The organism is Luteibacter sp. 22Crub2.1 (genome assembly GCF_900167995.1).
Taxonomy (GTDB): Bacteria; Pseudomonadota; Gammaproteobacteria; order Xanthomonadales; family Rhodanobacteraceae; genus Luteibacter; species Luteibacter mycovicinus.
Map to the genome: position 1 here is coordinate 113806 of NZ_FUYT01000007.1, position 55298 is coordinate 169103.

General features: G+C 65.0%; 56 protein-coding genes and 3 tRNA genes (2 of these 59 only partly in view). 21 read left to right on the forward strand and 38 right to left on the reverse strand.

Annotated features, from left to right (window positions below; all coding sequences use genetic code 11):
* The 3 genes in view from B5X73_RS09010 to B5X73_RS09020 are tightly spaced (at most 40 nt apart) and all read left to right on the forward strand, a layout consistent with a single transcriptional unit that may run on beyond the window.
* Positions 1 to 889, forward strand: partial view of a ligase-associated DNA damage response DEXH box helicase gene (locus B5X73_RS09010; protein ID WP_079521423.1) — the final stretch only. The gene continues 1562 nt to the left of window position 1, outside the view; the window shows 889 of its 2451 coding nt (coding positions 1563-2451); the start codon falls outside the window, past its left edge; it ends in the stop codon at positions 887 to 889.
* Complete coding sequence (gene pdeM, locus B5X73_RS09015) at positions 886 to 1533, forward strand: ligase-associated DNA damage response endonuclease PdeM (protein WP_079521424.1); 648 nt, start codon at positions 886 to 888, stop codon at positions 1531 to 1533. Before B5X73_RS09010 ends, pdeM begins: the two co-directional genes overlap by 4 nt.
* A 40-nt stretch (positions 1534 to 1573) precedes the next feature.
* Positions 1574 to 2431 carry an energy transducer TonB gene (locus B5X73_RS09020; RefSeq protein ID WP_079521425.1) on the forward strand — a complete coding sequence of 286 codons (858 nt, stop codon included), beginning with the start codon at positions 1574 to 1576 and terminating at the stop codon, positions 2429 to 2431.
* Between the two features lie 31 nt (positions 2432 to 2462).
* Here B5X73_RS09020 and B5X73_RS09025 read toward each other — a convergent pair whose 3' ends face one another.
* The 12 genes from B5X73_RS09025 to B5X73_RS09080 all read right to left on the reverse strand — a co-directional run bounded on the left by B5X73_RS09025 (position 2463) and on the right by B5X73_RS09080 (position 12824).
* A complete protein-coding gene (locus B5X73_RS09025) occupies positions 2463 to 3179 on the reverse strand; it encodes a copper homeostasis protein CutC (protein WP_079521426.1) in 717 nt (238 codons plus the stop codon).
* A gap of 2 nt (positions 3180 to 3181) precedes the next feature.
* Positions 3182 to 4207 carry a glycosylasparaginase gene (locus B5X73_RS09030; protein WP_079521427.1) on the reverse strand — a complete coding sequence of 342 codons (1026 nt, stop codon included), beginning with the start codon at positions 4205 to 4207 and terminating at the stop codon, positions 3182 to 3184.
* 229 nt (positions 4208 to 4436) lie between these two features.
* Positions 4437 to 4940: a type II secretion system protein gene (locus tag B5X73_RS09035; protein WP_079521428.1), complete on the reverse strand. Its 504-nt coding sequence runs from the start codon at positions 4938 to 4940 to the stop codon at positions 4437 to 4439.
* Positions 4937 to 5359: a type IV pilus modification PilV family protein gene (locus tag B5X73_RS09040; protein WP_079521429.1), complete on the reverse strand. Its 423-nt coding sequence runs from the start codon at positions 5357 to 5359 to the stop codon at positions 4937 to 4939. The genes B5X73_RS09035 and B5X73_RS09040 overlap by 4 nt, the downstream gene beginning before the upstream one ends.
* Before the next feature lie 243 nt (positions 5360 to 5602).
* Positions 5603 to 5809 carry a cold-shock protein gene (locus tag B5X73_RS09045; protein ID WP_036117760.1) on the reverse strand — a complete coding sequence of 69 codons (207 nt, stop codon included), beginning with the start codon at positions 5807 to 5809 and terminating at the stop codon, positions 5603 to 5605.
* Between the two features lie 138 nt (positions 5810 to 5947).
* Entirely contained in the window at positions 5948 to 6694 is a 747-nt protein-coding gene (locus B5X73_RS09050; RefSeq protein WP_043693563.1) for an S-methyl-5'-thioinosine phosphorylase, read from the reverse strand.
* Between the two features lie 4 nt (positions 6695 to 6698).
* Positions 6699 to 7247 (reverse strand): hypoxanthine-guanine phosphoribosyltransferase, encoded by a 549-nt coding sequence (locus B5X73_RS09055; RefSeq protein WP_036113767.1) that lies wholly within the window; start codon positions 7245 to 7247, stop codon positions 6699 to 6701.
* Positions 7248 to 7254: 7 nt separating this feature from the next.
* The gene (nagZ, locus tag B5X73_RS09060; RefSeq protein ID WP_043693561.1) at positions 7255 to 8256 is read right to left on the reverse strand and encodes a beta-N-acetylhexosaminidase; all 1002 of its coding nucleotides are present in this window, start codon (positions 8254 to 8256) and stop codon (positions 7255 to 7257) included.
* Positions 8250 to 8774 carry a CYTH domain-containing protein gene (locus B5X73_RS09065; RefSeq protein ID WP_043693558.1) on the reverse strand — a complete coding sequence of 175 codons (525 nt, stop codon included), beginning with the start codon at positions 8772 to 8774 and terminating at the stop codon, positions 8250 to 8252. The genes nagZ and B5X73_RS09065 overlap by 7 nt, the downstream gene beginning before the upstream one ends.
* A gap of 13 nt (positions 8775 to 8787) precedes the next feature.
* Positions 8788 to 10086, reverse strand: coding sequence for a 23S rRNA (uracil(1939)-C(5))-methyltransferase RlmD (gene rlmD, locus B5X73_RS09070; RefSeq protein ID WP_079521430.1), 1299 nt, complete (start codon positions 10084 to 10086; stop codon positions 8788 to 8790).
* A gap of 88 nt (positions 10087 to 10174) precedes the next feature.
* Positions 10175 to 10777 carry a YdbL family probable chaperone protein gene (locus B5X73_RS09075; RefSeq protein ID WP_079521431.1) on the reverse strand — a complete coding sequence of 201 codons (603 nt, stop codon included), beginning with the start codon at positions 10775 to 10777 and terminating at the stop codon, positions 10175 to 10177.
* A gap of 19 nt (positions 10778 to 10796) precedes the next feature.
* A complete protein-coding gene (locus B5X73_RS09080) occupies positions 10797 to 12824 on the reverse strand; it encodes a translocation/assembly module TamB domain-containing protein (protein WP_079521432.1) in 2028 nt (675 codons plus the stop codon).
* Positions 12825 to 12869: 45 nt separating this feature from the next.
* On the opposite strand from B5X73_RS09080, the gene B5X73_RS09085 reads away from it, so the two are divergent.
* On the forward strand, positions 12870 to 13610 hold the full coding sequence (locus tag B5X73_RS09085) for a response regulator (protein ID WP_176167795.1): 741 nt from the start codon (positions 12870 to 12872) through the stop codon (positions 13608 to 13610).
* On the opposite strand, the gene recO is transcribed toward B5X73_RS09085, so the two are convergent.
* From recO to B5X73_RS09140, 11 genes are all read right to left on the reverse strand, one after another.
* On the reverse strand, positions 13607 to 14299 hold the full coding sequence (recO, locus tag B5X73_RS09090; protein WP_036113785.1) for a DNA repair protein RecO: 693 nt from the start codon (positions 14297 to 14299) through the stop codon (positions 13607 to 13609). The two genes, B5X73_RS09085 and recO, sit on opposite strands and share 4 nt — an antisense overlap.
* 21 nt (positions 14300 to 14320) lie before the next feature.
* Positions 14321 to 15250: a GTPase Era gene (gene era, locus B5X73_RS09095; RefSeq protein ID WP_036113787.1), complete on the reverse strand. Its 930-nt coding sequence runs from the start codon at positions 15248 to 15250 to the stop codon at positions 14321 to 14323.
* On the reverse strand, positions 15247 to 15900 hold the full coding sequence (gene rnc, locus B5X73_RS09100) for a ribonuclease III (RefSeq protein WP_036113792.1): 654 nt from the start codon (positions 15898 to 15900) through the stop codon (positions 15247 to 15249). Before rnc ends, era begins: the two co-directional genes overlap by 4 nt.
* 9 nt (positions 15901 to 15909) lie before the next feature.
* The gene (locus B5X73_RS09105) at positions 15910 to 16287 is read right to left on the reverse strand and encodes a DUF4845 domain-containing protein (protein WP_036113794.1); all 378 of its coding nucleotides are present in this window, start codon (positions 16285 to 16287) and stop codon (positions 15910 to 15912) included.
* Between the two features lie 89 nt (positions 16288 to 16376).
* Entirely contained in the window at positions 16377 to 17279 is a 903-nt protein-coding gene (gene lepB / locus B5X73_RS09110; RefSeq protein WP_079521434.1) for a signal peptidase I, read from the reverse strand.
* Positions 17280 to 17376: 97 nt separating this feature from the next.
* Positions 17377 to 19170: a translation elongation factor 4 gene (gene lepA / locus B5X73_RS09115; protein WP_079521435.1), complete on the reverse strand. Its 1794-nt coding sequence runs from the start codon at positions 19168 to 19170 to the stop codon at positions 17377 to 17379.
* Between the two features lie 131 nt (positions 19171 to 19301).
* On the reverse strand, positions 19302 to 20729 hold the full coding sequence (locus B5X73_RS09120) for a Do family serine endopeptidase (RefSeq protein ID WP_079521436.1): 1428 nt from the start codon (positions 20727 to 20729) through the stop codon (positions 19302 to 19304).
* A gap of 156 nt (positions 20730 to 20885) precedes the next feature.
* Positions 20886 to 21524 (reverse strand): sigma-E factor negative regulatory protein, encoded by a 639-nt coding sequence (locus B5X73_RS09125; protein ID WP_079521437.1) that lies wholly within the window; start codon positions 21522 to 21524, stop codon positions 20886 to 20888.
* On the reverse strand, positions 21521 to 22117 hold the full coding sequence (rpoE, locus tag B5X73_RS09130) for an RNA polymerase sigma factor RpoE (RefSeq protein ID WP_036113803.1): 597 nt from the start codon (positions 22115 to 22117) through the stop codon (positions 21521 to 21523). Before rpoE ends, B5X73_RS09125 begins: the two co-directional genes overlap by 4 nt.
* A gap of 155 nt (positions 22118 to 22272) precedes the next feature.
* Positions 22273 to 24798, reverse strand: a complete 2526-nt coding sequence (locus B5X73_RS09135; protein ID WP_079521519.1) for a putative bifunctional diguanylate cyclase/phosphodiesterase — start codon at positions 24796 to 24798, stop codon at positions 22273 to 22275.
* Positions 24799 to 24811: 13 nt separating this feature from the next.
* Complete coding sequence (locus tag B5X73_RS09140; protein ID WP_079521438.1) at positions 24812 to 25294, reverse strand: hypothetical protein; 483 nt, start codon at positions 25292 to 25294, stop codon at positions 24812 to 24814.
* 157 nt (positions 25295 to 25451) lie between these two features.
* Between B5X73_RS09140 and B5X73_RS09145 the strand changes: the two genes are divergently transcribed.
* Positions 25452 to 27509: a 3-hydroxyacyl-CoA dehydrogenase NAD-binding domain-containing protein gene (locus B5X73_RS09145; RefSeq protein ID WP_079521439.1), complete on the forward strand. Its 2058-nt coding sequence runs from the start codon at positions 25452 to 25454 to the stop codon at positions 27507 to 27509.
* A gap of 57 nt (positions 27510 to 27566) precedes the next feature.
* On the opposite strand, the gene B5X73_RS09150 is transcribed toward B5X73_RS09145, so the two are convergent.
* From B5X73_RS09150 to B5X73_RS09165, 4 genes are all read right to left on the reverse strand, one after another.
* Entirely contained in the window at positions 27567 to 28259 is a 693-nt protein-coding gene (locus B5X73_RS09150; protein ID WP_079521440.1) for a DUF2058 family protein, read from the reverse strand.
* Positions 28260 to 28281: 22 nt separating this feature from the next.
* Entirely contained in the window at positions 28282 to 28497 is a 216-nt protein-coding gene (locus tag B5X73_RS09155; protein ID WP_036113814.1) for a SlyX family protein, read from the reverse strand.
* Positions 28498 to 28677: 180 nt separating this feature from the next.
* Positions 28678 to 29460 (reverse strand): FKBP-type peptidyl-prolyl cis-trans isomerase, encoded by a 783-nt coding sequence (locus B5X73_RS09160; RefSeq protein WP_079521441.1) that lies wholly within the window; start codon positions 29458 to 29460, stop codon positions 28678 to 28680.
* A 166-nt stretch (positions 29461 to 29626) separates the two neighbouring features.
* Positions 29627 to 31387 (reverse strand): cation:proton antiporter, encoded by a 1761-nt coding sequence (locus B5X73_RS09165; RefSeq protein ID WP_079521442.1) that lies wholly within the window; start codon positions 31385 to 31387, stop codon positions 29627 to 29629.
* Positions 31388 to 31592: 205 nt separating this feature from the next.
* Between B5X73_RS09165 and B5X73_RS09170 the strand changes: the two genes are divergently transcribed.
* The 3 genes from B5X73_RS09170 (at position 31593) to B5X73_RS09180 (ending at position 31901) form a co-directional block, all read left to right on the forward strand.
* A tRNA-Ala gene (locus B5X73_RS09170) sits at positions 31593 to 31668 on the forward strand.
* Positions 31669 to 31679: 11 nt separating this feature from the next.
* Positions 31680 to 31755, forward strand: a tRNA-Glu gene (locus tag B5X73_RS09175).
* A gap of 69 nt (positions 31756 to 31824) precedes the next feature.
* A tRNA-Asp gene (locus tag B5X73_RS09180) sits at positions 31825 to 31901 on the forward strand.
* Positions 31902 to 32054: 153 nt separating this feature from the next.
* Here B5X73_RS09180 and B5X73_RS09185 read toward each other — a convergent pair.
* Both B5X73_RS09185 and B5X73_RS09190 read right to left on the reverse strand, forming a co-directional pair.
* Positions 32055 to 32528, reverse strand: a complete 474-nt coding sequence (locus B5X73_RS09185) for a DUF1249 domain-containing protein (RefSeq protein ID WP_043693527.1) — start codon at positions 32526 to 32528, stop codon at positions 32055 to 32057.
* A gap of 33 nt (positions 32529 to 32561) precedes the next feature.
* On the reverse strand, positions 32562 to 33377 hold the full coding sequence (locus B5X73_RS09190; RefSeq protein WP_036113827.1) for a posphoenolpyruvate synthetase regulatory kinase/phosphorylase PpsR: 816 nt from the start codon (positions 33375 to 33377) through the stop codon (positions 32562 to 32564).
* Between the two features lie 184 nt (positions 33378 to 33561).
* Between B5X73_RS09190 and ppsA the strand changes: the two genes are divergently transcribed.
* Positions 33562 to 35934, forward strand: coding sequence for a phosphoenolpyruvate synthase (gene ppsA / locus B5X73_RS09195; protein WP_079521443.1), 2373 nt, complete (start codon positions 33562 to 33564; stop codon positions 35932 to 35934).
* A gap of 96 nt (positions 35935 to 36030) precedes the next feature.
* Here the strand turns inward: ppsA and B5X73_RS09200 are convergent, their stop codons facing one another.
* The 3 genes from B5X73_RS09200 to B5X73_RS09210 are packed head-to-tail and all read right to left on the reverse strand — an operon-like array spanning position 36031 to position 38552.
* A complete protein-coding gene (locus tag B5X73_RS09200) occupies positions 36031 to 36801 on the reverse strand; it encodes a DeoR/GlpR family DNA-binding transcription regulator (protein WP_036113833.1) in 771 nt (256 codons plus the stop codon).
* Positions 36798 to 37418, reverse strand: coding sequence for an HAD family hydrolase (locus B5X73_RS09205; RefSeq protein WP_079521444.1), 621 nt, complete (start codon positions 37416 to 37418; stop codon positions 36798 to 36800). The genes B5X73_RS09200 and B5X73_RS09205 overlap by 4 nt, the downstream gene beginning before the upstream one ends.
* Before the next feature lie 12 nt (positions 37419 to 37430).
* Positions 37431 to 38552 (reverse strand): MFS transporter, encoded by a 1122-nt coding sequence (locus tag B5X73_RS09210; RefSeq protein WP_036113839.1) that lies wholly within the window; start codon positions 38550 to 38552, stop codon positions 37431 to 37433.
* A gap of 109 nt (positions 38553 to 38661) precedes the next feature.
* Here B5X73_RS09210 and lexA point away from each other — a divergent pair, with 109 nt between their 5' ends.
* The 5 genes from lexA to B5X73_RS09235 all read left to right on the forward strand — a co-directional run bounded on the left by lexA (position 38662) and on the right by B5X73_RS09235 (position 45058).
* Positions 38662 to 39288: a transcriptional repressor LexA gene (gene lexA, locus B5X73_RS09215; protein ID WP_079521445.1), complete on the forward strand. Its 627-nt coding sequence runs from the start codon at positions 38662 to 38664 to the stop codon at positions 39286 to 39288.
* Positions 39289 to 39290: 2 nt separating this feature from the next.
* A complete protein-coding gene (gene imuA / locus B5X73_RS09220) occupies positions 39291 to 39920 on the forward strand; it encodes a translesion DNA synthesis-associated protein ImuA (RefSeq protein ID WP_036113845.1) in 630 nt (209 codons plus the stop codon).
* A 73-nt stretch (positions 39921 to 39993) separates the two neighbouring features.
* Positions 39994 to 41403, forward strand: a complete 1410-nt coding sequence (locus B5X73_RS21320; RefSeq protein ID WP_079521446.1) for a Y-family DNA polymerase — start codon at positions 39994 to 39996, stop codon at positions 41401 to 41403.
* 8 nt (positions 41404 to 41411) lie between these two features.
* Positions 41412 to 44549, forward strand: a complete 3138-nt coding sequence (locus B5X73_RS09230) for an error-prone DNA polymerase (RefSeq protein WP_254857264.1) — start codon at positions 41412 to 41414, stop codon at positions 44547 to 44549.
* 218 nt (positions 44550 to 44767) lie between these two features.
* A complete protein-coding gene (locus tag B5X73_RS09235; protein WP_079521448.1) occupies positions 44768 to 45058 on the forward strand; it encodes a hypothetical protein in 291 nt (96 codons plus the stop codon).
* Positions 45059 to 45127: 69 nt separating this feature from the next.
* On the opposite strand, the gene B5X73_RS09240 is transcribed toward B5X73_RS09235, so the two are convergent.
* Positions 45128 to 45352 carry an RNA-binding S4 domain-containing protein gene (locus B5X73_RS09240; RefSeq protein WP_036113850.1) on the reverse strand — a complete coding sequence of 75 codons (225 nt, stop codon included), beginning with the start codon at positions 45350 to 45352 and terminating at the stop codon, positions 45128 to 45130.
* Positions 45353 to 45431: 79 nt separating this feature from the next.
* The gene (locus B5X73_RS09245; RefSeq protein ID WP_079521449.1) at positions 45432 to 46397 is read right to left on the reverse strand and encodes an alpha/beta fold hydrolase; all 966 of its coding nucleotides are present in this window, start codon (positions 46395 to 46397) and stop codon (positions 45432 to 45434) included.
* 137 nt (positions 46398 to 46534) lie between these two features.
* Here B5X73_RS09245 and B5X73_RS09250 point away from each other — a divergent pair, with 137 nt between their 5' ends.
* Positions 46535 to 47119: a CGNR zinc finger domain-containing protein gene (locus B5X73_RS09250; RefSeq protein WP_079521450.1), complete on the forward strand. Its 585-nt coding sequence runs from the start codon at positions 46535 to 46537 to the stop codon at positions 47117 to 47119.
* A 33-nt stretch (positions 47120 to 47152) separates the two neighbouring features.
* Here B5X73_RS09250 and B5X73_RS09255 read toward each other — a convergent pair whose 3' ends face one another.
* The 3 genes from B5X73_RS09255 to B5X73_RS09265 all read right to left on the reverse strand — a co-directional run bounded on the left by B5X73_RS09255 (position 47153) and on the right by B5X73_RS09265 (position 49740).
* Positions 47153 to 48139, reverse strand: coding sequence for an MBL fold metallo-hydrolase (locus B5X73_RS09255; protein WP_079521451.1), 987 nt, complete (start codon positions 48137 to 48139; stop codon positions 47153 to 47155).
* Positions 48140 to 48201: 62 nt separating this feature from the next.
* Positions 48202 to 48618, reverse strand: coding sequence for a ketosteroid isomerase-related protein (locus B5X73_RS09260; protein ID WP_036113861.1), 417 nt, complete (start codon positions 48616 to 48618; stop codon positions 48202 to 48204).
* Between the two features lie 9 nt (positions 48619 to 48627).
* Entirely contained in the window at positions 48628 to 49740 is a 1113-nt protein-coding gene (locus B5X73_RS09265; protein WP_036113864.1) for an S-(hydroxymethyl)glutathione dehydrogenase/class III alcohol dehydrogenase, read from the reverse strand.
* A 148-nt stretch (positions 49741 to 49888) separates the two neighbouring features.
* Here B5X73_RS09265 and B5X73_RS09270 point away from each other — a divergent pair, with 148 nt between their 5' ends.
* The 4 genes from B5X73_RS09270 to B5X73_RS09280 all read left to right on the forward strand — a co-directional run bounded on the left by B5X73_RS09270 (position 49889) and on the right by B5X73_RS09280 (position 52648).
* On the forward strand, positions 49889 to 50767 hold the full coding sequence (locus tag B5X73_RS09270) for a LysR family transcriptional regulator (RefSeq protein WP_217699757.1): 879 nt from the start codon (positions 49889 to 49891) through the stop codon (positions 50765 to 50767).
* A gap of 360 nt (positions 50768 to 51127) precedes the next feature.
* Positions 51128 to 51289, forward strand: a complete 162-nt coding sequence (locus B5X73_RS21005) for a hypothetical protein (protein ID WP_156108748.1) — start codon at positions 51128 to 51130, stop codon at positions 51287 to 51289.
* A 464-nt stretch (positions 51290 to 51753) separates the two neighbouring features.
* Positions 51754 to 52359 carry a flavodoxin family protein gene (locus tag B5X73_RS09275; RefSeq protein WP_079521453.1) on the forward strand — a complete coding sequence of 202 codons (606 nt, stop codon included), beginning with the start codon at positions 51754 to 51756 and terminating at the stop codon, positions 52357 to 52359.
* A 103-nt stretch (positions 52360 to 52462) separates the two neighbouring features.
* Entirely contained in the window at positions 52463 to 52648 is a 186-nt protein-coding gene (locus tag B5X73_RS09280) for a CsbD family protein (protein ID WP_036113872.1), read from the forward strand.
* Between the two features lie 480 nt (positions 52649 to 53128).
* Here the strand turns inward: B5X73_RS09280 and B5X73_RS21515 are convergent, their stop codons facing one another.
* The gene (locus B5X73_RS21515; protein ID WP_255349736.1) at positions 53129 to 53254 is read right to left on the reverse strand and encodes a hypothetical protein; all 126 of its coding nucleotides are present in this window, start codon (positions 53252 to 53254) and stop codon (positions 53129 to 53131) included.
* A 149-nt stretch (positions 53255 to 53403) separates the two neighbouring features.
* On the opposite strand from B5X73_RS21515, the gene B5X73_RS09285 reads away from it, so the two are divergent.
* On the forward strand, positions 53404 to 54768 hold the full coding sequence (locus B5X73_RS09285) for an amidohydrolase family protein (RefSeq protein WP_079521454.1): 1365 nt from the start codon (positions 53404 to 53406) through the stop codon (positions 54766 to 54768).
* On the forward strand, positions 54768 to 55298 hold the start of the coding sequence (locus B5X73_RS09290) for a hybrid sensor histidine kinase/response regulator (RefSeq protein ID WP_079521455.1). It continues 1491 nt past the right edge of the window; the window shows 531 of its 2022 coding nt (coding positions 1-531); its start codon is at positions 54768 to 54770; its stop codon lies beyond the right edge, outside the window. The genes B5X73_RS09285 and B5X73_RS09290 overlap by 1 nt, the downstream gene beginning before the upstream one ends.

The window sequence follows — 55298 nt, forward strand, 5'->3', positions numbered from 1 at the left end:
GTTTGCCGGACGCCACCTCGAGCTGGTTCGCGTCCGCGACATGACGGCCTACGTACGTGCCGCACCGAACCGTCGCGGCGGCGTTCCCCGCTGGATGGGTGGACGGCTGCCGCTATCGGGCGAGCTTTCGGACGAACTGCGACGCACCCTGGCGGGGCAAGGCCGGGAAGCCGAAATGCGCGCGCTGATTCCCCTGCTCTCCATCCAGCGCCAGCATTCGAGCGTGCCCGACCTCCATGAGACGCTCTGCGAAAGTATGCGTACGCGCGAAGGCGACTATCTGTTCGTGTATCCGTTCGCAGGGCGCCTCGCGCATGAAGGCCTCGCGGCGGTGATCGCACTCAGGCTCGCGCGTATTCAGCCCGGCGATTATGGCTATGCCGTCAATGACTACGGGCTCACGATCACCGCCGCGCGCATGCCCGCCATCGATGCGGAAACAATGCGCATGCTGCTGCATCCTGCGGGACTTCGCGACGACATTCGATCGAGCGTCAATCTTTCCGAGCTGGCGAAACGACAGTTCCGCGAGATCGCACGTGTGGCGGGCCTGGTGTTCAACGGTTATCCGGCGCACAACAAGACGATGCGTCAGCTACAGGCTTCCAGTGGACTGCTTTACGACGTGCTCCGTCGCCACGATCCGGAGCACCCGCTGCTCTGGCAGGCGGAACGCGAGGTGCTGGACCAGCAGCTCGACTACACGCGTCTGCGCCACTGCCTCGTCCGCGTCGCGCGGTCACGCCTGCTGTGGAACGAACCGAAGCGGCTCACGCCGCTGGCCTTCCCGCTGTGGGTCGAGCGGCTTCGTGGAGGCATCGCGGCGGACGACTGGAAAAGCCGGGTCGAACGTATGCTGGCGACGCTCGAAGCGGGAGCCGACCGATGACGACGCACGAGATCGAGGTTGCCGGTGAACGCCTCACCCTGCACAGCGAACGCGCCATCTACTGGCACGCGCAACGCATGCTGCTCGTGTCGGACGTGCATTTCGGTAAGGGCGCCGTGTTCCGTCGCGCCGGCATCGCCGTACCCAGCGGCGACACGGACGACGATCTGGCACGACTCGACGCCCTGATCGCCGCGTTCGCTCCCGCGACCATCGTGGTGCTCGGCGATCTGGTGCATGGCGCGGCCACGGAGCGCAGTGTCTGGGTGGAGCGTGTGCGTCAGTGGCGACAGGCGCATGCGGATATCGCCATCATTCTGGTCGCCGGCAATCACGACCGTCACTTCGACGTGCGCCTGCTCGGTATCGACGTACGACCCGACCGGCTCCTGGTACCACCGTTCGTGCTCGCGCATCATCCGGAGCCACACGGCGATGGCTATACGTTATCGGGACACGTGCACCCGGGCGTCGTCGTCCGCGACGGCTGGCGTAAACACCGCTTGCCCGCCTTCGTCTTCGATCGCGAGGTGGCCATGCTGCCCGCCTTCGGTACGTTGACCGGCCTGCACGAAACGCCGGCAAAACCCGGTCGGCGCATCGTCGCTGTGACCCCTGCCGGATTGTTACCTGTCATGGTTTAGATGGCATACTCCGCCGACATCCCGACACGGAGTGATACGCATGAAGCGTTTTATCGTTGGTGTGACGTCCCTTGCCATCACGGGACTGGCGTTGGCCGCTGGCCCGGGCGCGGTACGCAAACAGGTCGAGGCCAGCATGCTGCTCACCGGCACGATCGTCGTCGCGCCCGATGGAAGCGTGAAATCTTACGAGCTGGATAAGGCGGAAAAAATTCCCGCCAATATCACCGCCCTCGTGAGCAACGCGACGCAGCAATGGCACTTCGATCCGGTCATGCGTGACGGTCAGGCGGTCACGGCGAAAGCCCGCATGTCGCTGCGCGTCGTCGCAAAACATGAAACGCCCGATAGCAGCGATTACACGGCGCGCATCTCGGGCGCCACCTTCGGTGACTACGACGCCGCGTCGACGGACCAGATCACCTATCTCGAACGCAATCCGCCCGCCTATCCCCAGGTCGCAGCGCGCGGTCACGTGGGAGGAACGGTCTACGTCCTGCTGCGCATCGGGCGCGACGGCAAGGTGGTCGATGCCGAGGCGGAACAGGTCAACCTCAATATCGTTTCCAGCGACGCTGACATGAAGGCCTGGCGGAAAGTGCTGGCGAGCCCCTCCGTGACCGCCGCCAGGCACTGGACGTTCCACATTCCGACCACCGGGCTGCATGCCAACGATCCCTATTACGTAACGCGCGTGCCCATCGTGTACCGGACCGAACGGACGAGCCCCGACGCCGAATACGCCACGTGGCAGGCCTATGTACCGGGCCCGAAAGACCGCGTGTCGTGGGCCGATGACGATCGCGCGGCCGGTGGCGGCACCGACGCCCTGCCCGACGGTCAGATCCAGCTCGTCGGTACGGGTCTGAAGCTGACGACGCCCGTGTCGAAGGGCTAGCGCGCGAGCTGGGTCGACGCTTCTCCCGCCATCACGCCAGCGCGGCGACGATCGCGCGCACGGTCTCGACGTCCGTGCGCGTTTCACCCGCGCCCATGCCGAGTGCATCGACTGGCAGCTGCATGCCCGACGGAAGCCGCCGCTTGGCTGAGGCGTGAAACTCCCGCGCACGCGTGGTCGCGCGCAGTGCCGCCGCGTTACCTGGCTCGACACCGGCGCCGGGCATGACGACGATACGCCCGCCTGCCTGGGCGACGAGCCTCGCCAGCGATGCCGCTCCGGCCACGGCACTCGGCATACCTCCCGAGGTCAGCACCCGCTCGAAGCCAAGGTCGATCAGGACTTCCAGGGCCGCGCTGCGGTCGGGCACCAGATCGAACGCACGATGGAAGGTCACACCCATCGTTCCCGCGGCGCGGATGAACATCCCACACGCCTCGGTGTCGATCTCGCCGTCGGCGGTCAGCGCGCCGACGACGACGCCCTCGCAACCCAGATCGCGGCAGTGCTCGATGTCGTCGAGCATCGCTTCGATCTCGACGTTCTCATAAAGAAAGTCGCCCCCGCGAGGACGAATGAGGACATACAGCGGAATCGTCAGGCCTTCGCGAGCGAGGGTGATCGTCCCGTGCGAGGGGGTGACTCCACCCTCGTCGAGGCTGGCGCACAGTTCGACACGACCCGCCCCGCCTTCCTGCGCGGCGAACGCCGAGGCCACGGAGTTGGCCGCGACTTCCAGCAAGGCCATGATCAGTAGGTGCTCTTGCCGGGAATCAGCGCATCCTGCTTTGTCGCATCGCACACGGCGTACGAAAAACCTTTCTGGATCGACCACGCACCGACATTGCCCTTCTTGTCCAGGGCAAGAAAGCCGACCTGGAGATCTTTCGCTTCCGGCTTGCGCCTGAGGATACGTTCGACCGCCTCGCGGCAGGCATCTTCCGGCGAACGTCCCTGCCGCATCAGCTCGACGACGAGGAAGCTGCCGACATTGCGAATCACTTCCTCACCGACGCCGGTCGATGTGGCACCGCCGACCTCGTTGTCGACATAGAGTCCCGCGCCGATGATCGGGCTGTCGCCGACACGACCGTGGAGTTTCCAGGCCATGCCGCTCGTGGTGCACGCACCGGACAGGTTGCCCTTCGCGTCGATGGCGAGCATGCCGATCGTGTCGTGGTTGGTCGCGTCGCCCGGCGTGCCCCCCGGACCGGCGTTGTAGCTCCTGACTTCGCTGTTGGCGACCGGCTTGTATTTCGCGGATTTGAGCCACTCGTGCCAGGCCTTGTCCGATTCCGGGGTCAGCAGCTCCTCGCGCGGAAAACCCTGCTCGAGGGCGAACTGCAACGCGCCGTCGCCGACCAGCAACACGTGGGGCGTCCGCTCCATGACCCGTCGCGCGACCGATATCGGGTGCGCAATGTGCTCGATGGCCGCGACCGCGCCACAGTTACCCTTCTCGTCCATGATGCTGGCATCGAGCGTGACCTTACCATCGCGATCCGGGTAACCGGCACGACCGACGCTGTGGTTGCGCATATCGGCTTCGGGCACGCGTGCCCCCGCCTCCACCGCATCCAGCGCCCGGCCACCACCGGCCAGCACCTTCCACGCCGCCTGATTGGCAGCCACGCCGAAGTCCCAGGTGGAACACACGCGAGGCAGTACGCCACCGCCCGTCACCGATGGCGCTTTGGCGTCCGCCGCCAACCCCCTGGCGGTCAACGCCACACCGGAGGCGACCGTCGCCCCCTGGAGAAATCGCCTGCGATCCATGAATTCCCTCAGTCTTCAGCCGCGCGTTTTTCGCGCCTCGTCCGATGTTCGCATGGGGCGACGCCATCCTGCCAGCCAGCCGGTTGCGGCCGCGGGCCACAGAGACTGTCGTGGTATTCCGCCGTGGCCAACCGCCGCCAGGCGGCGTGCCGCGACAGGGTCGCGCCGAGCACACTCATCGCCGCCAGCATGACAAGGACGAAGACGAGTATCGAACCGCGGCAGGCACTCATCGCTTTGCCACCACGCGAGAGAAGCGCGTGCCATCGGCGAACCGGATCGATACCTCGAGCAGCCGCGCCGCGTTCCCATGCCACTGCAGGAAGCGAACGCGTCGCACCCGACCGCTCTCATCGGGTACGTCCGCGAGCACATCGAGACCGACGATCTCATCGACCAACGCATCGCAGGCTTCGACACACCGTCGCAGGCCTTTGCCGACGAGCCAGTCGGCCGCATCGGTGTGCACGACGTAGGAACGGTAAGGTCTGCCCGCCGGAATGAGGGGGCAATCGCGCGCATCGGTACAGACGCCCCAGGCCTTCGATTCGGCAAGGTCGTCCGTGAGGACGGCCAATGCCTGGCGAGCCGCATCGCTCCGCTCCATCGAGCGAAGATGCCGACGCGACGCCAGACCGGCCGATCCGAGTGAGACCGCCACCACACCCGCGACGATACCGGCGACCGCCAGAGAGCAGAGAAGCTCCACGAGACTGGAACCACGATGCTTCATGGCTTGAACGACATCGCGACGAGAGGGCGGCCGTCCCATGAGATGCGCACGACGCACACCGATCGATCCATGCAATGCAGCATGTGCCGCGCAGGCGGACCCAGTTGCTCGTGCAACGTCCGGTCGAATCGGTCCAGATCGTCCATGGCAAGTTCCGCCGGCGCACAGCCGTTCCCGCAGCCAGGCGAGCGACGAGCCGTTACGCCGTGGTAATGACCTGACGCCACTCCGGCGGGGTTCGCATGCATGCGCTCGCGCAAGTCGGCAATCGCCGACACCGCCGCCATGAGTCGTGATGCCTTCGCGTCAGCTTCGATGGAGGTGCTGAACCACGTGCCTGTCGCCGCGCTGCCGATGGCGAACACGGCCAACGCAACGAGCGATTCGATGAGCGATGCACCACGGCAGGAATCTTTCATGCCGATAGATTGCGACCACTATCGCCGCGTCGATGCGCGCTTCCACAATCCGCGGGAGTCAGTCGTCTCCCATGCGTCGCACGCGATGTGCCCGCGTCGTCGTGCATGCGCGATGCCTTCGCGCGGAAGGTACACGCCGTTTCGGCTTCGGGGAGCGGCTCTTCGGCTCCGTAAAGCCCACCGACCCATCGAAAAAAACCCCGCGCCAGGGCGCGGGGTTTTCAAGACACCAGACCGTGACAATCAAGCCGCGATTTCGACGCCCGAAGCCTGCGCGCCCTTCGGGCCCGTGGTGACTTCGAATTTCACGCGCTGGCCTTCCTGCAGGCTGCGAAAGCCCTTGGAGTTGATAGCGGAGAAGTGGACGAATACGTCCTCCCCACCGTCCTCGGGCGCGATGAAACCGAAACCCTTGGCGTCGTTAAACCACTTGACGGTACCGAAACGCATTGCGGAGACCTCATACATGGAATTGGAAGCGCCCGGATATGGCGAGGCGTTCCCCATGGATCCCCTGATGCCTGCCCCCGCGGCGGTGGCAAGTATCATCAAGTTTCGGCGCAAAGCGCAACTGGGATTTTTTCGGGGTCAGGCCCCCGACAGCAACCGGCCGAGGATCGGCGCCACATTGGCCGTGGCCGCCGCGAGGTGGGCGAAGATCTCCTCGATGCTGATTTCCGCCTCATCACCGGCCCCGGCCGCGAAGTTGGCCACCAGCGCCAGACAGGCGAATTCGAGATCGAGCTCGCGTGCCAGGGCCGCCTCAGGCATACCCGTCATGCCTACCAGATCGCAGCCGTCACGCTTCATACGGGCGATTTCGGCACGCGTTTCCAGACGCGGCCCCTGGGTCACCCCGTGGCAGCCACCGTCGATGATCGCCAGGCCCTCGGCACGCGCCGCCGACAGGATCGCCTGGCGCAGGCTCTCCGTGTAAGGCGCGCTGAAGTCGATATGGCGGACTTCGGCTCCGTCCACATCATTGAAACTGGTGTACCGACCGTGCGTGTAGTCGATGATCTGATCGGGCACGACCAGCGCACGCGGGCCCATGTCGTCGCGGATGCCGCCGACCGCATTCACCGCGACCACCCGGCGAGCGCCCAGCGCATGCAGTGCCCAGAGATTGGCGCGGTAATTCACCCGATGCGGCGGCACCGTGTGGCTTTCGCCATGCCGTGCGAGGAAGGCCAGACGCTTCCCGCGGAAATCGCCGGTGACGACATCGCCGGAGGCGGGCCCGAAGGGCGTCTCCACGCTGTGACGCTGCGTGTTCTCGAGGCCTTCGAACTGGTACAGGCCGCTGCCGCCGATGACGGCGAGATCGATGGTCATCGGGTCAGTCCTTCAACGCGTGGATGGCCGGCAGGTTGCGGGCCTGCTCGTGATAATCCATGCCGTAACCAAAGACGTAACGGTCCGGCAGGTCGACGCCGTTGAAGTCGGCTTCGATCCCGTGCGCGCGACGGTCGTGCTGTTTGGTGCAGAGCACGGCGAGCAGGACCTTCTTCGCGCCCATCGCGAGGCAGGCGTCGCGGACCGCCTTGAGGGTATGGCCTTCGTCGAGGATATCGTCGACGAGGACCACCGTGCGGTCACGCAGCGGGACTTCCGGACGGCGCAGCCAGTGCAGATCGCTGCCGCTGGTCTCGCCGCGATAGCGGGTGGCATGCACGTAGTCGAATTCGAGGTCGGTGCGGATCGCCAGGGCGAGCTGGCCGGCGAACACCAGCGCGCCGTGCATGACGGTGAGGAAGACCGGCACTTCACCGTCGAGAGCGGTATCGATCTCGCGGCCCAGGCGGGCGATTTCAGTGTCGAGCTGTTCGCGGGTGAACAGGATATCGGAGTGCGCGAGCGCGTACTCGAGCGAAGCTTGGGCGGTCATGGTGGAATCAGGGCTCCAGGGCGGTCACGCGCGCGATGAATCGTTCGCGCTGGGGATTGTCGACGAGGCCTTCCCAGGTCGAGCCGATCGCGCCGCGCAGCGGGGCGATACGCTCGACCGGCGACGGACGGCGGCCCTTGACCGCCGCGATCGCCTCGGGAACGACGTCGGGAAAACAGGCGAGCACGAGATCGCAGCCCGCATCGAGGTTGGCGCTGACGCGTGCGGCGACACCGCCGACGCTGCCGGCCGCGGCCATGCTGATGTCGTCGCCGATCACGCAACCGCGGAAGCCGAGCTCGCCGCGCAGGATCTCGTCGATCCACACATGCGAGTAGCCGGCCGGCTGGTCGTCCACGGCCGTATATACGACATGCGCGGCCATGACGGCCTCGGCACGTGCCTCGATGCCCGCGACGAAGGGCAGCAGGTCGGTGCTGAGGATCTCGTGCTTGCTGCGCGGATCGATCGCGGACGACAGGTGCGTGTCTTCCGCGACCGAGCCATGTCCGGGGAAATGCTTGAGTACGGCGGCCATGCCACCAAGATGCATGCCACGCACGTAGGCCTGGACAAGATCGGCCGCAACGACGGGGTCGGCATGCAGCGCGCGATTGCCGATAGCCGCGCTGCCACGATCGAGATCGGCAACCGGTGCGAAGCTGAAATCCACGCCGATGGCGCGCATTTCGCTGGCCATGATCCAGGCGTGTTCTTCCGCACGATCGATCGCCGCACCCGGATCGGTGTCGTACAACCGGCCGATGGCAGCCAGCGGCGGCAGACGTGTGAAGCCCTCACGGAACCGCTGAACGCGGCCGCCCTCCTGATCCACGCAGACCAGGACGTCCTCACCCGCCACATCACGAATGCTCTCGATGAGCGCGCTGACCTGCTCCCGCGATACGAAGTTGCGTGAGAAGAGAATGACCCCGGACACGCCGGGCGCCGTGAGCAAGGCATGCTCGTGCGCCTCGAGCTGCGTGCCGGCCAGGCCGACGATCAACATGCTGCGTCCTCCTTCCCTTCCCGTTCCGCGGCCGACCACGCCTTGAAAGGATGGTCGATCAGGTTGACGTTGTAATAGCGGACCGCGTGGCTGACTTCGGCACCCAGCCAGTCGGGTGTCGGGTAAGCGGCGTCCGCCGATGGCAGTTCCACCTCGGCGACGATCAGCCCGGCGTTATCGCCCAGGAATTCGTCGATCTCGAAGTGTGCGCCGTCGAGCATGACATGGTGACGAATCTTTTCCACCCGCCCGTCGGCAAGGTCGTCCAGCATCTGGCGGGCATCGGCGAGGGGCACGGCGTACTCGTATTCCTGACGCTCGATGCCTAGCGTGGCCGACTTGATGTTGAGCCACGCCTGCTCGCCGGAGACCCGAAGCCGGACCGACGATTTCGCCTGGCCCGAGGCCACGGCGGCACCGCTGACCAGATACCCCTGCGCCATGCGCTCGCTGCGCTCGACCAGCGGGCGCCAGCCGTCGCCGGCGAGGAGGAATTTGCGTTCGATCTCGATACCCATGGGTCTCCGGTACTCAGCGGCGCTCGAACAGCGCGATGGATTCGACGTGCGCCGTGTGCGGGAACATGTCCATCACGCCCGCCGACACGAGGCGGAAGCCCTTGCCGACGAGAATGCCCGCGTCACGCGCCAGCGAGGCCGGGTGACACGACACGTAGACCACGCGGTCGGTGCCCTTGCGTGGGAGGTACTCGAGCACCTTGTCCGCGCCGGCACGCGGCGGATCCAGCAATAGCTTGTCCCAGCGCTGGGTGGCCCACGGCTCGTTGCGCTGATCATCGAACAGATTGCCGACACGGAACGATGCGTTGGAAAGGCCGTTGCGCGCGGCGTTGGCCGCGGCGCGCTCGACCAGCCCATGCTCCCCTTCCACGCCGACCACCTCGCCCGCATGGCGCGCGATGGGCAAGGTGAAGTTGCCGAGGCCGCAGAACAGGTCCAGCACACGGTCCGTGGGTCTGAGGTCCAGCAGCTCCAGCGAGCGCGCGAGCATGCGCTGGTTCATCCCCGCGTTGACCTGGACGAAATCCAGCGGCTGGAACTCCAGCTCGACGTCGTCGGCCGGCACCGCGAACGCGAGCCGCGGCGACTCCGGCCAGATCGGATGGACGCTGCTGTGATTGCCGGGCTGAAGATAAATCGCGAAGCCATGCGCCTTGCCGAAGGCGATGAGCGCATCGCGGTCCGCGTCGCTCAACGCCGCCATGTGCCGGAACACCAGAGCGATCATGTCGTCGCCCGCGGCGAACTCGATCTGCGGGATGTCCCGCGCCGCGGCCAGACCGCCGACCAGCTCGGCGAGCAACCCGACCTTCGGCCCCAGGGCAGGATGAAGCACCTCGCAGTGCTCGATCTCAGCGACGAAGCGCGGATTGGCCTCATCGCGGAAGCCGACCAGCACGCGCTCCTTCTTGGCCACGTAACGCACCGAGAACCGCCCCTTGCGGCGGTAGCCCCATGGCTGGTCCGTCAACGGGGGCAGCCACGACCCGGGCGTGACCTTGCCGATACGTTCGAAGTTGTCGGCCAGCACCTGCTGCTTCGCGGCGATCTGCGCGGCGGAATCCATATGCTGCAATGAGCAGCCGCTGCACTGACTGAAGTGCCGGCACTTCGGCTCGACGCGATCGGGCGAGGCATCGAGCACGCTGACGATTTCGGCGTCGTCGTAATGACGATGACGCTTGTAGTACTTGAGCAGCACCCGCTCGCCCGGCAGCGCGCCGGAGACAAAGGTGGCCTTGCCGTCGATGCGGGCGACGCCCCGGCCGTCGTGGCCGAGGCCGGTGATGGTGGCTTCGAATTCGGTCATGCGCTCAAAACGTAAAGCCCGGACGACGACGGTCCGGGCTGGCTGGGAGGAAGCCCGCGCCTGCGCGGCGGGCGGCCCTGGCGGAAGCCTACTTGCGCTTCCAGGCGCCGGAGGCGTCCCGATAATACCAGCCCGGCGGCGCGCGCTGGACCCAGCCATCGGCGAACGCCTTGCGGATCTGCGGCTCCCACTCCGGATGACCGTTGGCGCGGGCCACTGCGGCATACAGCGCATCGCGGTCGTTGTTCTCCTGCCCGACGATGCCATTGGCCTGCGAACGCTGATCCAGAGGCAACGCACCGGCGTCGCGCACGGCGACCAGGCCGTCGGCGGTGAAGCCGACCGCGCCGCTGTCGAACAGGCCCTTGAGCTGCCCGCTGAAACGACTGGTCATGCGTTGACGGATGGCATCGGTCTCCGGGGTGCGCACCTGGATATCCGGCGATTCCGCCGCCTGCGCCGCCGGGATGACCAGATCGAGCAGCGACGCGGACGGCTGCTTACCGGGCACCGGCTTCGGCTTGTCCGATTCGCCGGACGGCTTGGCGACGCCGCTGTCATCGAGGACCGTGCCGATGAACTGATCGGCCGCCTTCTGGGCGGCGGCCTCGGGGAAGTAGACATTGATGGTGACGCAGCCGACGAGGGCCACGGCGGCCGCCAGCATCACGACGATCAAAGGCTTGCGCATCGTTCCTTTCCTCCGTTTCCTAATGAATGGTCGGGCCGTCGCCCTGCGTGGCGGCTTCGAGACGACGGACCAGCGTCGGCCAGTCGACCTCGCGCTGATGCCCGACGACCGTCAGCCGCGGCAATCCGCTGCCTTCGACAATAGTGTAGCCATCCTTCGCCGCGCCCAGCCCGCCCATGGAACAGAGGTCGCCCTTAAGCGTGCAGGACAGGCCGATCCGTTTGTAGCCGAAGGTCTTGAAGATCTTCAGCACCGTGCCCTGAAGGCCGCCGGCGATGCCGCCCCCACCGACCGAGGTGAGGTTGTTCACCGCTTTCTGGCTGATCCGGCCACCGCTGTCCGCCAGCAGGTGGGCCTTGAACGCCGCAGGCTTCCAGCCGACCAGACGCAGGTCGTCGATCCCGCCGTCGAGGCGGCCGGTGATGCTGCCGAAGTCAAAAACGGAGGTCATCAGCGCGAGATCGAGCTTACGCAGCGAAATGTTGCCCGTGAGTATCGGCGCCGCGCTGAAGGGCTGTGCGAGGCTCATCCCGGTGATGTCGACGAACCCATCGAACACGTTGAGCGAGAGACCGCCGGCCAGTTCGACACGATCGTCGACGTAACGCAGCGAGGGCACCGCGCCGCCTACCGTACCTCTGAACTCGGGCCAGCCGAGCGCCCGACAGAACGCCGCCATGTCGACCTGAGTCAGTGCAAGCGAGGTCTGCAGCCGGTCGCCACGCGTCGCGGCCGGCTTCCAGGCGAGGCTCTGCACGCGCAACTGACCATCGAGTACCGGAATGGCGAACGGCCTCTGCAAGGCCAGCGTGCCGCCCGTACTGCGCAGGCTGGCGTCCGCGGCACCGTTGGGGATGCGCTGCACCTGAAGCGCCCGCCAGCCGAGTTTCGTCGCGGGACGATCGTCCGTCACGTTCCAGTCGATCGCTCCGTGCAGGCCCTGCACGCCGAATTGGCCATCGCCGCGGGCAAGGTCGAGTCCCACCGTCTGCACGGCGAACGACTCGAGGCCCTTCGGTCCGAAGGCGAGATGGCCGGACGCGTCGCCGTCCGCGTCGAGCGACTCCACGCCCATGCTGCGCAGCAGGCCCTTCCCGTAACGCGTGTAGGCGGCGGGAAAACGAGCGTTGAAGCGATCCAGCCGGAGGACGGAAAGATCGCCGGTAGCGGCGAAGTCCACCTCGCCCTCCAGCTGCAACGCGTCCGGATCGGTCAGCCGCAGCTTCCGCACGGCGAGCGCGCCCTTCTGGGACCGCGCTGAAAGCGACAGTTGCACGGCGTGCCCCGGGAGGTCCGCGTACAGCGGTCCCAGAAGCAGAGCGCCGCCGCGCAAAGCCGCATCGAGGTCGATCACGGTGGCGTCCGCCTGATTGTCGACGCCGAGGCGGCCGCTGCCGGACAGCTTTTCTCCCGCCAGCTTGCCTCCCGGGCTGTCGAAGCCGACGCCGTCGAGGGCGAACTGCCCCCCCGCCTGCAATCCGCCGTCGAGCACATCGAGCGCAAGATCCGCATTGACGCGGCCCGTGGTCGTACGTCCCGACCACACGGTCGAGAGAAGCCCCTGCAGCCAGCCGGCCGGCAGATTCTTGAGCGTTATCTGAGCATGGCTGGTCTGGTCCATCGGCAACGCGACCTGGGCCAGCGAGCTGTCCTGGCGGATCGATACCTCGAGCGTGTTCGCCGATTCATCGGCGGCCATGTGCACGGTCGCCCGCGTCCATGCGCCTCCCGCCGCGCCACGCAGGCGAAGGTCACCGTCGAAGTTCCATCGACCCAGTTCGTCGCGGTCGAGCCTGCCGGCAAGGTCCAGGCCGATCTTGCGCCAGCCCATGGCGGCGATGTCCGCCTTCTGGGCCGTCAGCGCGAGTGTCACTCCCGTGCCCCCGGACACCGGCGCAATGTCGGCTTCCACGCCCGTCATGCTCAGTCCGGGCACCGCAACGCTGTCGGCGCCCACGGAAAGGCCCGCCCGCGCGCCGTCGGCCCAGGTCAGCGCGATCCAGGCGGCGAGAAAAAGGGCGAACGTGCGGGTTGATACCGGAAGCATGCTCCGCCATTCTGCCAAATCAAGATGAACAACACGGAACGTTGCATGGTCGAGTACGGCACGCCCCCTTCTTTTGCTTCCCCCGGACGCGCGATTCTCGTCGCCGATGACGACGCGCCGACCCGGCAGTTCCTGGATCTGGCGCTCCGTTCGCTGGGCTATCAGCCGACGCTGGCCGACGATGGAGCGCGCGCGGTTTCACTGGGTCGGACGCAGTCGTTCGCGGCCATGCTGCTGGATTGCCGCATGCCTGGGGGCGGCGCTCTGACCGTGCTTGCCGCGCTCCGTGGCGATGCGTCAGCCGTGTCGCGCGGCGCCGTGGCGCTGGCGACCAGCGCGGAGGTGCCTGCGGAGCTTCGCGATCGCCTGCTCGGCGCAGGCTTCGCCGGCGTCATCGAAAAGCCTTGCCAGATCACCTCGCTCAGGCATGCGCTCGCCGCGACCCTCGGCATCGACGAAGACCTGGGCGTACTCGACGATGAGCTGGGCCACGCGGCGAGCGGCGACGCGAGAACGCTTCTGGCGTTACGTCAGCTGCTGCGCGAGGAACTGACCGAACTCGATGCGGCCCTGGACGCACTTGCCGACCGCCCCACCGAGTTGATCGAACGCATGCACCGGCTGCGCTCCGCGTGTGGCTTTTGCGGAACGGCCCGACTCGGCGCTCAGGCCAAGGCGTTGCAAAATCATCTGCTGGAGACGCGGGCCGTTGTGCCAGCGGCAATCGACCGCTTCCGCATCGAACTCAGAAAGGCCCTCGCCGCCCTTCCGCCGCGCCCCGCTTAGCGCAGCACGCGCCACGCTTTCAGCTCTCCCCCGCCGAGATGAAACGAGATGATCTGACGCATCATCCGGCGCAGCGAAGCGAGACCGGCCGTATCCGGAGCCTGATCGGCGGCCAGCGCGAGCAGATCGGCGCCACGAATGCCACGGGCGTCGCCCGCGCGTCCGGGCAGGACGCCCGATTCGGGGTCGTAGAAATAGGTCAGCAAGGGATCGAGCGGCTCCCCGTCGATCGCGTCGATGTCGAGCGGTAACGCATAGCCCAGCGCCTCAAGCATGTCGCGCTCGAACCGGCGCAGAGTCCACGCCAGCGGCTCGCCCACCGCCATGCGGCGCAAGGTGCGCTCGTAGTGATCGAAGAGGTCGGGATTGGGATCCTGACGGCCCGTGAGGCGGACCACGAGCTCATTGAGATAGAGGCCGGCCATGCCGGCGTCGCCGGTCAGGCGCTGCGCCACGCCCGAGGGCTCGGCGGTACGCAACGTCGCGAGTTCGCCCTTCATGATCAGGTCGAACGCGAGACGCTGGAAAGGCTCGAGCTGGGCCCGCTGGAGGCGCGCCCGCTCGTTACGCACGCCGCGCGCGACCACGCCGATACGGCCGTGGTCGCGGGTCAGGCACTCGACCAGCAGTGAGGTTTCCCGGTACGGCCGGGCGTGCAGAACGAACGCAGGTTGCTGCTCGACACGCATGGCGCGGGAGGCCCGTCGGGTTTATTCGTAGCCGAAACGCTTGAGCAGGTTTTCGTCGTCCGCCCAGCCCTCGCGCACCTTGACCCACAGTTTGAGGAACACCTTACGCTCGAACAGGTGCTCCATGCCCTTGCGTGCGGACGTGCCGATGGCCTTGAGCTGAGCGCCACCGTCACCGATGACAATGGCTTTCTGGCCGTCACGCTCCACCCAGATCACCGCATGGACCTCGGCGATCCCGTCGGGACGGTCTTCGAAACGCTCGATCTCGACCGTGGTGGCGTACGGAAGCTCCTGGTCGAGACGCAGCATCAGCTGCTCACGGATCATCTCGGACGCCAGGAAGCGCTCACTGCGATCGGTGATCTCGTCTTCGCCGTACACCGCGGGCTGCTCCGGCAGACGCTTGAGGATGCCCTTCTCGAGGCCGTCCAGCCCCTTGGACTTCAGCGCGCTGACGTAATAGACGTCGTCGAACGGATGCTTCGCCATCAGATCGGCCACGAACGGCAGCATCGCCGTCTTGTCCTTCTGCAGGTCGACCTTGTTGATCGCCAGCAGCTTCGGCATGTCCTGCTGGGCAAGCGCGTCGTACATGGCGGCGTCTTCATCCGTCCAGCGACCGGCCTCGATCACCTGCACCGCGAGGTCCACTTCGGTGATCGCAGCGCGGGCGGCGCGGTTGATGCTGCGGTTCATCGCACGCTTGGCGCCACGATGGAGACCCGGCGTGTCGACGTAGAGAATCTGTCCCTCGGGCTTGGTCGAGATGCCGAGGATGCGGTGGCGGGTCGTCTGCGGACGATGGCTGACGATGCTCAGACGAACGCCGATGAGGGCGTTGAGGAGCGTGGACTTGCCGACGTTGGGTCGGCCCGACAGGGCCACATAGCCACAGCGGAAGTCGTCGTCGACGAGGGTGTCGTTCTCGGGGGTGTCGTTGTCGTTCATGTCTTTTTTTCCAGCAATCGGCGCAGCACCGCTTCCGCGGCATCCTGTTCGGCGGCCCGCCGGCTGCCACCGCGTCCCTCCACGCGGATCGGTTCCGGTTCGTCGATACAGCAGCTGACGTCGAAGATCTTGGCGTGGTCTTCGCCGGAGCTGTCGGTAAGTTCGTAAGTGGGCAGCGGCAAACCCCTGCCCTGCAGCCACTCCTGCAGGCGCGTTTTCGCGTCCTTGCTGGAGCGCTTGAGTTCTGCCACGCGGGGCGTGAAAAGCCTGCGCACGACCTGGCGGCAGGCATCGAAGCCGTCATCCATGTAGACAGCGGCGATCAGTGCCTCGAACGCGTCGGCAAGGATGGAGTCGCGGCGGAAACCGCCACTCTTGAGCTCGCCCGGGCCGAGCTTGAGCACGTCGCCCAGTTCGAGTTCACGGGCGATGACGGCCAGGGCCTCGCCGTTCACGAGCTGGGCGCGCAGACGCGACAACTCGCCCTCGCTGGCTTTCGGATGAACCTCGAAAAGCAGTTCCGCCACGATCGCGCCCAGCAGGGCGTCACCGAGGAACTCCATCCGCTCGTTGTTCGGCTTCCCGACGCTTCGGTGAGTGAGCGCCAGGGTGGCCAGGGTCGGGTTACGGAAGGAATGCGGAAACTGCACGAAGCCTCATTATTGCCCAACGGCACTCTTCAGCGGGACCGAATGGTCGAAATGCAACAGGAACGAGATGTTGTAAAGGAAAGGAATTTCCTTGTCGTAGTTCACGTTGAGCACGGCGCCGTTGTTGGCCCGGGTCACGGTCACGTCCTGCGGCTTGATCGTCGAATCGTCGACGTACTGGAAGCTCATCTTGAAAGCGAGCTGACGACGCGCCTGACCGACGTCCTCGTTACCGCCCTCGGTCGACATCTGGTTCATGGCCTTCACCACGCCCATGTACTCGATGTACGACGGAACGAGCTTCATCGCCATGAAGGCGAAAAACCCCAGCACCAGCAGAACGATGACGAAGCCGATAAGGGTAATACCCGACTGCCTGGATTTCATGCGTTGTTGTCCCCCCGTGAATACGCGCAGATTACCTTGTCCGCGGCCGTCCGCAACGCCCTCCCGCGTGACGGACGCCACTAATCCGGTCAATGGATGACCTTGCCCATCTTCGAGAAATCGAGGATGCCGTTGTCAAGACCGCGCCACGCCAGCCAGACGAAGAAGGCCTTGCCGACCAGGTTCTGTTCCGGCATGCAGCCCCACCAGCGGCTGTCGGTGCTGTTCATGCGGTTGTCGCCCATGACGATGTAGCAGCCCTTGGGTACTTCGGACGGCACCTTGTCGTTCGGGATGTCCATCGGCATGTTGTAAGCCGGGGTCAGCGCGATCGTGTGGTTGATGCTGCCCAGATGCTCGGTATACAACTTCGAGCCGAAGGTCATCAGGAGGCGGTCTTCCCGACGGGTCATGCTGCCCTTGAACGGACCGATTTCATCGGCACCGATGCGCTCGCCGTTGATGTAGAGCTCGCTGCCGCGGGTTTCGATACGGTCGCCAGGCAAGCCGATGACGCGCTTGATCCAGTTCTCGCCGGGGACCGGCTCGTGAGGATTGGCGCAGGTCACGTCGCCGCTGCGAATCGTATGGCCGCTTTCGTCCGTGCAGACGTAGCCCGGGAACCGGAACACCACGACATCGCCGCGGCGCGGTTCGCCGTTTTCGAGCAGCTTGTTGTTGAAGGCCGGCATGCGCAGGCCGTACGCGAATTTATTGACCAGGATGAAATCGCCGACGTCCAGCGTCGGCATCATCGAACCCGAGGGAATGCGGAAGGGCTCGGCGACGAACGAGCGCAGCAGCAGCACGACGAGAATGACCGGAAACAGCGAGCGCGCCCAGTCGACCGGCCACGGCTCGGGCTGCTCGGTACCCGACGCTTCGCTGCGGGCACGGCGCGACTTGGCCAGAAACAGCCAGTCGATCAGCCAGATGACGCCGAAAAGCACCGTGAGGCCGAGAAGAATCGCGGAAAAATCGAATGACGCCATGCCAACTCCGTAAGTCGTGTCGAGGGGCCCTGACGGCCCGTTCCGGCGCATCCGGCGCCGGCCTTCCATAAGTTCGAGGGGTTACCGTGCGGCGAGCTTACTTGTTGTCCTGCCTGAGCACGGCAAGGAAGGCTTCCTGGGGGATCTCCACGCTGCCGACCTGTTTCATGCGCTTCTTGCCTTCCTTCTGTTTTTCCAGAAGCTTCTTCTTACGCGAGACGTCGCCGCCGTAACACTTGGCGAGAACGTTCTTGCGCAGTGCCTTCACCGTGGAGCGGGCAATGACCGCCGCGCCGATGGCCGCCTGGATGGCCACGTCGAACTGCTGGCGGGGAATGAGATCCTTCATCCGCTCGACAAGTTCCCGCCCGCGGCGGTCCGCGTGAGAACGATGAACGATCAGGCTGAGCGCGTCGACGCGATCGCCGTTGATGAGCACATCCACGCGAACGAACGGACCCGGATCGAAGCGCTCCAGGTGGTAGTCCATGGACGCGTAGCCGCGGGATACGGACTTCAGGCGATCGAAGAAGTCGAGCACGACCTCGGCCAGCGGCAACTCGTAGGTCACCTGTACCTGCGTGGCCAGATACTGAATCGTGCGCTGTACGCCGCGCTTTTCCTCGCAAAGCTTGATCACGTTGCCGACGTAGTCACCCGGGGTGAGGATGTTGGCGACGATGATCGGCTCACGGATCTCGACGATCTGCTGCGGCGGGGGCAGCTTCGCCGGGTTGTCCATGGCCAGCACGGTACCGTCGGTCTTGGCGACCTCGTAGACCACGGTGGGCGCGGTGGTGATCAGGTTGAGGTCGTACTCGCGCTCGAGGCGCTCCTGCACGATCTCCATGTGGAGCATGCCGAGGAAGCCGCAGCGGAAGCCGAAGCCCATGGCCTCGGAGCTTTCCGGCTCGAAGAACATGGCGGCATCGTTGAGGCGCAGCTTGTCGAGGGCCTCGCGCAGCGCCGGGTAGTCGTCGGCGGACACCGGGAACAGGCCGGCGAACACGCGCGGCTGCATGGTCTGAAAACCCGGCAGCGGTGCTTCGGCAGGCTTGCCGGCGAGGGTGAGCGTGTCGCCGACCGGCGCGCCATGCACGTCCTTGATGGACGCATTGATCCAGCCGACTTCGCCGGCGGAAAGCTTTTCGAGCTTCTTGCGCTTCGGCGTGAACACGCCGACGTCGTCGACCAGGTGCGTGCGCCCCGTGGACATGACCAGGATCTTGTCACCCGGCTTGATCTCGCCCTGCATGACGCGGACCAGCGAGACCACGCCCAGATAGTTGTCGAACCAGGAATCGATGATCAGCGCCTGGAGCTTGTCCGTATCGCCCGGCTTGGGCGCCGGAATGCGATGGATGATCGCCTCGAGCACTTCGATGACGTTCTGGCCGGTCTTGGCGCTGACGGCGATCGCATCGCTGGCATCGATACCGATGACGGCCTCGATTTCGGCCTTGGCCTTCTCCGGGTCCGCCGTCGGCAGGTCGATCTTGTTGAGCACGGGAATGACTTCCAGGCCCTGCTCGATGGCCGTGTAGCAGTTGGCGACCGACTGCGCCTCGACGCCCTGGGCGGCATCCACCACCAGCAGCGCCCCTTCGCATGCCGACAACGAACGGCTGACTTCGTAGGAGAAGTCCACGTGGCCCGGGGTATCGATGAAATTCAGCTGGTAGGTCTTGCCGTCCCGCGCCTTGTACGGCAGCGAAACGGACTGGGCCTTGATCGTGATGCCGCGCTCGCGCTCGATCGGGTTGTTGTCGAGGACCTGCGCTTCCATTTCGCGCTCGGACAAGCCGCCGCACAGCTGGATGATGCGGTCGGCCAGCGTCGACTTGCCGTGGTCGATGTGGGCAATGATGGAGAAGTTGCGGATGAGTTCCATGGAGCGCCGTGGTCACGTTCACCATCGCTCGCGGCGCGAACGACGTGCAGCGACCCTGGGGGCCACTGCGAATCCGGCATTATCGCATGGAAGGCCACCCGCCGCCGACCGGCGAGTGGCCCACCGCCGCATCAGCGGTCGCTGGGGACGGTAACGCCGACAAACCGGGTGGCATCGTCGCGGCGGACGAGCAACATGGCGGTGTCACCGGGCTTGATGTCCTTGCTCGCGTCACGGAAGGCCGCCGAGGAGCCCACCCGCTTCTGGTTGACCATCAGGACCACGTCGCCCGTCTGCAGGCCGGCGCCCACGGCGGCCCGGCCGGTCACCTTACTGACCACGACACCCTCGCCGGGCTTGAGCCCTAGCTCGGAGCGCGTGGACGCATCGATGTCCTGAACGGACAGACCCAGAGCCGCCGAGCTGCCCGACCCACCGCCGGCGGCCGCACCGGCGTCGGCCAGCGCGTTCTTGTCCCGGGGCAATTCACCGACCTTGACGTCGAGTGTCTGCTTCTTGTGGTCACGGAGGATCTCGACCTTCGCCGTCGACCCCGGACGCGTGATGCCGACCAGCGGCGGAAGGTCTGGCGACTGGGTGATCGGCGTCCCGTTGAACGACAGGATGACGTCGTCCTGCCGGATGCCGGCCTTGTCGGCACCGCTCCCCGGCGTGACCTGGGCGACCAGCGCGCCGTTGGCATCCGGAAGGTCGAGGTTCTTCACGAACTGGTCGACCGGCTGCACGGTCACACCCAGCATGCCGCGCGATACGTAGCCCTTTTCCTTGATCTGCTGGACGACGTTCATCGCGACATCGATGGGAATCGAGAACGACAGGCCCTGATAGCCACCCGAGGTGGAGTAGATCTGCGAATTCACGCCGATCACCTGGCCCTGGAGGTTGAACAGCGGTCCGCCGGAATTGCCCCGGTTGATCGGCACGTCCGTCTGGATGAAGGACGTATAGGGCTGGTCGCCGCTGCCGAGGTTGCGCCCGACCGCGCTGATGATGCCGTGGGTGACCGTCGCGTCGAGCCCGAAGGGCGAGCCGATGGCCAGCGCCCACTGGCCGCGCTTGACGCTGCGCGAGTCCCCGATGGATACCGTCGGCAGCGAGCTGCCGTCGATCTTGAGCAGCGCGATGTCGTACTGAGGGTCCTTGCCGACCACCCTGGCCGTAAACGTGCGTCGGTCCTGCAGCCGGATCTTGACCTCGTCGGCCTCGTCGACCACGTGGTCGTTGGTCAGTACATAACCATCGGCGGAAATGATGAATCCCGAGCCCAGCGACGTCTGGTCGCGCGGCGGGGCCGGCATGCCCGGCATACCCGGCATACCGAAGAAGCGCCGGAGAAGCTCCTGCTGGTCGTCCTGCGCGCCTCCGTCAGGCGCCGCTCTGCCCTTCTTGTTCCCGCTGGTCTTCGCTTCGACGTGGACGACCGCCGGCGCGTTCTTTTCCACGATGCCTGTGAAGTCCGGCAGCGCCTGCGCCTGTGCGCCCGCACTTGCGACAACCACTGCGCCAGTCATCAGGGCGCGCACATGCCAGAAAGCCATCAAAATTCTCCTTTTTTTAGCTACGGCTGCCCGTGCGGTATTCGCCGCACGGGGTTGGAATGATGGGGATGGGGATAGGGCGCTGGGGAGCCTGTCGCCAACAGGGTTGGCTTCCACCGGGGCTGAACACCGGCAGCGGCTCCACCAGGGCCGGGCCTAGCGAGCCTGCGGGACGGCTACCGGCTGCACGTAGCGGCTACCGTCGGGACGGGTCAGCAACATGTAACCGTTGCCGTCCGGGCTTTCGGCAGCCCGGGCACGATGGATCTGATAGGGCATCGAACGGGGGAGGTACGTGGCACCACCCTCGCTGGACCCATCGAAGGCGGCCTTCTGCGTGAACTGCGAGGCGTTGCTGCCCGTCAGCCACTGAGGCGCTACGGGGGCCGTCGCCGCCGACACGTCCGCCACTTCGCTGCCTTCCACGGCCGGGGCGTGCTGCGCGACGTCCGTCGCGGCCGAATGCCGACCGGCGGGCTGCGACAACATCAGCGCGGCGACGGCCACGCTCGCGGCAATCGCGCCACCGGCGGACCAGTGGAGCCAGCGGCGGCGCGGCGCGGCCGATACGACCACCGACTCCGCGTCGATAGCGGCCATGACCCGGCTGGCGAAGTCGGGCGACACCGAAGACCGGTCCTCACCGCGAAGACCGTCACGTCCCGCGTGATAACGCGACCAGACGTCCGCCAGACCGGCATCGGCCTCGATGCGGCGCAACAGGAAGCGGATTTCCTCCCGTGACAGCTCTCCGTCCATACCGGCGGAAAGAATTTCCCGATTGGCTTCACTCATGGGCTGTGATCCTCGCGGTCGGACAACAACGGCCGCAGTTTTTCGTCGATGGCTTCGCGAGCCCTGAAAATCCGCGAACGGACAGTCCCGATGGGACAGTCCATGGCGGCGGCAATTTCCTCGTAGCTCTTGCCGTCCACCTCGCGCAGGGTGATCGCGACCCGAAGTTCTTCAGGCAAGGCTTGGACAGTAGAAAATACCGTTTGTTCCACCTGCTCACGCATGAGTTCGCGCTCGGGGGTGGCGCTTTCGTGCATGCGCGTGGCGCCCGGCACGTAAACCGCATCCTCGATGTCGATGTCGCCCGTGGGCGGGCGGCGTCCCATGGCTACCAGGTGATTTTTCGCCGTATTCACGGCGATCTTGTACAGCCACGTATAAAACGCGCTTTCGCCACGGAAGGAGGCCAGGGCGCGCCACGCACGCACGAAAGCTTCCTGGGCGATGTCCTCGCACTCGGTCCGGTCATGCACGTAGCGCGAGATCAGCGCAATCACCTTGTGCTGGTATTTTCGGACAAGCAGGTCGAAGGCGCGGCGGTCTCCTTGCTGCACACGTTCAACAAGTGCTTGATCCAGTTCGTTTTCGCCCATCCGGGCCGTCTCCTTAACTCTTTCGGGGCCGTCGCGGGCGCAGCTGAGACAAGCTCAGGGAGGGCAAGTTCATTCGCCCTTCCCCTCCCGTCGCATCCGGAAAATATGCGGACCGCTGGCTGAACCACAAGTTTGGTCCTCGCCTTCTGCTTCGGTCAGGCGGGAACCGGGGCCCTCGCGTCATGGATGATGCGCTCCCGCTCGCCCAGCAGCTTTTCGAAGCTGATCACCGGCAGCGGGCGGCAGAACAGATAGCCCTGCAATTCATCGCAGCCGTTGGCGCGCAGGAATTGCAGATGCTGTTCGATCTCGACGCCCTCGGCCACGACACCCCGCTTCAGGCGATGTGCCATGTCGATCGTGGCGCGCACGATGGCCTCGTCGTCGGGATCGACACCGATGTTGCGCACGAAGCTCTGGTCGATCTTGATCCGGTCCGCCGGCAGGCGCCGCAAATAATCGAGCGAGGCGGCGCCGGTACCGAAATCGTCGATGGCGATATGGCAGCCCATGGCATGCAGGGCGTCGAGGGTCTCGACCAGGTGCGGCACCGTCTTCACGCTGATGCTCTCGGTCACCTCGAGCTCCAGCAGGTGTGCGGGGAAGTCCGTATCGCGGAGGGCGGTGGCCACCACCTCGGCGAGGTTCGGCTGCATCAGCTGCACCGCGGACAGATTCACACCCAGGCGCAGCTTGAGGCCGAACCGGTCCTCCCACGTCTTGGCCTGAGCGCACGCCGTTCGCAGGACCCATTCGCCGATCGGCACGATGAGGCCACTGGCCTCCGCCAGGGGAATGAAGAACGCCGGACTGATCATGCCCAGCTCGGGATGCTCCCAGCGGACGAGAGCCTCCATGCCGACGATGTCTTCGCTCGCCGCGGCCACCTGGGGCTGATAGAACACGCGAAGCTCGTTGTTACGGACGGCATGCCGAAGCCGCGATTTGAGCTCGGCGTTCTGCTGTTGCGAAGCATCCACGCTCGCCGCGTAAATCTGATAGTTGTTGCGGCCGAGGCTTTTCGCGCCGTACATGGCTTCATCGGCGTGACGCAGCAGCAACTCGCCTTCGGCGGCATCGTCGGGGAAAAACGAGATGCCGACCGACACGGTGACCTGCAGCTCCGAGCCGTCGTCCAGGGCAAGCGGCATCTCCATCGTCTGCACGACCTTCTCCGCGATGCGGAGCACGTCGTCGCGCTTGATGATGTGGCGCAGGATCATGGTGAACTCGTCGCCTGCGTACCGGGCCACGGTGTCGGACGCGCGGACGCTGGCACGCAGGCGGCGCGCGACGGCATTGAGCACCTGGTCGCCGACGGCATGACCGAGCGACTCGTTGATGCTTTTGAACCGGTCGAGATCGACGAGCAGCGTCGCGAACAGTTCACCCGTACGTTCCGCCTCACGGATGGTGGTCTCGAGGCGATCGTTGAACAGCAGACGGTTGGGCAATCCGGTCAGGGTGTCGATCAGGCCACGCACCCGGCCCTGCTCCCGCGCCCGGCGCAATTCCAGCGCCGACGCGAAACGCGCCGTCGCGGCGCGCAGCGCCTGAGCCAGTACACGGCCGTCACCGCCACTGCGACGACGCCCGGCAAGCATGGCACCCAGCACACTGCGCCGTTCATCCAGAAGGGGCAGCAGCGCGAACGCGGTGAGGCCGAGCGCCTCGATGAGCGGGTCGCTCAGCGCGGCCCCTTCGCCCTCGACCAGACGCGAGAGCGACTCGCCGCCCAGACATACCCGCAACAGCGGCAGATCGCCGGCCTCCGGCCAGTTCGCGGGCGAGGGACCGTTCCAGATCCGGGCGAGAATCTCAGGGCCGGCGTCGCTTTCGGGCAAGGCCGACCAGATCGCCACGACGTCCAGTTCGAGCGCGTCGGCCAGCATTGCCGCTGCTTCATTCATGCCTTCGTCGTCACTGGGACAACCTTCGAGCACGGCGAGCAGCGACAGGGCCCGCGCCGCCATATCGGTGGCGCGCAGGTCCCGGAAGCCCGCGGCGATGCGGTGTTCGCCATGATCCTTGCGGTGACGCACGTCGATCTCGCCGGTGATCTCGACACCGTCGCGGCGGCGCAACGTACATGCGATGGCGTCGCCGTCCGGAAGCGGCCATGTGGCGTCATGGGCGAGGTCGAAAAGCTCCGCGAGGGTCCGCCCCTGCACCGGTCCGTCGCCCGCGCAGAGACGCTCCATGGCTTCTCCGGTCTCGACGATGCAGCCGTCCGGCGTGGAAGCGATCACCCACGCGGCACCCGCATCGAAGGCAAAGCGGTAGTCGCGGATGGGCGTGGCCGGCACGGCCGACGCCGTCGTTCCCTGGGTCGCCTGACGCACTCGCTGGGCCAGTTCGGTGGGAATAGCGCCTTCGCGTAGCCAGTCGACACCCCCCTCGGGTGCGACGCCCGGCATATCGTCGACGACGTATACCGCAGGCAGTGAAGCGTATGCCGGGGATGCGCGCAGGATGCGAAGGCCCTGGGCGATATCGGCACTGTCATTTTCCCCGACCACGATCACGTGCAACGGCGGCGCGTCGGCCATCAGGGTTTCGAGCTGGGCGGCATCGCGCGCACTGAGCAGCACGAAATCGCCGTCGAGGTCGAGGGCATCGAAGATGGCGCGCCGCACATCGCGACGCGGCGTAAAGATGAGAACGCCAAGCGGCTCGGACATGGTGGCCACGACGTCAGACGATCCAGCGGCCGTCGCGCAGGCGCGGCGCTGCCGTGCGGGAGCGCCAGTCGGCGTCGACCTGAACCACGTCGTCTTCGAAAGTCGCCAGCAGGCTCGCGCTGGCCCCGATCAGGACCACGCGCCGCACATGGCCGGTGCTGGTCCGCGCCAGCTGCCGCAGCAACGCACCGTCCGTCGCACTGGGGACGCCCGGCGGCATATCCAGCAGGTACACCCCGAAGTGCAGGCTCTGCAGGATGTAGCGAAGCGCGTCGCCCAGTCGGAGACAACCGGGAACGCGCATCTGCGCGTCGCGAAGGCTGACCAGACCCTCGGCATTCCGCCACAGATAAACCGCCTGCCCCGACCGGCGTGCGACCAGCCGGAACTGGTCGACCAGCGAGGTCAGATCGGGCGCTTGCAAGGCGACCAACGGGCCCGGTGCCGCGAGGATCCGGTCGAAGACGTCCGTGGCTGCTAGGGCATCGGGTGGCATGAGGCATCGCTGGATGAAGAGACGTTCAGTATCGATCCAATACAGGGGAGTCCGCCAGTCACCGGCGTGAATTCGCCCACCATACGGGCGGGTATCTCGCATTCGGCCCGGCGGGAAGGTATGGTGATGCGCTCATTCGCCACCGCACGACGCCGCCATGTTCGAAGGACTCCGATTCAAGCACTGGAAGACCAGCGTGGGCGACGACGGCATCGTCGTCCTGACGTTCGACCGCGAGGGTTCCAGCGCCAACGCGCTGTCCCGCGAGGTCCTGGATGAACTGGACAAGCTCGTCGAGCGCCTCACGATCGAGGGCCCTCGCGGCGTGGTGATTCATTCCGCCAAGCCTTCCGGGTTCGCGGTGGGCGCCGATATCCGCGAATTCGTCGAGTACGCGCACACCGGCACGGTCCTCGAGAACATCGAGAACGGCCAGCGTGTCTTCGACAACCTCGCCCGCCTGCCGTGTCCGACGGTGGCCGCCATCCACGGCGCCTGCATGGGCGGCGGTACCGAACTGGCCCTCGCCTGCCGCCTGCGCATCGCCGCCGACGACGAGGCGACGAAGATCGGCCTGCCGGAAGTGATGCTCGGCATCCATCCGGGCTGGGGCGGATCGGCGCGTCTGCCACGTCTGATCGGTGCGCCCGATGCGCTGCCGGCCATGCTTACGGGCAAGCCGTTCAACGCCCGTCGCGCCAAAGCGGTCGGGCTGGTAGACCGCGTCGCGCGCCCGGACGAACTGCTCGCGGAAGCCAGACAGCTCGCACGCCGCCCCACACGGCGCCCGCTCGCGCAGCGCGCGAAAGCCTGGGCGACCAACACCCTGCCCGCACGCGCGATCCTGGCGCCGATGGTGCGCAAGCAGACGGCGGCCAAGGTACGTAAAGAACATTACCCGGCGCCGTTCGCGCTCATCGACGTCTGGGCACGCGGCGGGTCGAGCATCCAGCAACGACTCAGACTCGAAGCGAAGTCGGTGGCGAAGCTAGCCACCACGCCCACCGCGCGCAACCTCATCCGTATCTTCTTCCTGCAGGAACGCCTCAAGGGCCTCGGCGGCGGCACCGAGCATGGCATCAAGCACGTGCATGTCGTCGGCGCCGGCACCATGGGTGGCGACATCGCCGCCTGGTCCGCACTGAAAGGGTTCGACGTGACGCTGCAGGACCGCGAGCTGCGCTTCGTCGAGCCGGCGATCGCGCGGGCCCGCACGCTGTTCGAGAAGAAGCTGAAAGCACCGGCCAAATTCGAAGCCGCCGTCGCGCGCCTGCGTGCCGACGTCGAGGGCAAGGGCGTCGCCGATGCCGACCTCGCGATCGAGGCGATCTTCGAGAACCCGGAAGCGAAGCACGCCCTGTACGCGACCATCGAGCCACAGTTCCAGTCGGACGAGATCCTCGCGAGCAATACGTCGTCGATCCCGCTCGATGAACTGCGCCAGGGCCTGAAGGCACCGCAGCGCTTCCTCGGGCTGCACTTCTTCAATCCCGTGGCGCAGATGCCGCTGATCGAAGTCGTGCGCCACGACGCGCTCGATCCGGCGATCGAGAAGCGCGCGCTGGCCTTCTGCAAGGCCATCGGCAAGCTGCCGGTGCCGGTCAAGGGCACGCCCGGCTTTCTGGTCAACCGCATCCTCATGCCTTATCTGATGGAAGCGATGCGCCTCTACAACGAAGGCGTGCCCGGCCCGGTGCTCGACCGCGAGGCGAAGAAGTTCGGCATGCCGATGGGGCCGATCGAGCTGGCCGATACGGTCGGCCTCGACGTATGCGCCTCGGTGGGCAAGGAACTGGCACCCTTCCTCGGTCTGGAAATCCCGGCAGGCCTCGAAGAAAAGCTCGCCGCCAACAAGCGCGGCAAGAAAGACGGCGAAGGTCTTTACGTCTGGAAGGAAGGCAAGCCGGACAAACCGGATGTCGACCCCGACTATGTGGCGCCGGCCGATATCCAGGACCGCATGATCCTGCCCATGGTCAACGAGGCCATCGCCTGCCTGGCCGAAGGCGTGGTGGACGATGCCGACCTCCTGGATGCCGGCGTGATCTTCGGCACCGGCTTTGCGCCGTTCCGGGGTGGCCCGATTCAGTACGTGCGCACCGAAGGCGTGGCGGCGATCCGCGAGCGCCTGGCGAAGCTCGAACAGAAGCACGGTGCGCGCTTCGCGAAGAAGGAAGGCTGGGATAACCCGGAGCTGTCGAGCCCGCCCGCATAACGGCGCGAGATCATCCTAGGGGCAAGGGCCGCGCAAGCGGCCCGACTCACCCCCGAATCACCACATCAGATCGTCAGGCACGCCGTCATCCGCCTCGCTCACCGCATCCGGATCCACCATCAACGCGATGAACTCCGGCGCGAGCTCGCGCAGCGCGTCAACGACGGCCTTGTCGACTACCAGGTAACGACCGCCCTGCTGGACGACACCCAGTTCGCCCGCGTTGATCGCGGTGAGCTGCGCGGCATCGACGTGCACGCGACGAATCTTTTCACCGTACGGGAAGTGACGCACCTGATCGGCGTCAGCCAGGTTGAGCGCTTTACCCTTGAGCAACTCTTCCACCTTGCGTTTCTTTTCCTTACGCAGGCGCGCCACTTCAGCGGCTTCAGCCTCCGCCTTGCGACGCTCGGCCGATTCCGTCTGCGCGCGAATGGCATAGGCCCTGGCCAGATCCATCTCGCCATCGGTGCGTGCCGGCTTCGCGTTCTGCGGCCGGCCAGCAGCCTGTCCGCGTCGTCCATCCTGCGGACGGTTGTTTCCCGCGCCCTTACCGCCGCCGGCGCGGTCACCCTGAGGTCGGCCACCCTGCCCCTGCTTCGGCTTGCCACCATGACGCGGATTGTTGCCCGCGTAAGGCTGACCGCTCGCGCCACCCTGCTTCGGTGGCGGCGTGGACGCACGCTTTTCTTCGCGGACTTCCTTTACGAGGCCGCTCTTCAACAACTGGTCGCGCAGGGACTCTGCCATTCGGTAAGACTCGTTCCGTGTTTCAGTAATGCGGGGGCGGCGGTTCGTTCGCCGCGTCGCTGCCAACGCCGGTGCGCATGTTGACCAGATCCGAGCGAAGGTCGCGCACCGCGCGCTCCAGCCGGTCCAGTCGCCGGGCGATTTCCGTGTCGGCGGAAGAAAGTCCGTTCACCGTGTCGTCGATGAAGGAGAGGCGCACCTCGAGCTCGGTCAGGCGATCGTCGTCGTGGTCAGCCACGGCGGCGTTCCGCGAGTCGGAATCTGGACATCGAGGCGTTCATGCGGCTCCAGGAAGCTCAGGCGAGCATGTGGTAACAGTCGATTGTAATCCGCCGGTGCCGCGGATCAAAGAAACCGGGCCAAAGAAAAAGGGCGCGGATTGCTCCGCGCCCTCGGGTGTCGCTTGTACGGCTGGGGCTTACTTGCCGCCCGCGCCCGGAGCCGGACCGGCGCCCGGACCCTGACCAGCAGGCGTCGGACCCGTCTTCAGCAGTTCGACGTCGAAGATGATCGTCGCGTTCGGCGGGAAGCCGTTTTCCGGCTTGGCGCCGTAAGCGATGTTCGACGGGATGAACAGCTTGTACTTGCCGCCGGTCTGCATCAGCTGCAGGCCTTCGCGGAAGCCCGGGATCACCGCGGCGAGCGGGATCTGGGCCGCACCCGGCGGCTGGTGGTCGGCCGAGGAGTCGAACTTCTCGCCGTTCACGAACGTACCGGTGTAGTTGATGCTGACCGTGTCGTTCGGGCCCGGACGCTGACCGGTACCGGCCTGGACGACCTGGTACTGCAGGCCGGAGGCCGTGACCTTCACGCCCGGAGCCGACTTGTTCTTCGCCAGGAAGGCGTCGCCTTCGGTCTTGTTCTGGGTCGCGACCTTGTTGTACTCAGCCTCGGCCTTGACCTTCAGCTGGGCCACGAAGGCCTCACGGACGGACTTGGCTTCCGCCTCCGACATGGTCGGCTTCTGGCCCGACAGGGCGGCCTGCAGAGCCTTGGCTACCGTGGCGGCATCCACTTCCTTCGCGACGAGCGGCGGAAGCGAGCTGGCAAGGTCCCAACCCACGACGTAGCTGGCCTTCTGCTTATCGACCGGTGCCGCGGAGGCAGCCGGCTTGGCGGCCTGGGCGGATGCGCCCGCAGCCGTACCCAGCGCAACCGCCAGGGCGACGGCCGTCATCGTGGGACGCAAAAAGTGCTTCATTGAATACTCCCTCTCTTGGAAAGATTCGGCGACGCCGCCGGTTTACACCTCCTTGTGGAGGCAGAATCGCCATTGTGCGGTGGTTCGCGTCCTGCTTGCAATGACGGGTCGAAAGACAAGGTTTCACATGGAAAGTTCAGAAACCTTTCAAAAAACGGGACACGGGTCACTCATGGTGGTCCTGGCCGGGCTTGTCCAGGGTGTCGCGAAGGGCCGCCTGAAGCCGGGCGTGCACCTGCACCAGCACCCGCCAGAGCAGCCAGGCCAGGCCGATGCCGACCAGTATCAGCACCCCCGCGACCTCGCGCGGCGGCAGGATCGTCGAGGCCAGCGCCGCCACCAGCAAACCCATGATCAGCATGGACATGAGAGGCACGATGCGGGCCAGGATCGCCCGGATCCGGTAGGTCCGGCTGCCGAAGCGGTCGGGCACCGACAGTTCGGCCAGGAGCATGCCCAGCGCCTCGGCCTTGCGGTAGGTCGCCACGATCATCGGCAGCGAGACCAGCGCCGCCAGCGACCAGGCGAGAGTGCGCTGAACGGTCGCATCGGCGCTGACGATGTCCAGATGGAGGAAGCCCCGGCGATAGGCGAAGGCCGCGGCGATGAACACCGCGACCACCAGCGCCGTGTTGATGATCACGTGCCAGACCAGCCGGCGGATCATTTTCATCACGATGGCGCCCTGCCCCTGCAGGCCCAGGCTGCCCATCCACTCCGTATAGGCGCCGAACACGCCGGTCACCCGTGACGGCAGCTTGCGCGCGAGGAAACTCGCCAGCGGATCGGACGCGCGCATCAGATAGGGCGTAAGGAACGTCGTGATGGCGGAGACCGCCACCGCGACGGGATAGAGGAAATTGCTCGTGACCTTGAGCGTGAGACCCAGCGACGCGATGACGAAGGAGAATTCACCGATCTGCGCCAGCCCCATGCCGACCCGCAGCGAGGTGCGGCCATCGTTGCCGGCCACGAAGCTGCCGAAACTGCACGTAATGACCTTACCCACGACGACCGCGATGGTGACGATGGTGATCGGCCACGCGTACTGCGCCAGCAGCGCCGGATCGATCAGCATGCCGATAGCGACGAAGAAGATCGCGCTGAACATGTCGCGCACCGGCATGATGATCCGCTCGACGCGCGCCACGCTGTCCGACTCGGCGACGATCGCGCCGATCATGAAAGCCCCCAGCGCCACGCTGTAGCCCATTTCGGTGACCAGCAGGCAGAAACCGAAGCAGATACCCAGCACGGCGACCAGCAGCACGTCGTTGCGGCTGACCCGTGCGATGTAGTCGACGACGCGCGGCACCAGCAGCAGTCCGACCACCAGCGAGACAGCCATGAACAGACCGAGGCGACCGATCGCGGCGAAGGCCTGCCCGGCCTCGACGCCGCCGGTGCTGGCGATACCGGTGAGCAAGGCCATCAACACGATGGCGAGCAGATCCTCGACGATGAGGATCCCGAACATGAGTTGTGCGAAGCGCTCGCGCTTGAGACCCAGGTCCTCGAGCGCCTTCATGATGATCGTCGTCGACGAGATCGAAAGCATCGCGCCCAGGAAGATCGAATCCATCGCCGACCAGCCGAAGAACCGGCCGATCTCGTAACCGATCCAGACCATCAGCACGATTTCGGAGAACGCGGCCACCAGTGCCGCGCCGCCGACCGCGCGCAGCTTTTTAAGGCTGAACTCGAGACCGAGCGCGAACAGCAGCAGGATCATGCCCAGTTCGGACAGCGTTCGAATCGTCTGTTCGTCGTGGATGAAGATCACCGGCAGCGTGTGCGGCCCGATCAACAAACCCGCGATGATGTAGCCAAGCACGACCGGCTGCCGGAGACGCTGGAAAATAACCGTCGTCAGTCCGGCGACGAGCATCACCGTGGCGAGATCCTGGATGAAAACGATGCCGTGCATGCTTGTCCCTGTGTGTGCGAACAGACAGGTTAACCCGTGTTTCGTGATCGAGGGACGCGGCAGCCAAAACGGCGATCGATGCATGACACACGCAAGTGATTGCTGCACCTCGTCATTCTGATTTCGTCGAAAATAAATTCAAAAAAAGTGTAACGAATGCTTGACGAAGCGACGGGTCGGACGTAATCTTTGCGGCTTCCAGCAGGGGGCCATAGCTCAGCTGGGAGAGCGCCTGCATGGCATGCAGGAGGTCGCCGGTTCGATCCCGGCTGGCTCCACCAACTTCTAAGACGTCCCCATCGTCTAGAGGCCTAGGACATCACCCTTTCACGGTGGCGACCGGGGTTCGAATCCCCGTGGGGACGCCACTTTCTGGTCCGCCAGGAAGTGAATGGACGGAGAAGTTGGTAGTTGTTGGAAGAGTTGGAACGTAGTGTGGAGCGGTAGTTCAGTCGGTTAGAATGCTGGCCTGTCACGCCGGAGGTCGCGGGTTCGAGTCCCGTCCGCTCCGCCATTACTTCTAAAAGGAATCCGCCATCTGGCGGATTTTTTTTGCCTGCAATTTCTCCGGAACTGTAGGAGCGCGCCTGCGCGCGACCGGTTTCTCCCCTCGATACATACACAACCTGATCTCGTCGCGAAAAGCTTTCGCGCGCGAGGCGCGCTCCTACGGAAGCGGGTCGTCGACACGCGCCAGCGTCCCGATCGAATGGCCCTGCTCGGCCAGGTATTCCAGCCAGCGGCTGAGGAACCCGTTCATCCTCAGGCGATGCTGAAACACCGTATGTGCCGCCGGAAACGGCCCCAGTACCTGCGACAGCTTACGACCGGGATGGCAATGCATGGCTTCGGCCACGTGGGCATCCGTGTACATGCGCAGCTGCGCGGACGGCGACGGCTGCCCGGTGACCTCGTCGACGAAGTCATAGGTCAGCTCGAGCTCCAGCGTGTACGGATGCTTTTCCTGCACGTCCAGCCGCACCTTCAGCCCATCGTCCACATCGGAAATGTACCGGCCGGGCGTCAGCCGCTGTGGCGCGAACAGACGCGCCAGACGGTGGTAGTTCTCCGCATACAGACCCATCAGGAACTCGAAGCGTCCCGGGATCAGCGGCGTTGGGCGGTCGATGACGGCGGTCATAACGTGGGCGGGTCTCCGTAAACCGTGGCTCGGTCAATACATGTGTCGCTCGATCCCCAGGTATTCGAAGATCTTGCTCGAGATTTCCTCGATCGAGGTGTGCGTCGTGTTGAGGACCGGGATGTTCTCCCGCCGCATCACCTTGTCGGCCTGCTCCAGTTCCCAGCGGCATTGTTTCAACGTGGCGTAGCGGCTGCCGGGACGGCGCTGCTCGCGGATCTGCGCCAGGCGGACCGGGTCGATGGTGAGCCCGAAGAGCCGGCTGCGATAGGGGCGGAGGCGCGTCGGCAGTTCCAGCTTGTCGAGATCGTCGTCCGTGAGCGGATAATTGGCGGCACAGACGCCGTAATGCAAGGCCATGTAGAGGCAGGTCGGCGTCTTGCCGGACCGCGACACGCCCACCAGCACGACATCGGACTGGTTGTAGTCCACGTCGAGACCATCGTCGTGAGCCAGGGCGTAGTTGGTCGCCTCGATGCGAGCCTCGTAACGCTCGAAATCGACCAGACCATGGGAGCGATTCACCGCACCCGACTGCTTGGCCCCCAGTTCCGCCTCGAGCGGCTCGATGAAAGGCGCGAACACGTCAAGCATCAGCGCGCCGCTACCCGCCACGATGTCGCACAGTGCCCTCGAGGTCATCGTATTGACGACGATGGGGCGGTGTCCGTCCTGGGCGTACTTGGTCTTGATCCGCAGCGAAGCGGCCTCGGCTTTCTGCGCGTTGTCGATGAAGGGCAGCCGGTGGGTATCGAACTGCACGCCGTCGAACTGGGCGAGCATGCTGTTGCCGATGGTCTCGGCCGTAATGCCGGTGGAGTCGGAAATGAAGAAGACGGTACGCCGCATCGAACGGTTTCCTTGGGTTGGTTCCGTGACCGCCACCTTAAGACCAATACGTCTTCATAACCATCCACCCCGCATTATCGCGGGCGATTTGTGCATCGCCGCTTGTCAGCCAGACCATACCACCGCGACAATGCGCCGATTTTTCCAGCGCGGCCCGCCGCCCAACCGATGTGAGGAACTTCCTTTGAGCGACCTGGTACTTTGGCTCGACGCGCTACGCATGACCGACCTCGGCAAGGTGGGTGGCAAGAACGCCTCCCTCGGCGAGATGATCGGCAACCTGGCGAAACTGGGTGTCTCCGTACCGGGTGGCTTCGCCACCACGGCCGACGCCTTCCAGACCTACCTCGAAAAGAGCGGCCTCGCGAAGCGGATTCAGGAGCGCCTGGCCACGCTCGACGTGGACGATGTGGATGAACTGACTCGCGGCGGCAAGGAAATCCGTGGCTGGATCGTCGACACCGCCCTGCCCGCCGACCTCGAGCAGGCCATCCGCGACGCTTACATCAAGCTCTGCAAGGATGCCGGCGCCGACGACATCGCCGTGGCCGTGCGTTCCTCCGCCACGGCCGAGGATCTCCCTGACGCCTCGTTCGCCGGCCAGCAGGAAACCTTCCTCAACGTGGTCGGCATCGACGACGTACTGCATAAGGTCAAGGAAGTCTTCGCCTCCCTGTACAACGACCGGGCCATCGCCTATCGCGTGCACCAGGGCTTCAAGCACGAGGACGTTTTCCTGTCCGCCGGCGTGCAGCTGATGATCCGCTCGGACGTCGGTGCGTCGGGCGTACTGTTCACGCTCGACACCGAATCCGGCTTCCGTGACGTCGTCTTCGTCACCGGCTCGTACGGTCTGGGCGAGATGGTGGTCCAGGGTGCGGTGAACCCGGATGAGTTCTACGTTTTCAAGCCCACGCTCAAGGAAGGCAAGCCTGCCGTCCTGCGCCGCAGCCTGGGCGCCAAGCAGCAGCGCATGGTTTATTCCGATAAGCCCGGCGAGCGCGTGCGCATCGAAGAAACCCCGGCCGAGCTGCGTCATCGGTTCTGCCTTGACGATGCCGACGTCGAGGAGCTCTCGCGCCAGGCCCTCGTCATCGAAAAGCACTACGGCCGCCCGATGGACATCGAGTGGGCGAAGGACGGCAATACCGGCAAGCTTTACGTCGTGCAGGCCCGCCCCGAGACCGTGAAGTCGCGCTCGCACGCGACCACGCTCGAGCGTTTCCAGCTCAACGAGAAGAGCAAGGTCCTGACCGAAGGCCGCGCCATCGGTCAGAAGATCGGTTCGGGCAAGGCTCGCGTCATCCGGTCGCTGGCCGACATGAACAAGGTGCAGCCCGGTGACGTGCTGGTGGCCGACATGACCGACCCCGACTGGGAGCCGGTGATGAAGCGTGCCGCGGCCATCGTCACCAACCGCGGCGGTCGTACCTGCCATGCGGCGATCATCGCCCGCGAGCTGGGCGTGCCCGCGGTGGTCGGTTGCGGCAATGCGCTGGAGTCGATCCCGGACGGTGCCGAAGTCACCGTCTCGTGCGCCGAAGGCGATACCGGCACGATCTACGAAGGCCTGTTGAAGTTCGACCGCATCACCGCCGACCTCGGTGCGATGCCGGAAGCACCGCTCAAGATCATGATGAACGTGGCCAACCCCGAGCGCGCCTTCGACTTCGGCATGCTGCCGAACGCGGGTATCGGTCTGGCCCGCCTCGAAATGATCATCGCCAGCCACATCGGCGTGCATCCCAGGGCGCTGCTGGAGTACGGCAAGCAGGATGCCGAGACCAGGGCCCGGATCGACGCGCGCATCGCCGGCTACAAGGATCCGGTCTCCTTCTATGTCGACCGCCTCGCCGAAGGTATCTCGACCATCGCCGCCTCGGTCTACCCGAAGCCGGTGATCGTGCGCCTGTCCGACTTCAAGTCGAACGAGTACGCGGGTCTGCTCGGCGGTTCGCGCTACGAGCCGCACGAAGAAAACCCGATGATCGGCTATCGCGGCGCCAGCCGCTATGTTTCGACGGACTTCGCCGAATCGTTCGCACTGGAGTGCAAGGCCGCCAAATACGTGCGCGAGGTCATGGGCCTGACCAACGTCTGGGTCATGATTCCGTTCGTCCGCACGCTGGACGAAGGCCGCAAGGTCATCGAGGTACTGCGCAAGAACGGCCTGGTCCAGGGCGAGCACGACCTGAAGGTCATCATGATGTGCGAGGTCCCTTCCAACGCCCTGCTGGCGGACGAGTTCCTCGACATCTTCGACGGCTTCTCGATCGGCTCGAACGACCTCACCCAGCTGACCCTCGGCCTCGACCGCGACTCAAGCATCGTCGCCAACCTGTTCGACGAGCGCGACCCGGCGGTGAAGAAGCTGCTGGCCATGGCGATCAAGACCGCGAAGGCCAAGGGCAAGTACATCGGCATCTGCGGCCAGGGCCCGTCTGATCACCCGGACCTTGCCGAGTGGCTGATGGAACAGGGCATCGAGTCGGTGTCGCTGAATCCGGATACCGTGGTCGATACGTGGCTGCGACTGGCCAGGAAGAAGGCTGGCTGATGGATCGATTCTTTCCTTAGTCAGGAAAAGGCGTCGCCAGCAGGCTTGGCTCCCACCGGGCGATCACACCCCGGTGGGAGCCGTACCTGGTGACGATTACAGGTGCACCGTCACGCCCGCCACCCGATACCGCTCCACCACTGCCGGATCCGTATCCGCCGCCACCACCAGATGCGAGACGCCGCTGATCGGCGCCGTGTGATGTGTCGCCGAGGCCACCAGCTTGTCCGGGGTGGCGATCGCCACCGTCTCACCACTCGCCTCGATGATCGCCTGCTTGAAGACGGTTTCTTCCTCGTCGTACGTCCATAAGCCGCGTTGCGGATCGATGGCGCAGACGCCCGGGAAACACAGATCGGCGCGAATATCCTGCGCCTGTCGCACCGTACGTGAGCCGATCGCGCCACCGATGGCCGGATCGAGTTTGCCGCCGAGCAGGATCACGTCGAAACCGGGTCGTCCCAGCACCGCGAGGGCGACGTCGGGGGCGTTGGTCACCACGGTCAGGTCATGGTGCTCCGGCAACATCCTCGCCAGAACCGTGTTGGTCGAGCCGGCGTCGATGAAAAGAATCTGGCCGCTACCGACCAGACCGATCGCGGTACGTGCAAGCGCCCGCTTCAGTTCCGTACGCTCCGCATGGCGCTCGCCCAGCGGCGGAATGCTCACCGCCAGTAACGCGCCACCGTAAACGCGCCGACACAGACCCTGCCCCGCCAGATCGCGCAGATCACGCCGGATGGAGTCTTCCGACACCCGGAATTCCTGCGCGAGTTCCGCCGCCACGACTTTCCCGTCGCGTCGGAGACGCTCGAGGATCAGCTGCTGACGCTCGCGAGGCAGCGTAATGTCGACCGACGCATTCATGCCGACAGGAAACCCAGGGCAATCAGTTCGTCGCGCAACTGACGCGGCGTGTGGAAATGGATGCCATGGATGCCCAGGGCGTCGGCGGCGTCGACATTGGCCTTGTTGTCATCGATGAAGACGGCCGTCGCCGGATCGATGTCATATCGCTCGAGCAGTGTCTGGTAAAGCCTGGGGTCGGGCTTGATCATGCCCTCTTCGCCCGACACGACGATGCCGTCGAACAGGGCCAGGAAATCGAAGCGTTCCCGCGCGAACGGAAAGGTCTCGTGCGACCAGTTGGTCAGGCCATACAGCGGATGACCCGCCTCTTTCAGCTCGCGGAGGATGTGCAGACTGTCGTCGATGGCACCGCCCAGGGTTTCTTCCCAGCGGTGCTGATAGGCGGCGATCAGTTCGGCCTTGGTGGGATGCTCATCGGTAAGAAGGCGAACCGCCTCATCCCATGAACGACCCGCGTCCTGTCGCAGGTTCCATTCCGGCGTGGTGACTTCGGCAAGGAAGGTTTCCATCGCCTGTTCATCGTCACCGAACAGCTTGCGATAGAGGTAACGCGGGTTCCAGTCGATCAGGACACCGCCGAAATCGAAGATCACGACATCGCGTTTCTTATGCATGGAAAACTCCGTTCAACGGCGCACGATGGAGGCGCAAAGGGAAACCACGACGAGCAGACTGGCGACCCCTGCCAGGGCGATCGAAAGGCTGCTGGCGTGGGCGACGAAACCGATGACCGCGGGCCCGGCCAGCATCCCCGCATACCCCAGCGAGGTGACCGTGGCGATGGCGATACCCGGCGAGGTGTTCTTCTGCCGCCCCGCCGCGCTGAACAGGACGGGCACGATGTTCGACGCGCCGATACCGACCAGGACGAAACCCAGCAAGGCGACGGGGCCCCAGGGCAACAGCGTGGCAAGGAAGAAGCCGGCCGCGGCGATCAGGCTGCCCATCCGCACGATGGTGGTCGCTCCCAGCGAGGCCGTGATGCGATCGCCCAGCAGGCGCCCGATCGCCATGGCGACGGAGAACGCCGCGTAACCCAGGCCAGCCACGGAAGGATCGAAACCACGCGAGAAGCGCAGGAATACCGCACTCCAGTCGAGCATCGCGCCTTCCGCAAGGAAGACGACCATGCACAGGAAGCCAAGCAGGAAGACGGCGCCACTCGGCATACGGAAGCCCGCATGCACGTCGCCCGAGCCATCGTCGTGCCGGACAAGGAAGTGTCGCCACTGGGTACCCACGATGAGCAGCATCAGCACGGAGACCGCGATGGCACTGCCGGTCAATGGCGCACCGAACCGAAGCAAGGCCGCCATACCGGCGGAGCCGGCCAGACCTCCGACGCTGAAAAGCCCGTGGAAGCCCGACATCATCGGCCTGCCCTGCTGCTTCTCGACGTCGACCGCATGCGCATTCATGGCGACGTCGACCACACCGAGGGATGCACCGAAAAACAGGAGCGCCGCGCCAAGCCACCAGACATTCGGCGCGAGGGTCAGCAAGGGCAAGGCGAGGCAGACGAGAAGTCCGCTCACGCCGATCACATCGCGGTGGCCGAAGCGATGGCTGAAGAAACCGGCCAGTGGCATCGCCGCTGTCGCTCCGCACCCCATGCACAAGAGAACGAGGCCCAGCGTGGCATCGTCCAGACCCAGACGAGCCTTGGCGTAGGGCACCATCGGTGCCCAGCTGGCCATGCCGATGCCGGATAACAGGAAGATCAATCGGGTAGCGCGTACAGGCTTCATGCAAATTCCGGGGACGAGGAATGCGCATCAATGTATTCAATCATGCATAAACGTGCAATAGAGCGCACCCCTCTTGCACCGGTTGCCTGACCTATGTACAAATGTACACATGTCGACACCTACCCTCACAGAGCGTCAGCAAAAGACCCTCGCATTTCTGCAGGAATACCTGCAGACGCAAGGCCTGCCGCCCACGCTGCGCGAAATCGCCGATGCCCTGGGCTTCCCCAGCCACAGCTCCGCACAGGCCTGCGTCGAGTCGCTGGTCCGCAAGGGCGTGCTGGAACGTTCCCCGCAGCATCGTGGCCTGCGCCTTTCGGCCGGCAACGCCGCCATCATGCGTACCGCCGCCGGTAACGACCTCCCGCTGATCGGTCGCGTGGCCGCCGGCTCGCCCATCCTGGCCGAGGAAAACATCGAATCGCAGCTCGAGGTCGATCCTTCCCTGTTTCGTCCGCGCGCCGATTACCTGCTGCGCGTGGTGGGTCTGAGCATGCGCGACGCCGGCATCCTCGACGGCGACCTGCTCGCCGTCCACAAGACCGCCACCGCCACCGATGGCCAGATCGTGGTCGCCCGGCTGGACGACGAAGTCACCGTCAAACGCCTCAGGCACGAGCGCGGCCGTCTTCTGCTGCTGCCCGAAAACCCCGACTTCAGCCCGATCGAAGTCGACCCCCGTCGCCATGCGTTCGCCATCGAAGGGCGTTACGTCGGCATCATCCGCAGGACCTGACCATGAACGCCATTGCCACTCCGACCCTCGCCCAGGTGCTCGACCATCCCGGTATCTGGCGCCGTTCCGCTGACCGTCAGCCGCGCGTACGTGCGCTGTCCACCGGCTGGACCTCCCTGGACCAGAAACTGCCCGGCGGGGGCTGGCCGCAAGGCGCGCTGAGCGAAATCCTGTTCGAACACGATGGGCTGGGCGAGCTCGATCTGGTGATGCCCGCGCTTGCCGCACTCACCCAGGAACACCGTCGCGTGATCTTCGTCGCACCGCCCTACCTGCCTTATGCGCCCGCGCTGGCGGCGGCCGGTGTCGACCTGCGCTTCCTGCACGAAATCCATGCGGGCAGCACCGAGGCCGCATGGAGCATGGAGCAGTGCCTGCGTTCCGGTTGCTGCGGCGCCGTGGTCGGCTGGTTGCCCGACATCGATTACCGCAGTCTGCGTCGCCTGCAGCTGGCCGCCGAAAGCGGCGACGCCTGCGCCATGATCTTCCGTCCGGCCGGGCACGCCGAGCAGAACAGCCCGGCGGCACTACGCCTCAAGGTCAGCAACAGCGACGAGGCCACTTATGTGGATGTCCTCAAGTCGCGAGGGCTGCTGACCACCACCGCTCCGCTGCTGCGCATGCGAGCCTGATGGAAACCGTCATGACGCCGCGTCCCGCTCGCCGTCATGACGGACGCTCCGTCGTCGCTTCTTATACGCAGCCATGCTTTGGGCCTGTCTCCGTTTTCCCGGTCTGGCGTTCTCCGCCGCCTTTGCCGCGACACCGGAGGCAGGCCCCTCCGCCTTGCTCGATACCCGTGCGCGCCAGCGCCTGATCGCCGCCGCCAATCCGGAGGCCAGCACATTCGGTGTGCGCCGTGGGCAGAGCCTCGCCGCCGCACGCGCGCTTTGCCCCGCCCTGGAAGTGCGCCCTCGCGACCGTGAGGCCGAGGCGCGCCTGCTCGCCGAACTCGCCGCGTGGTGCTACCAGTTCAGTGGTCATGTCAGCCTGGTCCCGCCAGGCGCCATCCTCATGGAACTGGGTGCCAGTCTGCGTCTGTTCGACGGCTGGCCCGTGCTGGCGGAACGACTGTGCCATGGCCTTAGCGAGCAAGGTCATGCACACACCATGGCCGCCACTCCCTTCCCGGCCGCCTCATGGGTGTTCGCCGCTCATGCGGACGGCATGGTGCTGCCCGAGCGCGAAGGCGTCATACGCATGTTGGGCGCCTTGTCGCTCGATCGGGCGGGCTTGCCGGCAACCACGGTGAAATCGCTGCACGCGATGGGCTTTCGTCGTCTCGACGAGGTCTTTCGCCTCCCTCGCCCGGAACTCACCCGGCGCATCGGCCGCGATGGCGTGAACTGGCTCGATCGCATCCGCGGGCAAGCCACCCACCCCCTGGCCGCCTGGCAGCCACCCGCCAACTTCCAGCAGAGGATCGAGTTCGACAGCGAACTGGATGGCAGTCAGCCCCTGCTCTTTCCATTGCGGCGCCTCACCCGTGCGCTGGCCAATCTGCTCGCGGCACGGGATGGCGGCGTACAGCGTTTCACCCTGACGCTCGAGCATGCACGCGGTGCCACGACACGCGTCGTCGTCGCCATGGCCGCGCCGCAACGCGACGCGGAGCGCCTGTTCGAACTGGCCCGCACGCGTCTCGAGCGCACCGTGTTACCCGCACCGGCTCGCGCCATCGAACTGGATGCCGAAGAACTGCCGGTATTCCGTCCACCGGTACGCGACCTGTTCGAACCGGTCCGCGGCGATGGTCTCGACTGGCCCACCCTCGACGAACGTTTGCGGGCGCGACTGGGCGACGCCGCGCTTCGGCAGATCGCGCTCGTGGCCGACCATCGGCCCGAACGCGCCATGCGTTACGGCACACCGGACAGCACGGTTCCACTGCCACGCCGACGTCGTCCCTTATGGCTCCTGCCGCGACCCCTGCCGATGCGTCCCGAGCCCACCGCCGTACTGGCCGGCCCCGAACGGATCGAAAGCGGCTGGTGGGACGGCGAAGACACGCGACGCGATTACTACATCGTGCGCACCGCAAACGGACAGCAAGCCTGGGCTTACCTGCCGCCCGGCACACTCGACGGCTGGATGCTGCACGGCTGGTTCGCGTAGGTCCCGACGTGCTGCCTCTCGTACTTCCACTGCCCGCCAATGATGGGGATGTCGACGTCCCGGCGTATGCGGAGCTGCATGCGCTGAGCGATTTCAGTTTCCAGCGCGGCGCATCGAGCGCACGCGAGCTGTTCGAGCGGGCCAGGGAGATCGGCTACACCGCACTGGCGATCACCGACGAATGCTCGCTCTCAGGCATCGTTCGAGGTCTCGAGGCCTCACTCGAAGTCGATTTGCCGATGATCGTCGGCAGCGAATTTCGACTCGCCGACGGCACCGTCATCGTTCTTCTCGTCGAAAACCAGAACGGCTACACCGAGCTGTGCCGGCTGATCACACTGGGACGGCGACGTGCAACCAAGGGCCATTACGAACTGCATCGTGCCGATCTGGAGAATCTCGCCGACGGACTGTGCCTGCTCTGGGCGCCCGGCCCGCTGGCGGCGACCGGCATGGCGACACACGAGAGCCGGGCGGCATGGGTGGCAACGCACTTCAAAAGCCGCGCGTGGCTGGCGGTCGAACTGCACCGGTCCCAGCACGACGAGGCCGAACTGGCCGCGTTGCGCGACCTTGCCGCGCGCCACGCCCTGCGCTGCGTCGCGGCGGGCGATGTACACATGCACCTGCGTCGCCGGCGCGCCCTGCAGGACGTCATGACAGCGATCCGTCTCAACCGCACGGTGGCCGAGGCGGGCCACGATCTGTTTCCCAACGGAGAACGCCATCTGCGCCGGCGCGAGACGCTCGACCGCATCTACCCGCGCGACATGCTGGACGAGACCGCCGTCGTCGCCGCACGCTGCATCGGTTTCGACATTCGCAAGATCAACTATGTCTACCCCCGGGAACTGGTTCCCGAAGGCAAGGACCCCGCCGCCTGGCTGCGCCAGCTCACCTATGAAGGCGCGGCGTTGCGCTGGCCCGATGGCGTCGCATCCGTGCTGGTCGAGCGCATCGAGAAGGAACTGGACCTCATCGCCCGACAGCGCTACGAGGCCTTCTTCCTGACCGTGCAGGACATCGTGCGCTTTGCGCGTTCACGCGGGATCCTCTGTCAGGGGCGCGGTTCGGCGGCGAACTCGGTGGTCTGTTTCTGCCTGCACATCACCGAAGTGAATCCCGACCAGATCACCACCCTGTTCGAACGATTCATCTCCCTGGAACGCGACGAGCCGCCGGACATCGACGTCGATTTCGAACACGAGCGTCGCGAAGAAGTCCTGCAGTACGTGTTCGACAAGTACAGCCGGGAGCGCGCCGCCCTCGCCGCCACGGTGATCAGCTACCGGCCCAAGAGCGCCGCACGCGATGTGGGTCGTGCGCTCGGTCTTTCGGAAGACCAGCTCGACCAGCTCAGTCATGCGTATTCCCATGCGCATGGCGAGGTCTCCATCATCCAGCGCCTGCAGGAGCGCGGCTTCGACATCGCCAGTCGTACCATCCGTCAGCTGGTGGTACTGGTGCAGGAACTCAGCGGCATGCCACGTCACCTGTCGCAGCACGTCGGCGGTTTCGTTATCTCCGATACGCCGTTGCATTACCTCGTGCCTGTCGAGAACGCGGCGATGGATAACCGCACCATCATCCAGTGGGACAAGGACGACCTGGAGACGATGAAACTGCTCAAGGTGGATTGTCTGGCACTGGGCATGCTCACCTGCATGCGCAAGGCGATCGACATGCTGCGTACGCATCGCGGTATCGACTACCGGCGCCTGGCCGACATCCCCATGGACGACGGTCCGACCTACGCGATGATTCAGCGGGCCGATACCGTCGGCGTGTTCCAGATCGAATCGCGCGCACAGATGTCGATGCTGCCGCGTCTGAAGCCGGCCTGCTATTACGATCTGGTGATCCAGGTGGCGATCGTTCGCCCGGGTCCGATCCAGGGTGGCATGGTGCATCCGTACCTGCAGCGGCGACAGCTGCCGCCCGGGGAGATCCACTACGAACACGGCGTACGGCCGGTGCTGGAGCGTACGCTGGGCGTACCGATTTTTCAGGAACAGGTGATGGCGATCCTGCAGGTGGTGGCGGATTTCTCGCCCGGCGAATCCGACGACCTGCGCCGTTCGATGGCCGCCTGGAAACGACGCGGGGGGCTGCAGAAATTCGAGCCGAAGATCCGCCGCAACATGGCGAAGAACAACTACACCCCGGAGTTCACCCAGCAGATCATCGACCAGATCCAGGGCTTCGGCAGCTATGGCTTTCCCGAATCGCACGCGGCCGGCTTCGCTCTGATCGCTTACGCCTCGTCCTACCTGAAATGTCACCATCCGGAGATCTTCTGCTGCGCCCTGCTCAACAGCCAGCCGATGGGGTTCTACGCGCCAGCGCAACTCGTCGCGGACCTGCGCCGCCACGGGTTTGAAGTAAGGCCGCCCGATGTGACCACCAGCCACTGGGACTGCACGCTCGAACCATGGAAGGACGATCGCTTCGCCCTGCGCCTGGGCCTGCGCCAGATCGCCGGCCTGTCGGCCGATCTGGGCGCGCGCATCGTCAGTGCACGGGAAGCCTCGCCACTGCGCGATCTCGCCGATCTGGCCCGCCGCGCGGGTCTCAACCGTTTCGAACGCGAACGCCTCGCCGATGCCGGCGCACTCCGTGTGCTCAGTGGTCACAGACACCGCGCCCGCTGGGAAAGCTCAGGCATCGAACGGACATTGCCCTTGCTGGATACGGTTGCCGAGGAACACGCCACGCTGCGCCCTCCGACGACTGCCGAAAATGTTTTCGCCGATTACGCCACGGTCGGCCTTTCACTCACCGCTCATCCGCTGGGGCTGATTCGCAAGAACTTGCAGGCGCGTCGGGTCCGGCGGGCGCGCGACCTCGAAGGCGAACGCAACGGCATCTGGCTGCGACACGCCGGTCTCGTCACCGTGCGTCAGCGCCCCCAGACGGCCAGTGGCATCACCTTCGTCACGCTCGAGGACGAGACCGGACAGGTGAATGTGATCGTGCGGCCCAGGGTGGCGGAAGCCTGCCGTCAGGCTTTGCTGGACGCGGTATTGCTGGCGGTCGACGGCCAGTGGCAGTCGATCGGGGGCGTGCGCCATCTCGTTGCCAGCCGCCTGCATGACTTCAGCGACCTGCTTCCGCAACTGGGATCCGTCTCCCGCGATTTTCACTGACACCCCCCTCACGCCCCACGACCCTTGCCGTCACTTAATAGACGCTAATTTTCGGCTGAACGGTTCCCCGAGAAATTGCTGCTTTGCAGGAGCAACGTTCAGTGAAAACGCGATAGCGTTTGCTAAACCCGTCAGGTCCGGTCTACCGGTGAGCGATGCGCATGCGCCGCGCTTCGCAATGTTTCCCCAAGGCGCCATAAGTTCCAGGAGATTTCGTCATGCGCAACACGAAACTGATCGTCGCGATGCTGGCTGGCTGTATGGCTTTCGGCGGTACCGCCATGGCTCAGGACGCTGCTTCGAAGCCCGCGCCCACGCCGGCCTCCACCGCCGGGTCGCAGACGCATACCAGCAACGATTCCATGAAAATGGACAGCAACAGCTCGATGAGCGGCGACTCCAAGGCTGCCGATTCCAGTGGTGCGATGAAGTCGACCCACAAGAAGCACAAGAAGGCCGCCACCACGACCGGCACCGAGCCGGCCAAGTCGTCCAGCTCGGGCATGTAATTCCCTTTCCGGAACGCAAAAAACCGGGGCCTCACGGCCCCGGTTTTTTTTATGCATGCGACAAAAACGTCAGTCGATTTCGGGCAGGACGCTGATCTCGTCGCTGCCGATCGTCACGACCTGCCCGGCACGCACCTTGTAGGTCTTGCGCATCTCCGTCACCCCGTCCACGGCAACCAGACCGTCGGCGACCCGATGCTTGCCCTCGCCACCGCTGGCGACGATGCCGGTGAGCTTGAGTAGCAGGTTGAGTTCGACATAGTCGCCTTCGAGGCGGAATTCATGGAACGGCATGACGGTGGCTTCGCTTCAGTATCGGTGCGCCATTAGAACACTCCCGGCCACCCGGGAACGAAATCGCCGATCTCCCGGGTCAATCGCGCGGCACGACCCGGTCGAGGAAACGGCGGATCTCCGCCCCGATCTCCGCGCCATGCGTCTCCAGCGCGAAGTGGCCCGTGTCGTAGAACCTGACCTCGGCCCGGGGCAGATCGCGCTTGAACGCCTCCGCCCCCGGCCGCAGGAAGAAGGGGTCGTTCTTTCCCCACACAGCGAGCAGCGGCGGCTGGTATTTCCGGAAATAGGCCTGAAACGACGGATACTTCGCGACGTTGTTCCTGTAGTCCAGGAACAGGTCGAGCTGGATATCCGCATTGCCCTTGCGGGACACCTGCGAGAAATCCAGCGCATAGGTTTCCGGCGCGATCAGCGTCGGATCGGCGACGCCATGGGTGTACTGCCACTTGATGGCATCCAGCGTCAGGAACTCGCGCAAGGCCTGTCGGTGAGCGTCCGTCGGCTCCTTCCAATAGGTCTGGATCGGATTCCAGCCGGTGCTCAGGCCCTCTTCGTAGGCATTGCCGTTCTGCGTAACGATCGCCGTGATTCGCTCGGGATGAGCGGCCGCGAGGCGCCAGCCCACCGGTGCGCCGTAGTCGAAGACCTCGATGGCATAGCGCTTCAGGCCCAGCGTCTGGGTGAAAGCATCCACGGTGGTGGCGAGACGATCGAACGTATACGTGTACCGCGCACCGTCAGGCACCTCGGTCAGCCCGAAGCCCGGCAGATCGGGCGCGACCACATGGTACCGATCGGCGAGGAGCGGGATCAGATTCCGGTACATGAATGACGAGGTGGGAAAGCCGTGCAGCAGCAGGACCGTGGGAGCCCTTGGGTCGCCGGCTTCGCGGTAGAACACCCTGACGCCGTCCGCCTCGGCGAAACGGTAGTGAACGGTGGTGTCGACCGTCGACGGAGACGGCGCCGCGGTCGCCCCGCCGACGGCGGCGACGGCGGCGACGGACAGGATGCTGCTGGCTAGCAGGGTTCTGAAATGCATGAGAATTCTCCGGGCAGGCGGTCGTGAGGCGAGGATGTAACTTGTTAGTTGATTTTTTGAAGGTTACTCAGATATGAGTAACTGGTCAATAGCTACTTTGCAAGTTACAATGCACACCACGCCACGCGGACTCATTCATGAAGACCCCGACCGACCACAACTCGCCCGCGCCTCACTTTGTCGGCGACGACCTGGCACTGGATTTCATCAACAGCAGCTATGGCGTCGGAGAAGCGCGGCACGACCATTTTCAAACCGTGCAGGGTTTGTACGACTGGCTCTCCGCCGCCGGATTGCCGCCAGCACCCCTTACAGGGGAAGAGGCGGATACGCTGCTGGCGTCCGCCCGCGTCCTTCGTGACAACGCCCGCGATCTGGTCGCTCTGCGCAAACGCGGAGAGCATGGCAATGCCGAGCCGCTGAACGCGGTTCTCGCGCAGAGCAGTGCCTATCGTCAGCTCGACTGGTCGACCGGCGAAGCGCCCGCGCTTATCGATCGCCAGCGCGCGGACGGCCCCGTGGCCGCCCTGTTGCCCGTTGCCGAGGCGATCGCGTCCCTCCTGGTGAAGGCCGATTTCAACCTGGTCCGCCAGTGCGAGAGCGACGATTGCACGCTGTGGTTTCACGACCGCACGAAGTCACACCACCGCCGCTGGTGCAGTCAGGCAATGTGCGGCAATCGGATGAAAGTCGCCGCTTTCCGCGCCCGCAAACGCGGCTGAGCCCCGTCTCGCGACGGGGCTCAGAGCGAAAACTCAGAGCGACGTGCGTCCGCCGATCGGCAGCAGCATGAAGTCGTCCGCGGACAGGCCCGACTGCGTCAGCGCCTCGCCGAGCAATCGCGGCGGCTCGTCCAGCGGATCGTCCGCCAGTTCGAAAACGCCCCAGTGAATGGCGATGGAGCGCCGCACCCCGATCTCCCGATGCAACTGCACGGCCTGGGCCGGATCCACGTGCTGGCCATGCATGAACCAGCGCGGTGCGTAGGCTCCGATGGGAATGGCCGCCAGATCGATCGGCCCGGCGCGACGGCCGATCTCGGCCAGCTTGTCCGAGTAGCCCGTGTCGCCGGCGAACCAGAAACGAAAGCCCTCATGAGCCATCACCCAGCCACCCCAAAGTGAGCGGTTGCGATCCCACAAGGTTCTTGCGCTCCAGTGCCGCGCGGGGACGAAGGTAAACGTTGCGCCACGCACGTCGGTGGTCGCCCACCAGTCCAGTTCCCGTACGTTGCCGATACGCTGACGATCGAACCAGCGCTTGAGGCCGAGCGGCACCAGGAAGACGGCATCGGGAAAGCGCCGCGAGAGCGCGTGCACGGTCGCCTTGTCGAGATGGTCGTAGTGATTGTGAGAGATCACCACCACATCGATCGCCGGCAGCGATGCGACATCCACCGGTGCCACGGTGCGGCGCGCTGGCCCGAGAAACGACAGCGGCGAAGCGCGGCGGCTGAGCACCGGATCGGTCAGGACCGTAAGCCCCGCCTTGCGCACGAGGACCGTGGCATGCCCCAGCCACCAGGCCGCATCGGCGTCACCTGACACATCCGCACCCTGCCACCAGCGGCGTGAGAACGACTCGTAACCGCCCTCGGGCGGCTTGGGCAGGCCTTGCTCCTTGCGTTCCCTTCGCCAGCGCCTGAGGCCATCCGGTGGACGCGTTTCCGGTTCGAGGTTACGGAATCCCTCCGCGGTGTGATGAGGCTTCGAGGGATCGTGAAACGGATTGGTCCATGCCATGCGTGGCGTGCTCGGAAACGGGTCGCAGAAAGACCTGCGGCCCGTTTCGCCTCGTTCAAGGCCTAGTCCACCTCGACGCGCCGGACCTGGGCGAGCCAGTCCTCGAGGTTGTAGTAGTTGCTCACGCGGGTGATCCGGCCGTTCGCGACATCGAAGAAGGCACCACCCGGCAGAACGTAAGACTGGCCCTGAGCAAAGGGCAACCCTTCGTCGGTCGCCTTGTACTCACCGTGGACGATGTACTCGGCGGCCGCACGCGTACCCTCCGCGTTCGCCATCACGACGATGTTCTTCAGCTGCTCGCTGTAGCTCACGTTCATGCGCTCCAGGAAAGCCGCGAAGCGGGCGCGGCCGGATTCCCGGCCGCCCTGATTGATATCGTGTGCCACATGCTCGTCGAGCAGATCGAGCATCGCGGTCCAGTCGGCACGATTGAAGGCGTCGTAATAGCGGCGGATCAGGTCGAGAGTTTCGTTCATCGGCTTTTTTCAGAAAAGAATGACGGAGCGGATGGCCTTGCCCTCATGCATGAGGTCGAAGGCACGGTTGATGTCTTCCAGCCCCATCGTATACGTGATCATCGGATCGATCTTGATCTCGCCACCCATGTAACGGTCCACATAGCCGGGCAACTGACTCCGCCCCTTCACGCCGCCGAACGCGGAACCACGCCACACACGGCCCGTCACCAGCTGGAAAGGCCGGGTTCGGATCTCCTGACCGGCACCGGCGACGCCGATGATGATCGACTCGCCCCAGCCCTTATGGCAGCACTCGAGCGCGGCGCGCATGACATCGACGCTGCCGATGCATTCGAACGAATAGTCCACGCCACCGTCGGTCAGGTCCACGATCACCTGCTGGATCGGCGTATCCGGGTAGTCGCGCGGATTGATGCAGTCGGTCGCGCCCAGCATCTTCGCCATCTCGAACTTGGAGGGGTTCGTATCGACCACGACGATCCGGCTGGCCTTCGCCATGACCGCGCCTTGCACCACCGAGAGACCGATGCCGCCCATGCCGAAGACCGCGACGGTCGAACCCGGCTCCACCCTGGCGGTGTTCAGCACCGCGCCGATGCCGGTGGTGATGCCGCAGCCGAGCAGGCAGACCTTGTCCAGCGGCGCGTCCTTGTTGATCTTCGCCAGCGAGATTTCTGGCAGGACCGTGTATTCGCTGAAGGTACTGGTGCCCATGTAGTGCAGCAGCTGCTTACCACCCAGCGAGAAACGTGAGGTGCCGTCCGGCATCAGCCCTTTGCCCTGCGTCACGCGAATCTTTTGGCAGAGGTTGGTCTTGCCCGACAGACAGAACTTGCACTCGCCACATTCCGGCGTGTACAGCGGGATCACGTGATCGCCGGGCTTCAGCGAGGTAACGCCCTCGCCGACCTCTTCCACGATGCCGCCACCTTCGTGCCCGAGAATCACCGGGAAGGCGCCTTCCGGGTCGTCGCCTGACAACGTGTAGGCATCCGTATGGCACACGCCCGTAGCGACGATGCGGACCAGTACCTCGCCCGCCTTCGGGCCCTGGACGTCGATTTCTTCGATGGACAGCGGCTTTCCTGCTTCCCAGGCAACGGCGGCACGAGACTTCATGGTCGGATCTTCCTCTTACAATGACGATGGACCCGGCGCCAGCGCCGGTGAATCGGGGATTTTAGTCATGCCGCGCCCGATCGATTAGCCATCCGGCACGTGAAGCATTTTTACCTGAGAGCAAAGATCGATGCGCGCATGGGATGGGATGGACGCCTTTGTCGAGGTCGTGCGGCTGGGCAGCTTCTCGGCTGCCGCCCGCAGCCTCGACCTCTCGACGGCTTTCATCAGCCGGGCGGTCAGCGCGCTGGAGCAGCGGCTGGGCACCCAGTTGCTGCACCGGACCACCCGCAAACTCCGCCTCACCGACGCCGGCCGTATTTACTACGAGCACGCCCGACACCTCCTCGAAGGCTTCGATGCCGCCGATCAGGCGATTGTCGACTTTCAGGACGGGTTGCGCGGCAACCTCCGGATCAGCCTGGCGACCACCTACGGCGAACGCTACGTTGCCCCGCTGGTCAATGAATTCCTTGCCGCACACCCGCAGCTGGGCGTGGACATGGATTTCTCGAACCGGACGGTCGACCTGATCGAGGAGGGCTACGACCTGACGGTACGCACCGGGTTGCTGCCTGACTCGAACCTGGTGGCGCGCCGTCTCGGTGAGCGTCGGCTCTTCGTGGTCGCCTCGCCCGCGTATCTCGCCAGCCATCCCGCACCGGCAACCCCTGATGATCTGACGAGTCATAACCTGCTGCTTGGGTCGGCGAGCCACTGGATCTTCGCCGAGCACGGACAGCCCCGACAGCGACCTGTGCGTGGCCGATATCGCGCCAGTTCCGGGCAGGCCCTGCTCGACGCTGTCCGTCGCGGACTTGGGATCGCGCAGCTGCCCGACTTCTACGTCGAGCAAGCCCTGACGGACGGCTCACTGGTGTCCGTGCTCGACAGTTGGCGCTATGACCATGGCTCCGTCTGGCTGGTTTATCCCCAGAGCCGCCACCTGTCGCCCAAGGTGCGCCAGCTCGCCGACTTCCTTGTTGAACGGCTGGCAACACCCCCGTGGCGTCAAACACCCGTTTGAGTTAAACTAGGGTTAACGGATACGGCTGAAACGGCGAACGAAAGCCGCAGGTAAGGGTTCGAAAGAGGTACTCGGTCGGCTCGACCGGAAAATCGTTTGAACCTTTTCCTTACAAGCGCTGTCCAACGATTCGATGCCTGAGACCCCTTGTAATGTCCCAGGGCGCCCATAGAAAGGGCGTGTACTAAACTCGTTAGTTCAGAAATTAAGCCGATATGGCGATGACGAAAGACTAACGAACCGATTGTTCACCAAACGAAACGGACCAGCGATATCAGCGGGTCCACACCGCGCCAAAGACCGGCGGCGCAGGTGCCCACGCTTTCGATATCCGGTCACTGACGACTGGGAGAAACGACTATGAACGAACTTCGCAACGATTACGGCATCACCACTTTCGAATACTCGACGGGCTTCCAGGCCGGCGACAGCAGCACCGGTCTCGACCTCTTCGGCGGTGAGATGGACGGCTACGACTGGCTCGGCGAAGTCGCCAGCCGTCTGAGCGGCGATTCGGTCTAAGGCGCCTGCGCCACCTGGCCGGTCGAGCATAAGCAGAAGGCCTGCCACGCGGCGGGCCTTCTTGCGTCAGGGCGTCTTACGCGCCCGTGTCCCCGCTGGTTTCTTCGGGCAGTCGCTTCAGGGAATTCGGATCGCCAACGCTTCTGGCGCCTCAGGCGGCGGGGCATCGCCCTCGGGGTCATCTGGATGGGCCGGCATTTCCTGCGGTCGATCCGCGCCGGGATTGCCGCCGGGCATTTCCGGTCGAGGAGTCACCGGAGCCTCTTCAGGTATCACCGGCGAGCGACTAGGGGTTTCGGGAATGTAAGGGCTTTGCATCATGGCGTGTCCATCGGCGGCGTCGTCCAGCGAGACTGCCCCGCCCCGCGTGATCCGATCGTCATTCCCACGTCATGCACGTGGGAACGACGCTCGTTACACGGACGCCTGCCCAACGTTCCTGGACCTGTCCACGGAGCACGCGCATGACACTGAAAGCCCTCGGCCTGAACTGCACGCTCAGTGCCTCGCCCAAGCCATCATCAAGTCAGAAGCTGCTGGATCAGTTGCTCGACGGCCTGAAAAAGTACGACGTTGAGACCGAAAGCGTACGGGTCGTCGATCTGAACATCAAACCCGGTGTCAGTCACGATGAGGGCGAGGGTGATGAGTGGCCGGCGCTGCGCCAGCGCATCATGGCGGCGGATATTCTTGTCATCGCCACACCGATCTGGATGGGTCAGCCTTCGAGCGTCAGCAAACGCGTGCTCGAACGCATGGATGCAATCCTCGGCGATATCGGTGATGACGGACGGTATCCCACGTTCGGGAAGGTCGGTCTGGTCGGTGTCGTCGGTAACGAGGACGGCGCGCACCACGTGACCGCGGAGATCTACCAGGCGCTCGCCGATGTCGGCTTCACGATTCCCGCAGGCAGCTCGGCCTACTGGGTGGGCGAAGCGATGTCCGACACCAATTACATCGATCTGAAGAAGACCCCGGAAAAGGTGGCCAAAACGATCGCAACGCTGACGACCAACGCCGCGCATCTCGCCACGCTTCTCCAGGCGTCGAACTATCCTGCACCCTGAACACGGTGAATTCGACGAAACGCACGCTTCACAGGTCACTCATGGGGAGAGGGCGTAAACAGGTCACGCTGCGAATGACGCAGAGCCTGAAGAGGAACGCACCATGGATAAGAATCGCACCGAAGGCATGAAGCACGAGATCAAGGGCGCCGTGAAGGAAGGCGTCGGCAAGGTCACGGGCAATCACGCGAAAGAAGCCGCGGGCAACATCGAAAAGAATGCCGGCAAGGTCCAGAAAGAAGTAGGCAAGGCTGCGGACCAGGTACGCGACGAAAGCCGCAAGCACTGAGTGCTTTGCGTCGGGGGATCCGCTCAGGATCCCCCGCGCCTTTCAGCCGGCGTCAGCGCCGGTACTACGTGGCCGCACCACGCAGTCTCGTAGCCATCGGCTCAGATCTCGTAACTCGCCGGCCCGGTCGCCGCGCCGATCGTTGTCCGCATGTGGCCTCAGCGCAGCGCATGCCCCCCCCCCGCCAGAAAATCATCACGTCCGGCGGCATCAAACCGATGACCGTGAGAGACGGACGAACTCGCGCGCGGCGCGGCAAGAGCAAACCTCCGCGGGACGCGATGATGGGAGACCACTAGCAGGATGCTGTTGCCGCGCAGCATGTCAATGCCGGGGCTACGTGGGAGGATCGAGCGGGACATGCCGGCTTCCAAGGCGAAGCCGAGAGCATGCGGTCCTGCGGAAACGTCGAAAGTTCGGACAGGGTCAGGTCGGACAGCGGTAGCGCGCCGTTTGGGTCGCGCTACCGCATGGCGTCGATCAGGTGCAGCCGCGTACCAGAAAGATCAACAGCAGCACCGGGATCGGCACGCCCAGCAACCAAAGCAGAATGTAGCCGATGCCACCCTTCTGCTTCTCCGGAACCACACTCTTTTCCTCATCCATCGAACGTCCCTCCGCATTGTGTCAGGGCGCAAGCGTCTATCGGGGCGCGTGCAACGGGTGTGATTTCGTCGCCACCGCCGTTTTCGCAACGACACCGTCTTCGCACGTCGTGCATTATTCGTGACGGGTACCCGCCTCAAGGATTTACGATGAATCTGCTCCGTCACACCCTGCTCGCTCTTGCTCTGGTCGCCGCGTGCCCTGCCGCCGGTGCGGCCACGGTGATCCGGGGCGCGCGCCTTCTCGACGGCACCGGCGGCCCCGCGCGGGAGGATGTCACGATGGTCATCGACGGCGACCGGATCACGATGCTGGGCGCCGGTCTCCGGGTGAAGATGCCGAAGGACACCACGGTCGTCGACTACACCGGCAAGACGATCATACCGGGACTGATTTCCGACCACGGTCACATCGGCTCGGTCGACGGGACCCGCAGTGGTACGCCGGATCTGTACACGCGCGACAACGCCTTGCGCCAGCTGAGGCAATGGCGTGCCTACGGCGTAACCACGGTCACCTCGCTCGGGGTCAACAACCCCGACGTGTTCTACCCGCTGCGTGCCGACCTGCATGCGGGTAAGGCGGACGGCGCCGATCTCTTCGGCGCGGATCGCGGGATCGGCGTGCCCAACGGTGCGCCGCCGGCAAAGATGATGCAGGTCGGCCCGAATCAGCTCGACCGCCCCTCGACACCCGACGAGGCACGCGCCGCCGTCGACGCCGCAGCGGAACGCGGCACCGACATCGTCAAGATCTGGGTGGACGATTTCAACGGCAGCCTGCCCGTCAAGATGAAACCGGAGATCTGGCACGCGGTCATCGATGAGGCGCACGCCAGACATCTGCGCGTCGCGGCGCACGTCTATTACCTCGACGATGCACGCCAGCTGGTGGATGCGGGCGTCGACATACTCGCTCACGGTGTACGCGACCGACCGGTGGACAGCGCCTTCGTCCAGGCGATGAAGCAGCACGGGACCTGGTATATCGCCACGCTCGATCTCAACGAGGCCGCTTATATCTATGCCCGTCATCCGGCGTGGATGGACCAGCCCTTCTTCACCCACGCGGTGCAGCCCGCCCTGGCCAGGCAGTTCGCCGATACCGCGTGGCGCGATCGCGTGCAGAACGACGGATCCACCAGGACCAACGAAGAAGCGCTGCAAACCAATCTGAAGAACCTGAAGACGCTTTACGACGCAGGTGTGAGGATCGGCTTCGGCACCGATGCCGGTGCGATGCCGCTGCGCATTCCCGGTTTTGCCGAGCACCGTGAGCTCGCCCTCATGGTCGATGCGGGCCTCACGCCGATGCAGGCGATTCAGATCGCAACCCAGCGTGCCGCCGAACTGCTGGGTCTTGACGACCGCGGCGTCCTGGCCAGGGGCAAGCGGGCCGACTTCATCGTTCTCGACGCCGATCCGTCGGGCGATATCGAAGCGACCACGAAAATATCGGCGGTATGGCAGCGCGGCCGTCAGGTCGGCGGTAAGGTCGACGCGTTTACGCCGTGATGCCCATCCCACCCGACGACGACCCGTTCGGCTTCCTCCCCGCCGATTCCGTTACGGCGGAAGAGATCCGTGCGTTCGACTGGGCGGCGACACCGCTGGGGCCTGTGGAAAGCTGGCCGGCCGCCTTGCGGGCGATGCTCGCGACGATGTTCGACATGCCGCAGCCGATGTTCATCTCGGCCGAGCCGGGCCAGCTCTTCTTTTTCAACGATCCGTATCGGCCCATGCTCGGTCGCCGCCTGACCGGCGCGATCGGGCGGCGCTTCGACGAACTCTGGTCCGATGTGTGGGATGACGTGCGGGTACACGTCGAACGCGCGCTGGAGGGCCACGGGTCGATGCATCGGGACATGCCGCTGAGAATGACCCGGCACGGCTTCGAGGAAGAAACGTGGTGGACCTTCTCGTACGCTCCGCTGCGCGATGAGCAGGGCACCGTGCGGGGTATGTATGCCGTCACCAACGAAACCAGCAGAGCCGTGCGCTCCGGACAGGCACTGCGCGAACTGAATGCGTCGCTGGAAGTGGAA

Bases quoted from the DNA above. Each gene is read 5' to 3' on its own strand.
- pdeM (WP_079521424.1), top strand. From the start codon at position 886: ATGACGACGCACGAGATCGAGGTTGCCGGTGAACGCCTCACCCTGCAC.
- B5X73_RS09020 (WP_079521425.1), top strand. From the start codon at position 1,574: ATGAAGCGTTTTATCGTTGGTGTGACGTCCCTTGCCATCACGGGACTG.
- B5X73_RS09025 (WP_079521426.1), bottom strand. From the start codon at position 3,179: ATGGCCTTGCTGGAAGTCGCGGCCAACTCCGTGGCCTCGGCGTTCGCC.
- B5X73_RS09030 (WP_079521427.1), bottom strand. From the start codon at position 4,207: ATGGATCGCAGGCGATTTCTCCAGGGGGCGACGGTCGCCTCCGGTGTG.
- B5X73_RS09035 (WP_079521428.1), bottom strand. From the start codon at position 4,940: ATGAAGCATCGTGGTTCCAGTCTCGTGGAGCTTCTCTGCTCTCTGGCG.
- B5X73_RS09040 (WP_079521429.1), bottom strand. From the start codon at position 5,359: ATGAAAGATTCCTGCCGTGGTGCATCGCTCATCGAATCGCTCGTTGCG.
- B5X73_RS09045 (WP_036117760.1), bottom strand. From the start codon at position 5,809: ATGCGTTTCGGTACCGTCAAGTGGTTTAACGACGCCAAGGGTTTCGGT.
- B5X73_RS09050 (WP_043693563.1), bottom strand. From the start codon at position 6,694: ATGACCATCGATCTCGCCGTCATCGGCGGCAGCGGCCTGTACCAGTTC.
- B5X73_RS09055 (WP_036113767.1), bottom strand. From the start codon at position 7,247: ATGACCGCCCAAGCTTCGCTCGAGTACGCGCTCGCGCACTCCGATATC.
- nagZ (WP_043693561.1), bottom strand. From the start codon at position 8,256: ATGTTGATCGTCGGCCTGGCCGGCACGCAGCTCGAGGCGCACGAGCAT.
- B5X73_RS09065 (WP_043693558.1), bottom strand. From the start codon at position 8,774: ATGGGTATCGAGATCGAACGCAAATTCCTCCTCGCCGGCGACGGCTGG.
- rlmD (WP_079521430.1), bottom strand. From the start codon at position 10,086: ATGACCGAATTCGAAGCCACCATCACCGGCCTCGGCCACGACGGCCGG.
- B5X73_RS09075 (WP_079521431.1), bottom strand. From the start codon at position 10,777: ATGCGCAAGCCTTTGATCGTCGTGATGCTGGCGGCCGCCGTGGCCCTC.
- B5X73_RS09080 (WP_079521432.1), bottom strand. From the start codon at position 12,824: ATGCTTCCGGTATCAACCCGCACGTTCGCCCTTTTTCTCGCCGCCTGG.
- B5X73_RS09085 (WP_176167795.1), top strand. From the start codon at position 12,870: ATGGTCGAGTACGGCACGCCCCCTTCTTTTGCTTCCCCCGGACGCGCG.
- recO (WP_036113785.1), bottom strand. From the start codon at position 14,299: ATGCGTGTCGAGCAGCAACCTGCGTTCGTTCTGCACGCCCGGCCGTAC.
- era (WP_036113787.1), bottom strand. From the start codon at position 15,250: ATGAACGACAACGACACCCCCGAGAACGACACCCTCGTCGACGACGAC.
- B5X73_RS09105 (WP_036113794.1), bottom strand. From the start codon at position 16,287: ATGAAATCCAGGCAGTCGGGTATTACCCTTATCGGCTTCGTCATCGTT.
- lepB (WP_079521434.1), bottom strand. From the start codon at position 17,279: ATGGCGTCATTCGATTTTTCCGCGATTCTTCTCGGCCTCACGGTGCTT.
- lepA (WP_079521435.1), bottom strand. From the start codon at position 19,170: ATGGAACTCATCCGCAACTTCTCCATCATTGCCCACATCGACCACGGC.
- B5X73_RS09120 (WP_079521436.1), bottom strand. From the start codon at position 20,729: ATGGCTTTCTGGCATGTGCGCGCCCTGATGACTGGCGCAGTGGTTGTC.
- B5X73_RS09125 (WP_079521437.1), bottom strand. From the start codon at position 21,524: ATGAGTGAAGCCAATCGGGAAATTCTTTCCGCCGGTATGGACGGAGAG.
- rpoE (WP_036113803.1), bottom strand. From the start codon at position 22,117: ATGGGCGAAAACGAACTGGATCAAGCACTTGTTGAACGTGTGCAGCAA.
- B5X73_RS09135 (WP_079521519.1), bottom strand. From the start codon at position 24,798: ATGTCCGAGCCGCTTGGCGTTCTCATCTTTACGCCGCGTCGCGATGTG.
- B5X73_RS09140 (WP_079521438.1), bottom strand. From the start codon at position 25,294: ATGCCACCCGATGCCCTAGCAGCCACGGACGTCTTCGACCGGATCCTC.
- B5X73_RS09145 (WP_079521439.1), top strand. From the start codon at position 25,452: ATGTTCGAAGGACTCCGATTCAAGCACTGGAAGACCAGCGTGGGCGAC.
- B5X73_RS09150 (WP_079521440.1), bottom strand. From the start codon at position 28,259: ATGGCAGAGTCCCTGCGCGACCAGTTGTTGAAGAGCGGCCTCGTAAAG.
- B5X73_RS09160 (WP_079521441.1), bottom strand. From the start codon at position 29,460: ATGAAGCACTTTTTGCGTCCCACGATGACGGCCGTCGCCCTGGCGGTT.
- B5X73_RS09165 (WP_079521442.1), bottom strand. From the start codon at position 31,387: ATGCACGGCATCGTTTTCATCCAGGATCTCGCCACGGTGATGCTCGTC.
- B5X73_RS09185 (WP_043693527.1), bottom strand. From the start codon at position 32,528: ATGACCGCCGTCATCGACCGCCCAACGCCGCTGATCCCGGGACGCTTC.
- B5X73_RS09190 (WP_036113827.1), bottom strand. From the start codon at position 33,377: ATGCGGCGTACCGTCTTCTTCATTTCCGACTCCACCGGCATTACGGCC.
- B5X73_RS09200 (WP_036113833.1), bottom strand. From the start codon at position 36,801: ATGAATGCGTCGGTCGACATTACGCTGCCTCGCGAGCGTCAGCAGCTG.
- B5X73_RS09205 (WP_079521444.1), bottom strand. From the start codon at position 37,418: ATGCATAAGAAACGCGATGTCGTGATCTTCGATTTCGGCGGTGTCCTG.
- B5X73_RS09210 (WP_036113839.1), bottom strand. From the start codon at position 38,552: ATGAAGCCTGTACGCGCTACCCGATTGATCTTCCTGTTATCCGGCATC.
- lexA (WP_079521445.1), top strand. From the start codon at position 38,662: ATGTCGACACCTACCCTCACAGAGCGTCAGCAAAAGACCCTCGCATTT.
- imuA (WP_036113845.1), top strand. From the start codon at position 39,291: ATGAACGCCATTGCCACTCCGACCCTCGCCCAGGTGCTCGACCATCCC.
- B5X73_RS21320 (WP_079521446.1), top strand. From the start codon at position 39,994: ATGCTTTGGGCCTGTCTCCGTTTTCCCGGTCTGGCGTTCTCCGCCGCC.
- B5X73_RS09235 (WP_079521448.1), top strand. From the start codon at position 44,768: ATGCGCAACACGAAACTGATCGTCGCGATGCTGGCTGGCTGTATGGCT.
- B5X73_RS09240 (WP_036113850.1), bottom strand. From the start codon at position 45,352: ATGCCGTTCCATGAATTCCGCCTCGAAGGCGACTATGTCGAACTCAAC.
- B5X73_RS09245 (WP_079521449.1), bottom strand. From the start codon at position 46,397: ATGCATTTCAGAACCCTGCTAGCCAGCAGCATCCTGTCCGTCGCCGCC.
- B5X73_RS09250 (WP_079521450.1), top strand. From the start codon at position 46,535: ATGAAGACCCCGACCGACCACAACTCGCCCGCGCCTCACTTTGTCGGC.
- B5X73_RS09255 (WP_079521451.1), bottom strand. From the start codon at position 48,139: ATGGCATGGACCAATCCGTTTCACGATCCCTCGAAGCCTCATCACACC.
- B5X73_RS09260 (WP_036113861.1), bottom strand. From the start codon at position 48,618: ATGAACGAAACTCTCGACCTGATCCGCCGCTATTACGACGCCTTCAAT.
- B5X73_RS09265 (WP_036113864.1), bottom strand. From the start codon at position 49,740: ATGAAGTCTCGTGCCGCCGTTGCCTGGGAAGCAGGAAAGCCGCTGTCC.
- B5X73_RS09270 (WP_217699757.1), top strand. From the start codon at position 49,889: ATGGACGCCTTTGTCGAGGTCGTGCGGCTGGGCAGCTTCTCGGCTGCC.
- B5X73_RS21005 (WP_156108748.1), top strand. From the start codon at position 51,128: ATGAACGAACTTCGCAACGATTACGGCATCACCACTTTCGAATACTCG.
- B5X73_RS09275 (WP_079521453.1), top strand. From the start codon at position 51,754: ATGACACTGAAAGCCCTCGGCCTGAACTGCACGCTCAGTGCCTCGCCC.
- B5X73_RS09280 (WP_036113872.1), top strand. From the start codon at position 52,463: ATGGATAAGAATCGCACCGAAGGCATGAAGCACGAGATCAAGGGCGCC.
- B5X73_RS21515 (WP_255349736.1), bottom strand. From the start codon at position 53,254: ATGGATGAGGAAAAGAGTGTGGTTCCGGAGAAGCAGAAGGGTGGCATC.
- B5X73_RS09285 (WP_079521454.1), top strand. From the start codon at position 53,404: ATGAATCTGCTCCGTCACACCCTGCTCGCTCTTGCTCTGGTCGCCGCG.